Source organism: Plantibacter sp. 2H11-2 (genome assembly GCF_050031945.1).
Taxonomy (GTDB): Bacteria; Actinomycetota; Actinomycetes; order Actinomycetales; family Microbacteriaceae; genus Plantibacter; species Plantibacter auratus.
In genome coordinates this window covers 55,734-112,303 of sequence record NZ_JBNBBL010000005.1, presented here as the reverse complement: position 1 = coordinate 112,303, position 56,570 = coordinate 55,734, and the positions used below count along the sequence as shown (strand labels likewise).

General features: G+C 70.2%; 52 protein-coding genes (2 of these 52 cut by a window edge). 33 read left to right on the top strand and 19 right to left on the bottom strand.

The annotated features are described in order from the left end of the window. On the top strand, nt 1–541 hold the end of the coding sequence (locus tag ACQG07_RS11660; protein WP_079705006.1) for a YhgE/Pip family protein. It extends 1,337 nt beyond the left edge of the window; only the last 541 of its 1,878 coding nucleotides appear in the window; its start codon lies off the left edge, out of view; the stop codon is at nt 539–541. A 430-nt stretch (nt 542–971) separates the two neighbouring features. On the opposite strand, the gene ACQG07_RS11655 is transcribed toward ACQG07_RS11660, so the two are convergent. Together ACQG07_RS11655 and ACQG07_RS11650 are read right to left on the bottom strand one after the other, a co-directional pair. Next, nucleotides 972–1,292 (bottom strand): hypothetical protein, encoded by a 321-nt coding sequence (locus ACQG07_RS11655; RefSeq protein WP_137242369.1) that lies wholly within the window; start codon nt 1,290–1,292, stop codon nt 972–974. A 247-nt stretch (nt 1,293–1,539) separates the two neighbouring features. Beyond that, on the bottom strand, nt 1,540–2,145 hold the full coding sequence (locus ACQG07_RS11650) for a TrmH family RNA methyltransferase (RefSeq protein WP_137243139.1): 606 nt from the start codon (nt 2,143–2,145) through the stop codon (nt 1,540–1,542). Nucleotides 2,146–2,315: 170 nt separating this feature from the next. Here ACQG07_RS11650 and ACQG07_RS11645 point away from each other — a divergent pair, with 170 nt between their 5' ends. Next, the gene (locus ACQG07_RS11645) at nt 2,316–3,113 is read left to right on the top strand and encodes an HAD-IIA family hydrolase (protein WP_079705004.1); all 798 of its coding nucleotides are present in this window, start codon (nt 2,316–2,318) and stop codon (nt 3,111–3,113) included. Nucleotides 3,114–3,174: 61 nt separating this feature from the next. Continuing rightward, entirely contained in the window at nt 3,175–4,215 is a 1,041-nt protein-coding gene (locus ACQG07_RS11640) for a zinc-binding dehydrogenase (RefSeq protein ID WP_426738377.1), read from the top strand. Between the two features lie 24 nt (nt 4,216–4,239). Here the strand turns inward: ACQG07_RS11640 and ACQG07_RS11635 are convergent, their stop codons facing one another. From ACQG07_RS11635 to ACQG07_RS11625, 3 genes are all read right to left on the bottom strand, one after another. Then, the gene (locus tag ACQG07_RS11635; RefSeq protein ID WP_426738376.1) at nt 4,240–7,911 is read right to left on the bottom strand and encodes a hypothetical protein; all 3,672 of its coding nucleotides are present in this window, start codon (nt 7,909–7,911) and stop codon (nt 4,240–4,242) included. After that, nucleotides 7,911–8,459, bottom strand: coding sequence for an orotate phosphoribosyltransferase (pyrE, locus tag ACQG07_RS11630; RefSeq protein WP_175116436.1), 549 nt, complete (start codon nt 8,457–8,459; stop codon nt 7,911–7,913). Before pyrE ends, ACQG07_RS11635 begins: the two co-directional genes overlap by 1 nt. A 161-nt stretch (nt 8,460–8,620) precedes the next feature. Beyond that, a complete protein-coding gene (locus ACQG07_RS11625) occupies nt 8,621–10,177 on the bottom strand; it encodes an amino acid permease (protein ID WP_426738375.1) in 1,557 nt (518 codons plus the stop codon). A gap of 239 nt (nt 10,178–10,416) precedes the next feature. Here ACQG07_RS11625 and ACQG07_RS11620 point away from each other — a divergent pair, with 239 nt between their 5' ends. From ACQG07_RS11620 to ACQG07_RS11600, 5 genes are all read left to right on the top strand, one after another. Continuing rightward, a complete protein-coding gene (locus tag ACQG07_RS11620; RefSeq protein WP_079704999.1) occupies nt 10,417–11,784 on the top strand; it encodes a glutamine synthetase family protein in 1,368 nt (455 codons plus the stop codon). After that, nucleotides 11,771–12,613, top strand: a complete 843-nt coding sequence (locus tag ACQG07_RS11615) for a gamma-glutamyl-gamma-aminobutyrate hydrolase family protein (protein WP_411557834.1) — start codon at nt 11,771–11,773, stop codon at nt 12,611–12,613. Before ACQG07_RS11620 ends, ACQG07_RS11615 begins: the two co-directional genes overlap by 14 nt. After that, a complete protein-coding gene (locus ACQG07_RS11610) occupies nt 12,610–13,965 on the top strand; it encodes an aldehyde dehydrogenase family protein (RefSeq protein WP_426738374.1) in 1,356 nt (451 codons plus the stop codon). The genes ACQG07_RS11615 and ACQG07_RS11610 overlap by 4 nt, the downstream gene beginning before the upstream one ends. Nucleotides 13,966–14,028: 63 nt before the next feature. Continuing rightward, nucleotides 14,029–14,817 carry a 3-oxoacyl-ACP reductase gene (locus tag ACQG07_RS11605; RefSeq protein ID WP_194718745.1) on the top strand — a complete coding sequence of 263 codons (789 nt, stop codon included), beginning with the start codon at nt 14,029–14,031 and terminating at the stop codon, nt 14,815–14,817. Between the two features lie 53 nt (nt 14,818–14,870). Further along, a complete protein-coding gene (locus tag ACQG07_RS11600; protein WP_124768611.1) occupies nt 14,871–15,635 on the top strand; it encodes a FadR/GntR family transcriptional regulator in 765 nt (254 codons plus the stop codon). 90 nt (nt 15,636–15,725) lie between these two features. On the opposite strand, the gene ACQG07_RS11595 is transcribed toward ACQG07_RS11600, so the two are convergent. Next, nucleotides 15,726–15,848, bottom strand: coding sequence for a hypothetical protein (locus ACQG07_RS11595; protein WP_255376692.1), 123 nt, complete (start codon nt 15,846–15,848; stop codon nt 15,726–15,728). 71 nt (nt 15,849–15,919) lie between these two features. Between ACQG07_RS11595 and ACQG07_RS11590 the strand changes: the two genes are divergently transcribed. After that, entirely contained in the window at nt 15,920–16,870 is a 951-nt protein-coding gene (locus ACQG07_RS11590; protein ID WP_194643791.1) for a LysR family transcriptional regulator, read from the top strand. Between the two features lie 90 nt (nt 16,871–16,960). On the opposite strand, the gene ACQG07_RS11585 is transcribed toward ACQG07_RS11590, so the two are convergent. Next, a complete protein-coding gene (locus tag ACQG07_RS11585; protein WP_274499335.1) occupies nt 16,961–17,659 on the bottom strand; it encodes a DedA family protein in 699 nt (232 codons plus the stop codon). A 171-nt stretch (nt 17,660–17,830) separates the two neighbouring features. Between ACQG07_RS11585 and ACQG07_RS11580 the strand changes: the two genes are divergently transcribed. Next, entirely contained in the window at nt 17,831–18,706 is an 876-nt protein-coding gene (locus ACQG07_RS11580; protein ID WP_071262231.1) for an exodeoxyribonuclease III, read from the top strand. 26 nt (nt 18,707–18,732) lie between these two features. Here the strand turns inward: ACQG07_RS11580 and ACQG07_RS11575 are convergent, their stop codons facing one another. The 3 genes from ACQG07_RS11575 to ACQG07_RS11565 form a co-directional block, all read right to left on the bottom strand. After that, complete coding sequence (locus tag ACQG07_RS11575; protein ID WP_426738373.1) at nt 18,733–20,313, bottom strand: DUF4832 domain-containing protein; 1,581 nt, start codon at nt 20,311–20,313, stop codon at nt 18,733–18,735. Nucleotides 20,314–20,472: 159 nt separating this feature from the next. Then, entirely contained in the window at nt 20,473–22,065 is a 1,593-nt protein-coding gene (locus ACQG07_RS11570; protein WP_426738372.1) for an amino acid permease, read from the bottom strand. A gap of 161 nt (nt 22,066–22,226) precedes the next feature. Continuing rightward, nucleotides 22,227–23,147 (bottom strand): AEC family transporter, encoded by a 921-nt coding sequence (locus tag ACQG07_RS11565; RefSeq protein WP_426738371.1) that lies wholly within the window; start codon nt 23,145–23,147, stop codon nt 22,227–22,229. 164 nt (nt 23,148–23,311) lie between these two features. Here ACQG07_RS11565 and ACQG07_RS11560 point away from each other — a divergent pair, with 164 nt between their 5' ends. Next, nucleotides 23,312–24,409, top strand: coding sequence for a Glu/Leu/Phe/Val dehydrogenase family protein (locus ACQG07_RS11560; RefSeq protein ID WP_229940270.1), 1,098 nt, complete (start codon nt 23,312–23,314; stop codon nt 24,407–24,409). Between the two features lie 79 nt (nt 24,410–24,488). Here the strand turns inward: ACQG07_RS11560 and ACQG07_RS11555 are convergent, their stop codons facing one another. Both ACQG07_RS11555 and ACQG07_RS11550 read right to left on the bottom strand, forming a co-directional pair. Beyond that, the gene (locus ACQG07_RS11555; RefSeq protein ID WP_085511912.1) at nt 24,489–25,502 is read right to left on the bottom strand and encodes an NADP-dependent oxidoreductase; all 1,014 of its coding nucleotides are present in this window, start codon (nt 25,500–25,502) and stop codon (nt 24,489–24,491) included. 92 nt (nt 25,503–25,594) lie between these two features. Beyond that, the gene (locus ACQG07_RS11550) at nt 25,595–25,981 is read right to left on the bottom strand and encodes a DUF1304 domain-containing protein (RefSeq protein ID WP_079003829.1); all 387 of its coding nucleotides are present in this window, start codon (nt 25,979–25,981) and stop codon (nt 25,595–25,597) included. A 134-nt stretch (nt 25,982–26,115) separates the two neighbouring features. On the opposite strand from ACQG07_RS11550, the gene ACQG07_RS11545 reads away from it, so the two are divergent. The 14 genes from ACQG07_RS11545 to ACQG07_RS11480 all read left to right on the top strand — a co-directional run bounded on the left by ACQG07_RS11545 (nt 26,116) and on the right by ACQG07_RS11480 (nt 40,594). After that, nucleotides 26,116–26,697, top strand: coding sequence for a TetR/AcrR family transcriptional regulator (locus ACQG07_RS11545; protein WP_229940268.1), 582 nt, complete (start codon nt 26,116–26,118; stop codon nt 26,695–26,697). Nucleotides 26,698–26,828: 131 nt separating this feature from the next. Then, nucleotides 26,829–27,737, top strand: a complete 909-nt coding sequence (locus ACQG07_RS11540; protein WP_229940267.1) for an ABC transporter ATP-binding protein — start codon at nt 26,829–26,831, stop codon at nt 27,735–27,737. 54 nt (nt 27,738–27,791) lie between these two features. After that, nucleotides 27,792–28,853 (top strand): aliphatic sulfonate ABC transporter substrate-binding protein, encoded by a 1,062-nt coding sequence (locus ACQG07_RS11535; RefSeq protein WP_192018824.1) that lies wholly within the window; start codon nt 27,792–27,794, stop codon nt 28,851–28,853. A 30-nt stretch (nt 28,854–28,883) separates the two neighbouring features. Further along, complete coding sequence (locus ACQG07_RS11530; RefSeq protein WP_159877573.1) at nt 28,884–29,723, top strand: ABC transporter permease; 840 nt, start codon at nt 28,884–28,886, stop codon at nt 29,721–29,723. Nucleotides 29,724–29,883: 160 nt separating this feature from the next. Then, nucleotides 29,884–31,317, top strand: a complete 1,434-nt coding sequence (locus tag ACQG07_RS11525; protein ID WP_426738370.1) for a DUF6421 family protein — start codon at nt 29,884–29,886, stop codon at nt 31,315–31,317. A 134-nt stretch (nt 31,318–31,451) separates the two neighbouring features. After that, entirely contained in the window at nt 31,452–32,855 is a 1,404-nt protein-coding gene (locus ACQG07_RS11520; RefSeq protein WP_229940263.1) for a sensor histidine kinase, read from the top strand. Further along, nucleotides 32,852–33,559: a response regulator gene (locus tag ACQG07_RS11515; RefSeq protein ID WP_426738369.1), complete on the top strand. Its 708-nt coding sequence runs from the start codon at nt 32,852–32,854 to the stop codon at nt 33,557–33,559. The genes ACQG07_RS11520 and ACQG07_RS11515 overlap by 4 nt, the downstream gene beginning before the upstream one ends. 63 nt (nt 33,560–33,622) lie before the next feature. Then, the gene (locus tag ACQG07_RS11510) at nt 33,623–34,627 is read left to right on the top strand and encodes an aldo/keto reductase family protein (protein WP_064295523.1); all 1,005 of its coding nucleotides are present in this window, start codon (nt 33,623–33,625) and stop codon (nt 34,625–34,627) included. Nucleotides 34,628–34,814: 187 nt separating this feature from the next. Further along, complete coding sequence (locus tag ACQG07_RS11505; protein WP_124768601.1) at nt 34,815–35,699, top strand: ABC transporter ATP-binding protein; 885 nt, start codon at nt 34,815–34,817, stop codon at nt 35,697–35,699. Continuing rightward, nucleotides 35,696–36,847 carry an ABC transporter permease gene (locus ACQG07_RS11500; RefSeq protein ID WP_426738368.1) on the top strand — a complete coding sequence of 384 codons (1,152 nt, stop codon included), beginning with the start codon at nt 35,696–35,698 and terminating at the stop codon, nt 36,845–36,847. Before ACQG07_RS11505 ends, ACQG07_RS11500 begins: the two co-directional genes overlap by 4 nt. Then, nucleotides 36,844–37,281, top strand: a complete 438-nt coding sequence (locus tag ACQG07_RS11495) for a hypothetical protein (protein WP_137242384.1) — start codon at nt 36,844–36,846, stop codon at nt 37,279–37,281. Before ACQG07_RS11500 ends, ACQG07_RS11495 begins: the two co-directional genes overlap by 4 nt. A gap of 161 nt (nt 37,282–37,442) precedes the next feature. Further along, on the top strand, nt 37,443–38,552 hold the full coding sequence (locus ACQG07_RS11490) for a threonine aldolase family protein (RefSeq protein ID WP_192018830.1): 1,110 nt from the start codon (nt 37,443–37,445) through the stop codon (nt 38,550–38,552). Between the two features lie 92 nt (nt 38,553–38,644). Continuing rightward, complete coding sequence (gene thrC, locus ACQG07_RS11485) at nt 38,645–40,090, top strand: threonine synthase (protein ID WP_079704979.1); 1,446 nt, start codon at nt 38,645–38,647, stop codon at nt 40,088–40,090. 159 nt (nt 40,091–40,249) lie between these two features. Then, nucleotides 40,250–40,594 (top strand): hypothetical protein, encoded by a 345-nt coding sequence (locus tag ACQG07_RS11480; protein WP_192018832.1) that lies wholly within the window; start codon nt 40,250–40,252, stop codon nt 40,592–40,594. A gap of 212 nt (nt 40,595–40,806) precedes the next feature. On the opposite strand, the gene ACQG07_RS11475 is transcribed toward ACQG07_RS11480, so the two are convergent. Continuing rightward, nucleotides 40,807–41,748 (bottom strand): NADP-dependent oxidoreductase, encoded by a 942-nt coding sequence (locus tag ACQG07_RS11475; RefSeq protein ID WP_124768595.1) that lies wholly within the window; start codon nt 41,746–41,748, stop codon nt 40,807–40,809. Between the two features lie 175 nt (nt 41,749–41,923). Here ACQG07_RS11475 and acs point away from each other — a divergent pair, with 175 nt between their 5' ends. The 3 genes from acs to ACQG07_RS11460 all read left to right on the top strand — a co-directional run bounded on the left by acs (nt 41,924) and on the right by ACQG07_RS11460 (nt 45,849). Beyond that, on the top strand, nt 41,924–44,020 hold the full coding sequence (gene acs / locus ACQG07_RS11470; RefSeq protein ID WP_426738367.1) for an acetate--CoA ligase: 2,097 nt from the start codon (nt 41,924–41,926) through the stop codon (nt 44,018–44,020). An 80-nt stretch (nt 44,021–44,100) separates the two neighbouring features. Then, entirely contained in the window at nt 44,101–44,682 is a 582-nt protein-coding gene (locus ACQG07_RS11465; protein WP_079704973.1) for a nitroreductase family protein, read from the top strand. A gap of 546 nt (nt 44,683–45,228) precedes the next feature. Continuing rightward, entirely contained in the window at nt 45,229–45,849 is a 621-nt protein-coding gene (locus tag ACQG07_RS11460) for a hypothetical protein (RefSeq protein ID WP_426738366.1), read from the top strand. 159 nt (nt 45,850–46,008) lie between these two features. On the opposite strand, the gene ACQG07_RS11455 is transcribed toward ACQG07_RS11460, so the two are convergent. The 4 genes from ACQG07_RS11455 to ACQG07_RS11440 all read right to left on the bottom strand — a co-directional run bounded on the left by ACQG07_RS11455 (nt 46,009) and on the right by ACQG07_RS11440 (nt 50,593). Further along, nucleotides 46,009–46,662 carry a DUF1345 domain-containing protein gene (locus tag ACQG07_RS11455; protein WP_229940487.1) on the bottom strand — a complete coding sequence of 218 codons (654 nt, stop codon included), beginning with the start codon at nt 46,660–46,662 and terminating at the stop codon, nt 46,009–46,011. Between the two features lie 60 nt (nt 46,663–46,722). Continuing rightward, entirely contained in the window at nt 46,723–47,142 is a 420-nt protein-coding gene (locus tag ACQG07_RS11450; protein WP_426738365.1) for a hypothetical protein, read from the bottom strand. Between the two features lie 87 nt (nt 47,143–47,229). Continuing rightward, nucleotides 47,230–48,207 carry a PrsW family glutamic-type intramembrane protease gene (locus tag ACQG07_RS11445; RefSeq protein WP_426738364.1) on the bottom strand — a complete coding sequence of 326 codons (978 nt, stop codon included), beginning with the start codon at nt 48,205–48,207 and terminating at the stop codon, nt 47,230–47,232. A 223-nt stretch (nt 48,208–48,430) separates the two neighbouring features. Next, on the bottom strand, nt 48,431–50,593 hold the full coding sequence (locus tag ACQG07_RS11440) for an ATP-dependent Clp protease ATP-binding subunit (protein WP_121291528.1): 2,163 nt from the start codon (nt 50,591–50,593) through the stop codon (nt 48,431–48,433). Between the two features lie 122 nt (nt 50,594–50,715). Between ACQG07_RS11440 and ACQG07_RS11435 the strand changes: the two genes are divergently transcribed. The 4 genes from ACQG07_RS11435 to ACQG07_RS11420 are packed head-to-tail and all read left to right on the top strand — an operon-like array spanning nt 50,716 to nt 54,586. Further along, nucleotides 50,716–51,666, top strand: coding sequence for a siderophore-interacting protein (locus ACQG07_RS11435; protein WP_124768591.1), 951 nt, complete (start codon nt 50,716–50,718; stop codon nt 51,664–51,666). Between the two features lie 4 nt (nt 51,667–51,670). After that, complete coding sequence (locus tag ACQG07_RS11430; RefSeq protein WP_426738363.1) at nt 51,671–52,741, top strand: iron chelate uptake ABC transporter family permease subunit; 1,071 nt, start codon at nt 51,671–51,673, stop codon at nt 52,739–52,741. Continuing rightward, nucleotides 52,738–53,781, top strand: coding sequence for a FecCD family ABC transporter permease (locus ACQG07_RS11425; RefSeq protein ID WP_426738362.1), 1,044 nt, complete (start codon nt 52,738–52,740; stop codon nt 53,779–53,781). The genes ACQG07_RS11430 and ACQG07_RS11425 overlap by 4 nt, the downstream gene beginning before the upstream one ends. A gap of 1 nt (nt 53,782) precedes the next feature. Further along, nucleotides 53,783–54,586 carry an ABC transporter ATP-binding protein gene (locus tag ACQG07_RS11420; protein WP_138946288.1) on the top strand — a complete coding sequence of 268 codons (804 nt, stop codon included), beginning with the start codon at nt 53,783–53,785 and terminating at the stop codon, nt 54,584–54,586. A gap of 147 nt (nt 54,587–54,733) precedes the next feature. Here ACQG07_RS11420 and ACQG07_RS11415 read toward each other — a convergent pair whose 3' ends face one another. Both ACQG07_RS11415 and ACQG07_RS11410 read right to left on the bottom strand, forming a co-directional pair. Continuing rightward, on the bottom strand, nt 54,734–55,483 hold the full coding sequence (locus ACQG07_RS11415) for a PKD domain-containing protein (protein ID WP_426738361.1): 750 nt from the start codon (nt 55,481–55,483) through the stop codon (nt 54,734–54,736). 104 nt (nt 55,484–55,587) lie between these two features. Continuing rightward, nucleotides 55,588–56,145 (bottom strand): hypothetical protein, encoded by a 558-nt coding sequence (locus ACQG07_RS11410; protein ID WP_426738360.1) that lies wholly within the window; start codon nt 56,143–56,145, stop codon nt 55,588–55,590. Nucleotides 56,146–56,435: 290 nt separating this feature from the next. On the opposite strand from ACQG07_RS11410, the gene ACQG07_RS11405 reads away from it, so the two are divergent. Further along, nucleotides 56,436–56,570: the start of an ABC transporter substrate-binding protein gene (locus ACQG07_RS11405; RefSeq protein ID WP_426738359.1), read on the top strand. Its footprint extends 867 nt past the window's final position; only the first 135 of its 1,002 coding nucleotides appear in the window; the start codon lies at nt 56,436–56,438; the stop codon falls past the right edge of the window.

Below are 56,570 nucleotides of genomic sequence, written 5' to 3'. Positions count from 1 at the left end.
CCTCATCGTCAAGCCGGTGTCTCGGCGCGCGATCACGGCGCTCCACAGCCCCATCAAGGTGACCGTCGCCGGTTGGCTCACGCCGGGCCTCCTCGGGACGATCCAGATGGTCGCGCTGTTCGGCATCCTCGCCGGCGCCCTGCACTTCGAGGTCCACAACCCGCTCGCGACCTACGGGATGATGGCGCTGGCGTCCCTCACCTTCGCGGCGATCATCCTGACGCTCAACGTGTGGTTCGGCAGTGTCGGGCAGTTCCTCGGCCTCGTGCTCATGGTCGCCCAGCTCGTCACCGCCGGCGGGACGTTCCCCTGGCAGACACTCCCGGCGCCGCTCGCAGCCCTGCATCACGTGCTCCCGATGTCCTACGCGGTCGACGGCATGCGCCAGTTGATGTACGGCGGACGGATGGACGCCGCCCTGCAGGACGCCGGGGTCCTGCTCGCCTGGCTGGCGATCGCGCTGAGCCTCTCGGCGATCGGCGTGACGCGGATGACGCACGCCAGGACGCTCCGCGACCTCCGGCCGAGCCTCATCGGCTAGGCACCGGTCGAGCGCGCAGGCGCCCGCGCAGGAGCGTCGTCCTCGGGTGGGACGACGCTCCGGCGCGTGCGGTACGCCTGCTGCGTGCGACGCCCATTCGGGTCGGGCATCGTTCGACGTCGGCGTCTGAGCGCCGCGTCGATCCGGGTTCGGGTCCGCCCGACAGCGTTGCACTCCCTTGAGTGATCGCGCGAACGCTCGTTCATGACGCGGAACGCGGCAGATTCTCTGGAACGTCGTCGAGCCACCGGACGGACCGCCCGTCGTCCGTGGCGGAGACCCTGCCGTCGTACCCCGGAAACACCGGAGGCCGCCGGGAGTGGGGGGACTCCCGGCGGCCACCGGTGCGACGGAACGGGCGTGTTCCGTCTGGAGCAGCTGAGCGACGTGGTTCGGGCCACGGCGACCGGCTGCGGGTGCAGCGCGCTGATCAGCTGGAGAGCAGCGACGCCTCCTCGCGCTGCTCGGCGAGCATCCGACGACGAGTCGCGAACGCGGCTCCGGCTCCCCAGATGAGGAGCGACGCGAACAACGCACCGGCCGGAGCGATGAGCTCGCCCGAGCCGGTCTGTGTCGCACTGATCGAGCTCGACGCCTCGTCGACCCGGGCGTCGGCCTGAGCCGGCGCGGCGACGCCGACGATGAGGGCGACCGCGAGGGCTGCCGGGACGGCGAGCGCGGCGATGCCACGGACCTTGGACGGGTGGGTTCCTCGTTCGGGCGAGGCTCCCAGGGCAGAACGGTGCGTCATCTTCGATTCATCCTTCGGGTGACCGCCGATTCGCACCGCACGGATTCGGGTCCGTGCGGTGGCCCTCGGTGGCTTCGGGTGCCGGAGGGATTCGGGTTCAGCGGTGGAGTGTTGCTCCGCTAGACAGTATGCCGGGCGGTGTCGGCACTTTGGGGGACCGCGGGGTCAATTGAGGGAATCTTGAGGTGTTCCTGAGGTAGGCGCAGCGCTGCCGTTGGAAACCCCCCGCGGACGGGGGCCAACCCGATCAGGAGGCGTCGAAGGAGACGTGCTGCATGACCCAGGCGTGCATCGCGACGGCCGCCGCCGCGGAGGCGTTGATCGATCTCGTCGACCCGAACTGGGTGATCTCGAGCACGGCGTCGGCCGCGGCGAGCGCTTCCGGCGAGAGCCCCGGCCCCTCCTGTCCGAAGAGCAGGAGGCACCGCTCGGGGAGCCTGAACGTCTCGATCGGGACCGAACCCGGCACGTTGTCGATCGCGATGATCGGCAGCTCGGCCGCCGACGCCCAGGCGACGAGCGCCGCGACGTCGACGTGGTGCTCGACGTGCTGGTAGCGGTCGGTCACCATGGCTCCGCGTTTGTTCCAGCGACGGCGTCCGACGATGTGGACGGTGTCGGCGGCGAACGCGTTGGCGGTGCGCACGATCGACCCGATGTTCATGTCGTGCTGCCAGTTCTCGATGGCGACGTGGAACGGGTGGCGGTGGTCGTCGATGTCGGCGACGATGGCCTCCATCGACCAGTACCGGTAGCGGTCGACGACGTTCCGGGTGTCGCCGTCGCGGAGCAGCTCGGGGTCGTACCAGGGGTCGTCCGGCCACTCCCCCTGCCATGGACCGACGCCGGCCATCGGGCTCTCGGCCTGATCAGGGCCGACGACCGGGTCGACCGGGTGGAGCGGGGTCTCTGGCACCAGCCAACCCTACCCGCGCCGTGCCACACTGGAGGTCCGGGCCCGACGCCGCGCCACCCCCGCGGCGCAGCGCTCGCGTAGCCCGCACGGAGCACCTGGAGGAACGCATGTCACGACGCGACGAGGTCGAATGCTGGCTCACCGACATGGACGGCGTGCTCGTCCATGAGAACCACGCCCTCCCTGGTGCCGCAGCGCTCCTGCAGCAGTGGCAGGACCAGCGGACGCCCTTCCTGGTGCTCACCAACAACTCGATCTTCACCCCGCGCGACCTGAGCGCCCGACTGCGTGCCTCCGGGCTCGACGTGCCCGAGGAGTTCATCTGGACCTCCGCGCTCGCGACGGCCGCCTTCCTTGCCGAGCAGGAGCCGGGCGGTTCGGCGTTCGTCATCGGGGAGGCCGGGATCACCACGGCCATCCACGAGGCCGGCTTCACCATGACGGAGACGAACCCCGACTACGTGGTCGTCGGCGAGACCCGCAACTACTCGTTCGAGGCCATCACCAAGGCGATCCGCCTCATCGCCGGTGGCGCACGCTTCATCGTCACGAACCCCGACGCGACCGGACCGAGCAAGGACGGCCCGCTTCCGGCGACCGGCGCCATCGCGGCCCTCATCACGAAGGCCACCGGCATGGAGCCCTACGTCGTCGGCAAGCCGAACCCGATGATGTTCCGATCGGCGCTCAACAAGATCGGCGCCCACTCCGAGAACACCGGCATGATCGGCGACCGCATGGACACCGACATCGTCGCGGGCATCGAGGCCGGTCTCCACACGATCCTCGTGCTCACGGGCATCAGCGACGAGGCCGAGATCAACCGCTACCCGTTCCGTCCGAACGAGATCCTGAGCGGCGTCATCGACCTCGTGAAGACCGAGCCAGTCGAGGTCGAGATCTAGGCCCTCCCGCCACCACCAGCCACACCGATCCACTCCGCCCCGCCACGCACCGAGGACTTCCATGCGCGCCGTCGTCTACGACCAGTTCACCGCCGAGCCCGAGGTCCGCGACGTCGCGGATCCGGTGCCGTCCGACGCCGGCGTCGTGGTGCGGGTGGAGACCACGGGGCTCTGCCGGAGCGATGCGCACGGCTGGCTCGGGCACGACGACGGCATCGCCCTCCCCCACGTGCCCGGCCACGAACTCGTCGGGCGCATCCACGCTGTCGGCCCCGTCGTCGAGCGGTTCCGCGTGGGCGACCGCGTCACGGTGCCCTTCGTGTGCGCGTGCGGACGCTGCGCCCAGTGCCTCGCCGGGAACGGGCAGGTCTGCCCGAACCAGACCCAGCCGGGCTTCACCCACTGGGGGTCCTACGCGGAGCTCGTCGCCCTGCACGACGCCGACGTGAACCTCATCCCGGTGCCCGAGTCCCTCGACGCCGGCGCCGCCGCCCTCCTCGGGTGCCGCTTCGCGACGGCCTTCCGCGGGCTCGTCCACCGCGCCGGGCTCCGTAGCGGGGAGCGCCTGCTCGTCGTCGGCTGCGGCGGCGTGGGGCTGAGCGCGGCCATGATCGGCGTCGCGCTCGGTGCCGAGGTCATCGCCGTCGACATCGACGCCTCTGCCCTGGCGCGTGCGGCGTCGATCGGCGTCACGCACACGATCGACTCCAGCGGGCTCGACGAGGCCGCCGTCCTCGCTCGCATCGCCGAAGCCGCGCCGGCGGGCGTGCAGGTGTCGGTCGAAGCCCTCGGGCGCGAGTCCACGATGCGCCTCAGCCTCCTCGCGCTGGCACCGATGGGCCGTCAAGTGCAGATCGGGCTGTTCTCGAGCGAACCGACCCTCCCGCTGCCGCGCATCATCTCGCAGGAGCTGTCGCTCCACGGCAGCCACGGCATGCCGGCGTCCGACTACTCGGAGCTGCTCGACCTCGTCGCGAGCGGCGCGCTCCGCCCGCAGGACCTCATCGAACACCGCATCGGCCTCGACGAGGCACCGGCAGCACTCGCCGCCCTGGCGTCCGGCGACCGCTCGACGGGCGTGACCGTCATCGACGTCGCCTGACCCGCGTCGGCGTCAGGTGCGTCGTCAGACGGTGTCCGGGGCTCCGGCCGTCGACCACCCTGCGGACACGCTCGGCATCGTGGCGTCGGCAGCCGCACCGGCCGCGTTCGCGGCACCGACGAGCGTTCCGAAGTAGAACGCGAGCAGGAGCAGGACCGCTGCACCCAGGCCGACGACCGCCCAGAGCAGCGCCTTCGGGATGCCCTGATCCGCGTGCTCTCCGCGGTATTCGGGGAGATCGCGATCGGGAGCGGACTGCGTGGCCTGAGGCGGCAAGGTGGCGCCGACGATACCCGCAGCCGCGGCCGGGGTCGTGAGCGCGCTCGCGCCCTCGAGTTCCGGGAACGCGACCGTCTCGCCGGGGAGCGCGGCCGGGGCCGTCTGCGGCACGTTCGCGACCGGTCCCTGCGAGGGGACGGCCGCGGCGTGTGCGCCGAAGACGGAGACCGAGGCGGGGATCACGGGTGTGGGCGCGGTGTTCGGGGCGACATCGGGCTCGGCCACCGGGGAGGTGTCCGCAGCATTGTCGTCGTCTCCGGCAGCGTGGGCCCCGGTTCGTCGGGACCCGCCGGTGTCGTCGGCGTCCGTGCCGTCGACATCGGTACCGTCGGCGGCGACGAGGCCCGGGATGGGGGCGAGCGGGAGATCAGGTTCGGCGATCGCGTCGGCCTGGAGCGACCACCCACCCTCGGCGGCGAAGGCGTCGGCAAGCGACCGTGCCGAGGTCGCCTCGGCCGTGGCGATGGCGTCTGGCTGATCGGACGGCTCGGACGGCTCGGACGGGGCGACCGTGGCCGTGTCGTCGACCTGCTCGGTGTCGGCGGGCGGCGTGGCAGCCGGCCCGCCGTCAGTCGCGGCGCCATCCGCCGAGGCGATCTGGACCGCATCCGTGTCGGGTCCGAGGTCGAACAGCGACTCGAGCCGCAGCTCCTCGCTGACCGGCTCGGGCTCGCCGACCGGCTCAGGGCCGATCGAGCCCTCGTCGGCGAGTGGGGCATCCGGCGCGGCGGCATCCGCGGTGGGATCGGTCGCACCGTCGGCGACTGCGCCGTCCGGCACGAACGACGGAAGCGGTGTGACGCCCGCTGCAGCGAGTGGGACGGCGTCGAACTCGACGATCTCCTCGTCGAACTCGTCGTCGAGCTCCTCCGGGTCGACGGCGAACACCGGGGTCTCGGGAGCAGGAGTCTCGGTGACGTGGGTCGGTGCCGTCTCGGGAGCGGAGTCGGCGTCGAGGTCGGCCGAGGTCTCCGTGTCGTCGGTGTCGTCGCCCGAGCTGAGCCCGGAAGCGACGCCCGCAGCGGTTGCGGCCCCTGCGGCGGCGAGGCCACCGGCCGCGACGGCTGCGTCGAACCCGCCGAGCGACAGCGTCGGGAAGAGGTCGACCGTGTCGTTCGCGGCGGGGACGATCGGTGCGGCGTCCGGCGCGGAGCTGTCGGTCTCGGTCGCGTCGTCGGTCCAGCTGGCGAACTCGTCACCGGGTCCGTCGACGAGCGGGCGACCGAGCGTGACGGCGGCGAGGCCCGGAGCGAAGGGCTGGACGTCGCCGGCGATGAACGCGGCATCGGGCACCTCGCCTTCGAGCGCGAGCTCCGAGGGGGACTCCGCACTCACGGCTGACGACTCGGCGCCCTCCCACTCCACCGGCGGGACCGGGATGGGCTGGGTCGTGGGAGCCGCGTGCACGAGCGGGTCGAGGGCGTCGTTCGGCGCGAGGTCCCACACGAAGGGCGCGGTGCCGAAGGGGCTGACCGTGGGCTCGGGTTGCACGCCGTCGAGGGAGATGAGCTCCGTGATGGAACGCTCGGCCTTCGGAGTCGGCGGGCCGAAGGCTGGTGGGACGTCGGCGGCGCCCGTCGCGTCGTCGTCGACCGGTGTGTCGTCACGGCCGACCTCGGCGTCGGTGTCGGGTGTCGGCGCCGGAGGAACGGCTGCTGCTGCGGCTGCGGCACCCGCCAGGGCCGAGAAGCCCGGACCGCCGAGGCTGTCGAACGGCCGCGTCTCATCGAGCGGCTCGGCATCGACGTCGGGGACCGTCTCGGGCCACGGGACGTCGGCTGGTGAGGTCGGCTCCGCTGCGCTCGCGGGCGACGCCGCTGCGACCGTGTCCCAGCGGAACGGTGCCGCGGGGGTGATCGGTTCGGAGGCGACGATGCCGTCGGATGCGGGCTCGGGGTCCGAGTCGGTGGTCGGCTCGACCGGCTCGCTCGCGGACGGGGACGTCGCCTCATCGGTGGCGGCGACGGCGACGGACTCGTCCGCGGTGTCGAGCTGCTGGGGCGCCTCGTCGACCGGCTCAGCGTGCAGTTCCTCGGACGGCTGCTCCTCCGGTGCCGCCGGCGCGGCGCCGAACGTCGCACCGAACGGTTCCGTCAACCAGGCCAGCGGATCCGTGCGCGGCGCGGCGGCCTCGGCAGTCGCCAGCTCGGCGGTCCAGACGTCGTCGGCAGCTGCTTCGCCGGCCGGGGTTTCGTCGGGTCGCGCGGCGGTGGGCGCCGAAGGGTCGATCGTCGTGTCACGGACCTCGACGGTCTCGCCACCGAGGACGTCGTCGCCGAACGTCTCGGAGAGACTCCAGGAGCCCTCCGGGAGATCGTCGTCCTGCACTTCGGTGTCGGGCGTCGTCGCGGAGCCGGACGGCACATCGTGGTCCGCCGCGGTGGGCGTCGGCATCACCGGCGGGGCGGTGGGCGGCAGCGGTGCGGCGGGCGTGCCGCCGGCGGGCGTCGAGGCGGCGGTCGTCGCGCCGGTCTCCTCTGCTTCGACCGCGGCCCAAGCCACCGGGTCGTCGGCTGCGAGTGCTCGGGCCGTGGGCAGGACGGCCGTCGACACGTCTTCGGGGGCTGTGCGCGCGTCGTCGTCGCCGGTGTCGTCGCTGCCGCCGAGGCTCCAGGGTTCGTCGTCGACCGGTGGCAGGACGACCGGGTTCGTTGGCGCGGGCCGGAAGGTACCGGCGGGCGCGTGCTGGAGGACGGAGTCGGTGTCGACCGTCAACTCGTTGCGGGCGGGCGGCACCGGCGATGCCGGGGCAGGGGTCGGTGGAACGACCGGGAGCTCGAGGGCGTTCGGGTGCCGCAGACCCTCCGACCGGGCAGGAGCTTCCTCGGGCAGCGGGTCGGCCGGGGCTGCAGGCGTGGCGGGTGCGGCGACCTCCGCGCTGGGTGCGTCCGGCGTCTGCGGTGCGGGGACCGGTGTCGGGTCGTCGGCCGGGTTCGGCACCTGGCTCTGCCACCAGGCGAGGAGTTCGGCCTCGCTCGCGAACTGACCGGGAGCGGTGGCCGGAGCGGCGGGGGCCGGCTCGGCGGCAGCGGGCGTCTGCTCGACGGGAGCGGGCAGCGGCTCGACCGGAGCCGGCGTCGGCTCAGCGGCCGTCGGGGTCGCGGGCGCATCCGGCACGGACGGCGCGGACGGCACGGACCACTGGGGCTCGGCCGGGACCGGCGCGGTCACCGGCGAAGCAGCGGGCTGGGCAGCGGCGTCGCCGACGACCGGGAGGACACGCGTCCGGTCGTCGTCGTCGTCGACGGGCACCGGAGCGACGGCTGCCGACGGCTGCTCGTCGACCGCGTCGGTGTCGGGCTGCGTCTCGATCGCCTCCGTGTCGTCGGCGTCGAGCTGCGAGAGCAGCCAGTCGGTTCCGTCCGCGGGTTCGTCCGGCAGCCCGGCCCCGCCGCGTCCGGTTCCGTCGCCGGACATCAGACGAGTCCCAGGTCTTCCAGGCCGATCGCGGCCAGGTACTGATAGCCCGCGGCCTCGATGATCTCGCGGGCGCCGGTCGCGCGGTCGACGACGACGGCGACGGCGACCACCTCGGCTCCGACCTTCTCGAGCGCTTCGGCCGCCTTGAGCGGTGACCCACCGGTGGTCGAGGTGTCCTCCAGCACGATCACGCGCTTGCCCTGGAGGTCGGGGCCCTCGACCTGCTTGCCGCGGCCGTGGTCCTTCGGCTCCTTGCGGACGACGAACGCGTCGTAGGTGAGTCCGCGCGCGGCACCCTGGTGCAGGATCGCGGCGGCCACCGGGTCGGCGCCCATGGTGAGGCCACCGACCGCGAAGACGTCGGGGACGTCGGCGATGAGGTCGATCATGACCTGCCCGATGAGGGGCGCGACGCGGTGGTCGAGGCTCACCTTGCGGAGGTCGACGTAGTACGTCGCTTTCTTGCCGCTCGTCAGGGTGAAGTCACCGTGGAACACGGCTTCCGCCGAGATGTGGTCAATGAGCTGAGCTCGTGCGTCCGTCACGTCGACGAGTCTACAAGCTGTGACCCCCATCGCCGCAGTCGCCCGGATGGGGGCGTTCCGCATCCCCGACGCAGGAGAGCCCCGGCGTATCGGGCACGACTCGCCGGGGCTCGGGGACGCCACACCGCCACGTCCTGCGTCGGGGCGGCTGCGTCCGGGGGTCAACGCGCGGTGCCGGAGCCCGGTTCCTCGGGACGATCGGCTGCGAGCAGCTCCGCCTCGGTCGCGCCGCCGTAGCCCTCGGTCTCCGGGTCGCCGTGCAGGCCGCCGGAGACCGCGTACTCCTCCTCGGGCGACATGACGAGCCGGTGGCGACCCCAGACGGCGAAGGCGACCAGCATGACGACGTACACGACGACGATCGCGATGATCGCCGGCAAGAACGTCGGGTTGAGCAGGAAGCCGACGAAGATGAGCGCGGCGATGACGGCCGCGATGACCGCCCCCGGCACACCCCAGGGGCTGCGGTAGGGCCGCTTGGCGTTCGGGAACTTCTTCCGCAGCAGCAGGAACGCGATCATCTGCATGAGGTACGCGAGCACCGCACCCCAGACCGCGATGTTCAGCACGATCGCCCCGGCGACGCCGCCCGATCCGCCGGCCGCGTCGACGATGAGCAACGCGATGAACCCGATGATCGCGCCGGCCACGAGGGCCACCCACGGCGTCTGCCGCTTGCCGGTGAGGGAGAGGAACCGCGGGTAGTACCCGGCGCGGGACAGCGAGTACATGTTGCGACCGTAGGCGAACATGATGCCCTGCAGCGAGGCGAGGAGCCCGATGAGGGCGAAGAGGGCGAGGACCGCCGCCGCGCCGTCACCGACGATGGCCCTGAAGCCGTCGAGCAGGGGCTCGCCCGCCGTCCCCGTCGCCTCGGCGCCGATCACACCGGTGTTGAGGAACAGGACGAGGAGGCCGGTCACGATGAGCGTGCCACGAGCCCAGAACCCGGCCTTCGGGATGTCGCGCACCGGGTTGTGGGACTCCTCCGCCGCGAGCGGCAGCTCCTCGATGCCGAGGAAGAACCACATCGCGAAGGGCAGGGCGAACAGGATGGGGAGGACGCCGTGCGGCAGGAACTCGGTCTGGCCCGCGTCGGGGGCGATGTCGAACAGGTTGGCCCAGGCGAACTGGCCGGAGAAGATCGCCATCGCGGAGAAGACGAGCAGGATGCCGATGGAGATGATCGAGACGACGATCGCGAAGCGGAAGGAGATGCTGGCGCCGGCGGAGTTCAGCGCGATGAACGCGACGTACAGGATCGCCCACCACACGGGCGACGGCATGGAGAACCCGAGCAGCTCGCTCGTGATGGCGTCGGCGTAGGAGGCCGAGAAGTACACGATCACGGCCGTGGTCGCGACGTACTCGATGGTCTCCGCGAGGCCGGTCACGAACCCGCCGAGCGGACCCATCGCCGCTCTCGCGAACGAGTAGGCCCCGCCGGTGTGCGGCATCGCCGCGGCCATCTCCCCGATCGAGAAGATCATGCCGTAGTACATCGCGACGAGGATGACGAAGGCGATGAGCATGCCGCCGAACCCGGCGAAGTCGATGCCGAAGTTCCAGCCGGAGAAGTCGCCGGAGATGACCGCCGCGACGGCGAGGCCCCAGAGGCCCCACACCCCGGCGGACCGCTTCAAGCTGCGTTTCTCGAAGTACCCCTCGCCGGCCGCGGTGTAGGTCACCCCGGAGATCTTGCGCGTGTCGTCAGCCATCGATGCGTCCTGTCGCTCGGGTTGCGCGCTCGTCGGGCTCGCACAACGTCCTCAGATTCGGTTGGCCCGACTCTAGGACCTGCAATGGTCGCGTGTACATACCTTTGTGAGGAAACCCGTCTCACAATTGCTTCGATCCGGTGGAGGTGCTGTGATGTAATGGTCGAGTTCGCGACCTTTCAGTTCTCCATCGAGGCAGAACGCCGACGACGGGTCCCCCGGATCAACGAGGAGCTGCCATGCACCCACGCTCAGGAAACCTGACGCTCGAGGAGCTCACGACGGCCGTCGCCGCACGCGAGATCGACACCGTGATCCTCGCGTTCACCGACATGCAGGGCCGACTCGTCGGCAAGCGCGTCTCGGCCCGCCTCTTCGTCGAGGACGTCGCCGAGCACGGAGCGGAGTGCTGCAACTACCTGCTCGCGGTCGACGTCGAGATGAACACCGTCGACGGCTACGCGATGTCGAGTTGGGAGCGCGGCTACGGCGACATGGCGATGATCCCCGACTTCTCGACCCTCCGCCGCGTGCCCTGGCTGCCGGGCACGGCCCTCGTCACCGCCGACCTCCAGTGGCTCGACGACGCCCCGGTGGTCGCTTCGCCCCGTCAGATCCTCATCGCCCAGCTCGAACGGCTCGCCGAACGCGGCCTCGTCCCGTTCGTCGGCACGGAGCTCGAGTTCCTCGTCTTCGACGACACCTTCCGGGAGGCCTGGGCGAAGGACTACACGAAGCTGACCCCCGCCACCGACTACAACATCGACTACGCGATCCTCGCGTCGACCCGCATGGAGCCGTTGCTGCGCGACATCCGCAACGCCATGGACGGTGCCGGCATGTACTGCGAGGGTGTCAAGGGCGAGTGCAACCTCGGGCAGCAGGAGATCGCGTTCCGCTACGACCACGCCCTCGTCACCTGCGACAACCACTCGATCTACAAGAACGGGGCGAAGGAGATCGCCGACGCCCACGGCAAGAGCCTCACGTTCATGGCGAAGTTCGACGAGCGCGAGGGCAACAGCTGCCACATCCACATCAGCCTCCGCGGCGAGGACGGTTCGGCCGTGTTCGCGGACCCCGACGCGCCCGACGGCATGTCGAAGCTCTTCCGGCACTTCCTGGCCGGGCAGCTCGCCGCGATGCGCGAGCTGACGATGTTCTTCGCCCCGAACATCAACTCCTACAAGCGCTACGTCGACGGCAGCTTCGCCCCGACGGCCGTCGCCTGGGGACACGACAACCGCACGTGCTCACTCCGGGTCGTCGGCCGGGGCCTCGGCATGCGCGTCGAGAACCGGGTGCCGGGCGGCGACGTCAACCAGTACCTCGCCGTCGCCGCGCTCATCGCCGCCGGACTGCACGGCATCGAGAACGAACTGGAGCTCGAGGACCCGACCAGCGGCAACGCCTACACGGGCGGTGCGCCCCGCGTCCCGACGTCGCTCCGGGAGGCGGCCGAGCTCTTCTCGCAGTCGACGATCGCCCGCGAGGCCTTCGGCGACGAGGTCGTCGACCACTACCTGAACTTCGCGAAGGTGGAACTCGCCGCCTTCGACGCCGCGGTGACGGACTGGGAGCGGGTGCGCGGCTTTGAACGCCTCTGACCCGAACGTCCCAGCGACCGACCCGCCCGTCTCGAGCGCCCCGCTCATCGGCATCACGACCTACCTCGAACAGGCCCAGACCGGGGTGTGGGACGTCCCGGCGTCCTTCCTCCCGAAGGTGTACCTCGACGCCGTGACGGATGCGGGTGGGATCGCGGTCCTCCTCCCACCCCAGCCGGTCACCCGTGCCGTGGCCGCATCCGTGCTGGCGCGGCTCGACGGCCTCATCGTCTCGGGTGGCGCCGACGTCGACCCCGGCCTGTACGGGCAGGTCGCCCACCCGCGCACGGGTCGGCCACGGACCGACCGGGACGCCTGGGAGGAGGCGCTGCTCACGGCGGCGATCGACGCCGAGCTGCCGTTCCTCGGCATCTGTCGTGGCGCGCAACTGCTGAACGTCGCGCTCGGCGGGACGCTGGTCCAGCACCTCCCCGACCTCGTCGGCGACGACTCCTTCCAGCCCGGCGAGGGCGTCTTCGGGCCGAAGACCGTGGCGATCGATGCCGACTCGCGACTGGCCGCGCTGCTCCGGCAGGACGACGACGAGCTCGACGTGCACGTCTACCACCACCAGTCGATCGACCGCGTCGCCGACGGGCTCGTCGTCACCGCTCGCACCGAGGAGGGCGTCATCGAGGCGGTCGAGCTTCCGACGGTCCCCTTCGGTCTCGCCGTGCAGTGGCACCCCGAGGAGGAGACGGCCGACCGGCGTCTCTTCGCCGGGCTCGTGGACGCCGCGCGTCGACACCGCGACGCCGGGACCACCGCAGGACTCAGCACCAGCACCAGCACCACACCCGGCACCGAGAGCAGGAGCACCGCACCGTGAGCTACACGATCCTCAATCCGGCAAACGAACACGTCGTCACGACCGTCGAGCACCTCGACCTCGCCGAGACGGACGCCGCCATCGCCCGCGCCGCCGTCGCCCAGCGATCCTGGGCAGCCGTCAGCCCCGCCGACCGCGCCCAGGCGCTCCGCCGTTTCGCCGCATCGGTCGACGCCGACCGCGAGCACCTCGCGAGCCTCGAGGTCGTCAACTCGGGTCACCCCATCACCCAGGCGCGGTGGGAGGCCGGTCACGTCCGCGACGTCCTCGAGTACTACTCCGCGTCACCCGAACGGCTCTTCGGTCAGCAGATCCCCGTCGCAGGGGGCATCGACCTCACCTTCCACGAACCGCTCGGCGTCGTCGGCATCATCACCCCGTGGAACTTCCCGATGACGATCGCGGCCTGGGGCTTCGCACCGGCGCTCGCGGCGGGGAACGCGGTGGTCCTGAAGCCCGCGGAGTGGACACCCCTGACGAGCATCCGCCTCGGTGAACTCGCCCTCGAGTCCGGCCTGCCCGAGGGCCTGTTCCAGGTGTTGCCGGGCCGCGGATCGGTCGTCGGCGAGCGCTTCGTCACGAACGAGACCGTCCGGAAGGTCGTCTTCACCGGGTCGACCGCCGTCGGCAAGCGCATCATGGCCGGCGCGGCCGAGCAGGTGAAGCGGGTCACCCTCGAACTCGGCGGCAAGAGCGCCAACATCGTGTTCGCAGACGCCGACCTCGAACGCGCGGCCGCCGCCGCCCCCTACGGCGTCTTCGAGAACGCTGGCCAGGACTGCTGCGCCCGGAGCCGGATCCTCGTGCAGCGGAGCGTGTACGAGCGGTTCATGGAGCTGTTGGAGCCGGCTGTGCAGGGTGTGGTCGTCGGCGATCCGAACGACGAGGCCACTGAGATGGGGCCGCTCGTCTCCGCTCCGCATCTGGCCGCCGTGCGCTCGTACGTGCCCGAGGGTGCGCCGGTCGCCTTCACCGGGAGCACCCCGGACGGCCCGGGGTACTGGTTCGCGCCGACCGTGCTGACGCCCGGCCGCGACGACCGCACCGTCCGGGAGGAGATCTTCGGTCCCGTCGTCGCCGTGCTGCCCTTCGAGGACGAGGCCGACGCCCTCACCCTCGCGAACGACACGGAGTACGGCCTCTCCGGCTCGATCTGGACCCGTGACATCGGCCGTGCGATGCGGGCCGCTCGAGCGGTGGAGTCGGGCAACCTGTCCGTCAACTCCCACTCCTCCGTCCGCTACTCGACCCCCTTCGGCGGGTTCAAGCAGTCGGGTCTCGGGCGCGAGCTCGGTCCCGACGCCCCGCTCGCCTTCACCGAGACGAAGAACGTCTTCCTCGCCGTCGACTGAACGACCCGCACCACCCCGGTCCCTGAGCTTGTCGAAGGGCGGGGCAGAGAGAAAGAGCACCACATGACCATCACCCCCATCGACCTCACCCAGCGGCTCGCCGGGAAGGTCGCCGTGATCACCGGCGGCGCGAGCGGCATCGGCCTCGCCACCGCGAAGCGCTTCGCCGCGGAGGGCGCGACCGTCGTCATCGGCGACCTCGACCCCACGACCGGCCAGGCGGCGGCCGAGCTCGTCGGTGGGCTCTTCGTCCAGGTCGACGTGACCGACCAGGCGCAGGTCGACCACCTGTTCGACACCGCGGCCGAGACCTACGGCTCGGTCGACATCGCCTTCAACAACGCCGGCATCTCCCCGCCCGACGACGACTCGATCGAGACGACCGAGCTCCCGGCCTGGGAGCGCGTGCAGGACGTGAACCTCAAGTCGGTCTACCTGTGCTCGCGCGCCGCCATCCGCCACATGGTGCGGCAGGGGAAGGGCTCGATCATCAACACGGCGTCGTTCGTCGCCGTCCTCGGTTCGGCCACCTCGCAGATCTCGTACACGGCGTCCAAGGGCGGAGTGCTCGCGATGAGCCGCGAGCTCGGCGTGCAGTTCGCGCGGCAGGGCATCCGCGTCAACGCCCTCTGCCCGGGTCCCGTCAACACCGCGCTGCTGCAGGAGCTCTTCGCGAAGGATCCGGTGCGCGCGCAGCGGCGACTCGTGCACATCCCCCTCGGTCGGTTCGCGGAGCCCGAGGAGTTGGCCGCCTCCGTCGCCTTCCTCGCGAGCGACGACTCGTCCTTCATCACCGGGTCGACGTTCCTCGTCGACGGCGGCATCTCCTCCGCCTACGTGACACCGGAATGAGCTGACGACATGCCCGGGTGGGGGACGCGACCCCCGGGAAATAGACTGATCCGATGAGCGAGACGCGGAAGGGCGACGAGGCGACCGAGGTGCTCAGCGCCGAGCTCCTCCTGCGTCCGGGCCGCGCCGGGAACGCCTTCGAGGAGACCGTCCAGCGGCTCCTGCAGTCCATCCGTCTCGGGCTCATCGAGCCGGGCGGTCGTCTGCCTGCCGAGCGCGAACTCGCGACGATGCAAGGGGTCAGCCGCGACACCGTGCGGGATGCGATCGCCGCACTCACCGAGGCCGGTTACCTGACCTCGCGGCGCGGGCGCTACGGCGGGACGTTCGTCATGGACGAGCTGCCCGACGACGAGGCGATCAACGCGGCCGACTCCCCCGAGGTCGGCCGGGTCACGATCTCGGCGGCGGAGATCGAGGACACGCTCACGCTTCGCAGCATCCTCGAGGTCGGTGCAGCCCGCGAGGCGGCGCAGTGCAAGCTCTCCGGAGCAGACCGTGAACGCCTGTGGCAGGCGCTCGGAGACTGCCGGGACGCGGCGCCCGCCGACTACCGCCGCCACGACTCCCGCCTCCACCTGCTCATCGCGGAGCTCGTGGGCGCCCCCAGCCTCCTGCCACTCGTCGCCGAGTCACGCATGCGGGTCAACGAACTCCTCAACGGCATCCCGCTGCTGGCCGTGAACATCGCGCACTCCGACGAGCAGCACGAGCGCATCGTCAAGGCGATCCTGCGCGGTCACCCCGAGGAGGCGGCGCAGGCGATGGCCGAGCACGTCGCCGGCTCCGAGGCGCTCCTCCGCGGCTTCCTCGCCTGAGCGCCTGTCGCGGCGCGGACATGGAACGACCTCCCGGCGACGAGTCGCGAGGAGGTCGGATGCGCCGGCCGGGCCGGCGGGTGCGAGGTCCTAGAAGGACTTCGGGTAGGTGCGGGCCGGGATGGCGCGGTAGCCGTCGCGCTTGACGACGACGACCGATCCGACGGCTGCACTCGCAGCGAGGAGGGCGATGATGCCGAGATAGATGGTCATGGTTCTATGAAACGCCTGTCAGCCGTGAAGGACAAGCGAACAATACTGAGGCTACTCGGTAGCATCACTACATGGATGTGCGCCGACTCGACCTGCTTCGCGAACTCGCCGAGCGCGGCACGGTGCACGCCGTCGCCGAAGCCACGCATCGCACCCCGTCCGCGGTATCCCAGCAGCTCAAGGTCCTCGAGCGCGAGGCCGGCCTGCCGCTCACCGAACGGCGTGGTCGCGGCCTCGTCCTCACCGACGCCGGCCGAGCACTCGCGGCCAGCGCCACGGACGTCGCCGTCGCGATCGAGCGGGCGACGAGCGTGTGGGACGAGTACCGCAACCGTCCGATCGGCACCGTCACGGTCGCGACCTTCCCCACCTTCGGGCAGATGGTCGTACCCGCCGTGCTCCGCACGCTCGAAGCGGTACCCGGCCTGCGGGTCGTCGTGAGCGACCGAGACCCCGACCTCGAGGACTTCCCCGACCTGGCGGCCGACTTCGACATCGTCATCGCGCAGGCGATCAGCGGCGAGCGCAACTGGGTCCGTCGCGGTCTCCGCATCACGCAGCTGCTCTCCGAGCCGCTCGACGTCGTGCTGCCGGTCGGGCATCGCCTCAGCGGCCAGGCCGTCCTGACCCCGGCGGACCTCGCGGACGAGTCCTGGATCGGCGTGCCGGTGGGCTATCCGCTCGACCGCCTGCTCCGCAGCATCGAGGCCGAATCGGGCGGCGAGCTCCGAGTGGTGCAGCGGGTGAGCGACAACCGCATCGCCGAGGCGATGGTCGCGGCGGGCCTCGGTATCGGCCTCCTCCCGCGATACACGGCCAGCGGTCCGGAGCGCGGCATCGTCCTCCGTCCGCTCGCGGGGCTCGACGCAACGCGTCGGATCGTCGCGCTGTCGCGTCCCGACCGCGCCGAACGGCTGGCGGTGCGGACCGTCCTCGACGCGATCCGCGTGGAGGCGCAGTCGGTCGCCGCTTCGCACACCGCGCCGGAGCCCGAGGAACTCACCACGCCCCGCTGGGTGTGAGCGGGACCGTTCTCAGGAGTCCGTCGGTGCGCCGGAGGCGGCGACGACGGACACACCGCAAGAGTCCTGAGAACGGTCATGCGGGGACGGTCAGCCCTCGGCCCGACCGGCGCCGCTGCGCTCCCGGCGGTACCGCTGCACGCCGCGCCGGACCGCGACGCCGACGGCGATCACGACGCCCGCGATGACCACCTTCTGCAGGATGCCCGCGTACTCCTCGACGATGTGCCACTGCTCGCCCAGGAAGAAGCCGGCGAGGACGAAGATGGTGTTCCAGATGGCGCTGCCCGCGAAGGTGAGCAGGGTGAACCGCAGGACCGGCATCCGTTCGACGCCGGCGGGGACGGAGATGAGGCTCCGGAAGATCGGGAGCATCCGCCCGAAGAACACCGCCTTCGAGCCGTGCTTCTGGAACCAGGCCTCGACGCGGTCGACGTCCTCGACGTGGACGAGCGGGACCCGCTCAGCGAGGCGGCGCATGCGGTCACGTCCGAGGACGGCGCCGATCGCGTAGAGGGCCAGCGCGCCGATCACGGAACCGGCCGTCGTCCAGAGGAGGACCTCGACGAGACCGAGCTTGCCTTGACTGGCGGCGAATCCGGCGAGCGGCAGGATGATCTCGCTCGGCAACGGCGGGAAGAGGTTCTCGAGGGCGATGGCAAGCCCGGCTCCCGGACCACCCAACGTCTCCATGAGGTCGACCGCCCAGTCGGCGACCCCTCCGAGGGCACTGTCCCCTCCGGTCGAGGCGGCGGACAGGCTGAACGTGGCGGCGGTGGACGTCGTCATACCCTCGACGCTACGCGACACCCGCTCGCCATCCCTGGGAACCTCCGCTCAATCCCCCACCCGTCGGTTCCACCGAACCGGCCGTTTCTCAGGACCTCTCCGGCGTGGCGACCCTCCCCCGGGGCGACACGCCGGAGGTCTCCTGAGAAAGGAAACCGATAGCGTTGGGGCATGCGCATCGCCACCTGGAACGTCAACTCGATCCGTACCCGCGTCGGCCGCGTGGTCGACTGGCTCGTCCGAGAGGACGTCGACGTCCTCGCCATGCAGGAGCTCAAGTGCAAGCCCGAGCAGTTCCCGATGGAGGCCTTCACGAAGGCCGGCTACCAGGTGGAGCTCCACGGGCTCAGCCAGTGGAACGGCGTCGGCATCGCCAGCCGCCTTCCGATGGAGGACGTGCAGATCGGCTTCCCCGACATGCCGGGCTTCGGCAAGCCACCGGCGAGCCTCGCGCTGGACGGTCCCGGCTTCGACGCCGACGGCCTGCCGCTCGAAGCGCGAGCCATCGGCGCGACGGTCGACGGCGTCCGCCTCTGGAGCCTGTACGTCCCGAACGGCCGCGCGGTCGGCGACCCGCACTACGACTACAAGCTCCGCTGGCTCGCCGCGCTCGAAGCCGACACCCGCTCCTGGCTCGCCGAGAACCCCGAGCTGCCGCTCGCACTCATGGGCGACTGGAACGTCGCGCCGCTCGACTCCGACGTCGGCGACCCGAGCTTCGGCCCGGGCTCGACCCACATCTCGGCACCGGAGCGCGCCGCCCTCGCAGCCTTCGTCGACGCGGGACTCCAGGACACCGTCCGACCGTTCGTCCCCGAGGGCTACACCTTCTGGGACTACAAGCAGCTCCGGTTCCCCCGCAACGAGGGCCTCCGGATCGACTTCATCTACGGCTCACAGGCGTTCGCGGACCACGTCGTCGAGGCGTCGATCCACCGCAACGAGCGCAAGGGCGACAGTCCGAGCGACCACGTTCCCGTCGTCGTCGACCTCGACTTCACCCTCTCCGAGGAAGAGGACGACGACTCGCCGATGATCTTCGGCTGAGCCGGCGCCCCCTCACTCGAGTCCGGTCAGGCGTTCCGACGCCGGCGGGCGAGCAGGAGCGCGAGGGTTCCGAGTGCCACCACGCCACCGCCGAGGACCGCGGGAGCGAGCGACGAGACGCCCGTGTCGGGCAGCCTGGCCGCAGCACCGGCCACCGGTTCGGCCACGACGACGCCGTCGGCGCCGACGGTCACCTGACGCTGCAGGCTGTTCACGCCGGTCGCCGCGTCCCAGGTGCCGACGTTCGCCGTCTGGACGGCGTAGAGCGGGTTCGCCGCGACCGACTCGTGCGTGGCCGGCAGCGACAGCGCCGTGTCGTAGCGACCGGCCGGGACGTCGGCGAGTGACGCCTGAAGTGTGACGGTCTCCCCCGCACCCCAGGTGCGGGCGTCCGAACCGAACGGGACGCGCACCGTGCGCTCGGCGTTCGACAGCACGAGGTACGCGAGCCGGCTGTTGTACGGAGCCGCCCAACCGTCGTTCCGGACCGTGAGCGAGAGCGTGTCGTCCACGACCGAGCTCTCCGTCATCACGAAGCGGTAGCCGAGTCGCTTCGCGGTGGTGTCGAGGTTCTCCCGGCCCCAGGACTGCAGGACGTCCTGGAGGTAGTCCCAGTTCAGGTAGCTGAAGTTGTATCGCTCCATCTCGGCCGAGGCGGTCGCCCACTCCGACCGCGGCGGGTTCACGTTGCAGGTCTCGCCGCCGACCGGCACCCAGTCGCTCTCCTGCGCGAGGTAGTCCTGATCGAGGGAGATCGGGTCGGACAGGTAGGTGCCCCAGTCGTCGGGTGCCGCGAGGAAGCAGTCGTTGTGGTGCCCGATGCGCGAGATGGCGCTGCCGTCGAACGCCTGCGCCTCGGTGATGGCCCCAGCGGTTCCGGACGGCACCCCGAGGATGTTCTGCTTCATGTTCATGGTCCGCACCTGGATGGAGCGGTCGGCTGGAACCGCCTCGAGGAGCGCCTCGACGACTGCGCGACGCTTCGCCCAGTCCTCGTCCGTGAGGACACCGGGGTTCGCCGGGTCCGCGGCGAAGTGGTCCGTGTAGTAGCCCTCACCCCAGAGGCCGACGAAGCCGGCCTGCACGACCGAGATGACGTCGGCGTTGTCCTGGAAGATCGGCGTGAGCTGCTCGATGTGGGTGAGCACGATGTCGAGCGGTGCGTCGCCGTAGGGCGGTGTATAGGGCCAGTCACCGCCCGCCAGGTACGCGAAGCGGGGGATGATCGAGATGCCGGCGGTGCGAGCCGCGTCGAAGTCCGCCTGGACGAGCGCGAGCCAGGCCGGGTCGAGGGTCGGCTCGGCCACGAATCGTTCCATGTAGAAGACGCGGACGAGTTCGGTGATGCCCTCCTCGCGGTAGGCCGCCAGGGTGGCGACGTCGAGCGGCGTGTACCCCGGCCCGCCCTCGGTCCCCTCGGGGTAGTAGTGCGTGTTGTTCGTGTGGTCGAAGCCGCGCTCGGGATTCGCGATGATCGCATCGCTCGGCTCGTAGGCGACCGTGTCGGCCGGGGTCGGGGCAGGTGCTTGCGCCGCAGCGCTCAGCGGTGTGGCGACGACGATGCCGCACGCGGCGAGCACGGCGACGAGACGGAGACGACGGTTCACGGGAACTCCAGCGGGGTCCGGTGGTGCACGGAAGAGGTTGCCCACATCCTGCTGAACCGACACCCGAGGTGCAAGAGAATGCTCGAAACCGACCCGAAGTGATCACTATCGCTTAGCGATTCCCCGTGAACCGCCGACCCGCCGGTACCCGCGCTCCCGCTAGGACCGCGGTGCGCCCCCGCGCTTCCGCTTGTTCGCATCGATGGCGGGACGCTCCGCGACCACCGGCCAGGTGCCCGTGTGCCCCTCGCGTGCGGCCGCAGCGGCGAGGATCCGCGGCTTGGCGGCGAACCATCCGACGATGAGCAGCGGGATGAGCACGACGAGGGAGGCGAGCACCCAGCGGCCGGTCTCCGAGAACCCCATCGTCACGAGGACGAACGCGAGGAACGCCAACGTGAGGTACGACGTGAACGGCGCCCCGAAGAGGCGGAACGACGGCCGCTCGACCTTGCCCTGCTTCGCCCAGCGCTGCAGCTGGATCTGGCAGAGGATGATCGTCGCCCACCCGCCGATGATGCCGATCGCCGAGATCTCGAGCACGATTTCGAACGCCTTCGACGGCACGAGCGCGTTGAGGCCGACACCCAGCAGGGTGAGTGCCGCCGTGAGCAGGATGCCACCGAACGGGACGCCGTTCTTGCTCATCTTGCCGGTGAACGCGGGGGCCGAACCGTTGACGGCCATCGACCGGAGGATGCGGCCGGTCGAGTAAAGCCCCGCGTTGAGGCTCGACAACGCCGCGGTCAGGACCACGAAGTTCATGACCGACGCCGAGATCGCCCCGGCCTGCTCCGACCCGATGTGCGAGAAGAAGGTGACGAACGGGCTCTCGCCGGCCTCGTAGGCCGTGTACGGGAGCAGGAGCGAGAGGAGCAGCACCGAGCCGACGTAGAAGATCGCGATGCGGAAGATGACCGTGTTGACGGCCTTCGGCATGATCTTCTTCGGCTCGGCCGTCTCACCTGCGGCGGTCCCGACGAGTTCGATCGCCGCGTAGGCGAACACCACACCGGAGATCGCGATCATCGGGGCGAACGCCCCGACGGGGAACAGCCCGCCGTTGTCGCCGATGACCGAGAACCCGACCGCACCGATGTCGGTCCGGCCACCGAAGATGATGAAGCAGACGCCGACGATGAGGAAGATCACGAGCGCCGACACCTTGATGAGCGCGAACCAGAACTCCATCTCGCCGAACAGCTTGACGGAGACGAGGTTGAGCGCCAGCACCACCACCAGAGCGGCGAGCGCGAAGACCCACTGCGGGAAGTCCTCGAGCTCCTTCCAGCCGAACAGCTTGCCGAAGGTCTTGATGTAGAGCGCGGCCGCGGTGACGTCGACGATCGAGGTCATCGCCCAGTTGAGGAAGTACAACCACCCCGCGCCGAACGCCATCTTCTCGCCGTAGAACTCCCGGGCGTAGGAGATGAACGAGCCCGAGGACGGACGGTGGAGGACGAGTTCACCGAGGGCGCGCAGGATGAGGAAGGCGAAGAACCCGCAGAGCGCGTACACGAGGATGAGCGCCGGGCCGGAGCTGTGCAGGCGGCCACCCGCACCGAGGAAGAGCCCCGTGCCGATCGCACCGCCGATCGCGATCATCTGGATCTGCCGCGGCTTGAGGGTCTTGTGGTACCCCTCCTCCTCGCTGGAGAAGTCCTGCACGGCGAGCATCTCGTCGCCGACGGTCTCGCGGGATGCGGCCCAGTCTCCGGAACGTTCGTGTCGTGGGGTCGTGCCTTCGGTCATGTCGTCCCATCGGGTCGGGTCCGACGGCGCTCCGCCGGACTGGACGGTGGTATATCTCAGTCGTGCCCGCCCAAGAGTAGTCGCGATCGTTCGGCTTTTCCGGCCATCGCTGTCCATGCTTCGGAGGACAGCGGCGCTTCGGACGGACCGGTTCCCGGGGGTCAGGCGAGCAGGGCGGCGACGACGACGAGGACCGGTACGGAGAGGATCGTCGTCAGCAGGACCGTGTCGCGGGCGAGCGTGACGCCCTGCTCGTACCGGCTGGCGAAGTTGTAGACGTTCTGGGCCGCCGGGAGGGCTGCGAGGACGACCGAGGCGAACAACGGCGTGCCGCTCAGCCCGAAGCCGAAGTGCGCGATGAGGTAGGCGAACCCGGGCATCACGACCGATTTGATCGCCGTCGCCACGAAGATCTCCCGACGTCCGCTGCCGGCCTGCAACGGCCGCATGCCGTGCAGCGACATCCCGAACGCCATGAGGATGAGCGGCACGGCCCCGCCGCCGAGGAGCTCGAACGGAGCCATGACGGGCTCGGGGAGCCGGACGCCGAAGAGGTTGAGCACGACGCCGATGATCGACGCGACGATCATCGGGTTGCGGAAGGGTTGCGTCACGATGCCGAGGAAGGAGACGGAGCCGCGCTGTCTGACGTCGAGGATGGTGAGCGCGATCGGGGCGAAGACGAGGAGCTGCAGCAGGATGACCGGGGCGACGTAGCCGGCCTCGCCGAGGACGTAGACCGCCACCGGGATGCCGATGTTGTTGGCGTTGACGTAGCCCGAGCCGAGCGCGCCGATCGTCGCGACCGAGAGGTCCTTGCGGAGCCACACGGCGTTCAGCAGCACGAAGAGCGCGGCGGCCGACAGGGCACTCGCGAGGGCGACCCAGATGAAACTGCTGAACACCTCGTGCAGGTCGGCCGTGGCGAGCACGGTGAACAGCAGCGCCGGGTTGGTGACGAAGAACGCCACCCGGTTGAGCACGTGCCCGGTCGTCGGGCCCCCGACCTCGAGACGCCCGGCGAGGTAGCCGACGAGGATCACGGTGCCGATGATCGCGAACCCCGTCAGCACTCCGCCCATGCCGTCCAGCCTAGGTGCAGCCCGTCCGGCGGCCCGGTCGAGCCGACGGTTGTGGAGCGGGCGGTCGGCGTGGAGAATCTGGGGAGGAGAGCCGGGCACCACCATCGCCCCGCGATCCGCTCCCACCAGGAGCCCGCACCAATCACCCACGAGGAGATCCGACGATGACGTCATTCGACCCGGTCGCGTCCAGCGACGCGATGCACAGCACCACCCTCCCCCACGAACGCCTCTCCATCAGCCGCGGACCGCGCTCCGGGCTGACCATCAGCGTCGCCCTGCACTCCACCGCCATGGGGCCGGCCCTCGGCGGCGCGCGGCTCTGGCGGTACGGGTCCTGGCTCGAGGCCGTCGACGACTCCCTCCGCCTGGCCGCGGGGATGACGATGAAGAACGCGGCCGCCGGTCTCGCGCACGGCGGCGGCAAGTCCGTCATCCACCTGCCCGTCGGCACGACCCTCGACCCCGCGGAGCGCCGCGACGCGATGCTCGACCTCGGCGACGCGGTCGAAGCGCTCGGCGGCGCCTATCGCACCGCGGAGGACGTGGGCACGACCGCCGAGGACATGGCCGTCGTCGCCGAGCGGACCGACCACGTCAGCGGGCTGCCGGCTGACCGCGGTGGCGTCGGCGAACCGAGCGAGGCGACGGCTGCCGGTGTGCACGCGGCCATCACCGCGACGCTCGAGACGGTCTTCGGCACCCCGCTCGTCGCGGGCCACCGGGCGACGATCTCCGGGCTCGGCCAGGTCGGCGGCCGTCTGGCCCGACGGCTCGCGGCCGAGGGTGCTCGCCTCATCGTCACCGACGTCGACCCACGGAAGCGCGCCCTCGCCGAGGAGATCGGCGCCAGCTGGATCGAACCGGGCGACGAGCACCTCGTCGAGACGGACCTCTTCGTGCCGTGCGGCGTCGGCGGCGCCCTGAACGCCCGGGTGATCGGGCAGCTGCGGTGTCGCGCCGTGGTCGGGGCGGCGAACAACCAGCTCGCCTCCCGCGCCGACGCGGTGGCCCTCGAGGAGCGCGGCATCCTGTGGGCGCCGGACTTCGTCGCGAACGCGGGCGGCGTGATCTACCTCGCCATGGCGTCCGAACCGGGCGCCGATGCCGCGGCCATCGAGCAGCGGGTGTCGGCGATCGGGCGGACCGTGCAGTCGATCTACCGGGACGCCGCAGCGGAGGGCGTCACGACGCTCGTCGCCGCCGAACGCCTCGCGATGGCCCGCATCGATGCGGCCGGCGGGATCCTCGCAGCGGTCTGACGACGACGAACGGCCCGTCCACCCGGAGCGGGTGGACGGGCCGTCGATCGCCGGTGTCAGGCGAGGTCGAGGGATCGCGTCAGAGCTTGACGACCATCTTCCCGGTGTTGGCGCCGCGCATGAGCGCGAGGAACGCGTCGAGCGTGTGGTCGAGGCCCTCGTAGACGGTCTCGTCGAAGACGACGTCGCCGTTCTGCAACCAGGCGCCCATCTCACCGGAGAACGCCGGGAAGTGCTGCGTGTAGTTGCCGACGGTGAAGCCCGTGAGGGTCAGCCCGCGGGTCACGATGTTCGACAGGTTGCGCGGGCCCTCGGCACGCTCGGTGTCGTTGATCTGCGAGATGACGCCGCAGAGCGCTGCGCGTCCGCCGTCGTTGAAGGCGTCGATCGCCGCTTCGAGGTGCTCGCCGCCGACGTTGTCGAAGTACACGTCGATGCCGTCGGGTGCCGCGGCAGCGAGCTGCTCGGTGACGGGGCCGTCCTTGTAGTTGAACGCGGCGTCGTAGCCGTACTTCTCCGTCAGCAGGGCGACCTTCTCAGCCGATCCGGCCGAACCGATGACGCGCTTCGCGCCCTTGAGACGGGCGATCTGGCCGACCATCGTGCCGACGGCACCTGCAGCACCGGAGACGAACACCGTGTCGCCCTCCCGGAACTTGGCGACCTCGAGCAGACCGACGTACGCGGTGAGGGCCGTCATGCCGAGGACGCCGAGGTAGGCGGACAGCGGGACGCCGGGGAGCTCAGGCACGACGCGGAACCCGCTGGCGTCCTCCTGGACGAGGTCGCGCCAGCCGAACTGGTGCAGGACGACGTCGCCGACGGAGAAGCCCTCGGCGGCCGACTCGACGACCCGGCCGATGGCGCCGCCGGTCATCGTCTCACCGAGCTGGTACGGCGCGACGTAGGAGCGGGCGTCGTTCATGCGACCGCGCATGTAGGGGTCGACGGAGAGGAAGAGGTTCTGGACCCGGAGCTGGCCGGGCGCGAGCTCCGGGAGTTCGACCGAAACGGTCCGGAAGTCGGACTCGGTCGGCCAGCCGACCGGTCGCGAGACGAGCTGGATCTGGGTGCTGAGCGCGGGGGTGTTCATGTGGTGCCTTTCCTTGGTGCGGTGATTCGGTGGGCGGGCGCAGCACGTCGTCGGGTTGCGGACGGGGTGACGCCTGGGGCGTCGCGGAGGTGTCAGACGGCCAGTGCGATGACGAGCGCGATGAGTCCGAGCAACGGGGTGGTCCCCTGGACGATCGCGGCGCGGGCCTTCGTGCGGTCCGAGGTGATGAGGACGAGCGAGGCGAGGAGCATGGAGCCGGCCGAGGCGAAGACGAGGGCCGCGCCGATACCGGTCGAGCCGGTGATGAGGAAGACGATGCCGACGATCGTGCCGATCGCGAGGAACAGGTTGTAGAACCCCTGGTTGTACGCCATCCCGCGGGTGGTCTCGGCCTCGAGCTCCGAGGTGCCGAAGGTCTTGCGGGTGGCCGGCTCGGTCCAGCGCAGCGACTCGAGCACGAAGATGTAGACGTGCAGGAGGGCGGCGATGCCGACGAGGACGAGACTGACGACGAGCATGGGACGGGCCTTCCGGGAGATCGGCGTCGAGTCGTCCGGACGGAGCGACATTCTGTACCGATGGGTCTACTATAATAGTAGAACGCTCGGTCCACAACCCCATCACACGGATGCCGAGCGAGGAGGAGGCACCCATGGGACGCACGCAGGAGTTCGACACCGTCGCCGTCGTCCAGGCGGCGCGCGACGTCTTCTGGGACCGCGGGTACGAGGCGACCTCGCTCGCCGACCTCGAAGCGGCCACCGGCCTGCGGCGGTCGAGCCTCTACCACGCCTTCGACAGCAAGCGCGGGCTGTTCGACGCTGCCGTGCAGGACTACCTCGACACCGTCATCCGACCGCGCCTCTCGGTCCTCGCGCTGGCGACGGACGGCAGAGCCGGGCTCACCACCTACTTCTCCGGCGTGCAGACGGTCATCGCGACCCTGCCCGACGACTCGCCCCGCCGCGGTTGCCTCCTCCTCAACAGCGCGGCCGGCCTCGCGGCCCACGACGATGCACTGCGCGAGGTCGTCGACGGCTACCGGGCCGAGCTCACCACCGCGGTCTCGGACGCCCTCGCCCTCGCCCGTCCCGAGGCGGACGCGGACGAACTCGCCGCGGCCGCTCGGCAGCTCACGTCGTTGTCGGTCAGCGCGCTACTGCTCGCCCGGGTCAACCGGGAGGAGGCCGTCGCCATCCTCGACGTCGCCGTCGCGCAGGTCGGCAGCTGGTAGCGGACGCATAACACCGGAACCCTCCGGATGTCACCGGCGGAGGCCAATGTGACGCTCTGTTTCGGCGGCCGAGAGCGGTCCGTCACCCTCGCGTAGCATGGCGGGCACCCCACCCCTGGAGCCCGAGACCCATGACGAACGCTGCCCCAAGCCCGCTCGCCGCGAGCTCGCCGGTCACCCGCGACGCCGCCCCTGTCGGCTCGGCGGATCGTGCGTCCACGGTCGCGTTCGCCGGGGTCGGCCGCACCTTCGCGAGCGGTGCCGGCAAACGCACCGACGCCCCGCGGCCCGTGCTGCGCGACGTAACGATCACCGCCGAGGCCGGCGAGGTCGTGGCGATCCTCGGCACGAGCGGCTGCGGCAAGTCCACCCTGCTGCGGATCGCGGCCGGTCTCGACCACCCGACCGCCGGCTCCGTGCTCATCGACGGCACACCCGTCGCCGGAATCGACCCGCGCACGGCCTTCGGCTTCCAGGAGCCTCGACTCCTCCCCTGGCGCACCATCGCGGCGAACGTCGCACTCGGTCTGCCCAAGCGGACGCCCGCAGCCGAAGGGCGTGCCCGCGTCGCCGAGCTGCTCGAACTCGTCGGGCTCGCGGACTTCGCCGAGCACCGCCCACGGGAGGTCTCCGGCGGCATGGCGCAACGCGCCTCACTCGCCAGGGCCCTCGCCCGCCGGCCGGGCGTCCTGCTCCTCGACGAACCGTTCGGTGCCCTCGACGCCCTCACCCGGCTGAAGATGCAGGATCTGCTGCTCGCCATCCACCTCGCCGCGCCCACCACGATCCTGCTCGTGACGCACGACGTCGACGAGGCCCTCCAGCTCGCCGACCGGGTCATCCTCCTGGGTCGTGAGGACGGACACCCCGGTTCGACCATCGCCCAGACCGTGACCGTCCCCGGCAACCGCCCGCGCGACCGCGGGTCGGCAGAGCTCGCCGAGCTGCGCGGCCGCCTCCTCGACGGACTCGGCATCGACCGCCACGGTCTCGCCCGCGGCGACCAACGACTGCCGTCCATCCCGCACTTCCCGTACTGAGCCACCCACCACCTCCGCCGTCATCCCGCACCGATCCACAGCAAGGACCAACGCATGACCTCACGACGCCGCTTCACCACCTCCCGCGCCGGGCGCGCGGCCATCGTCGCCGCGACCGCCGCCGCAGCGCTCCTCCTCAGCGGCTGCGTCGCGGGCGAGAACGCTCCTGCGGCCGGCGGTGACAGCACCGCCGGCACCACCGAGGGCGGCACGCTCGACATCGACTTCGCGACCTACAACCCGCTCTCGCTCATCATCAAGGACCAGGGCTGGCTCGAGGACGCACTCGACGACCAGGACATCACCGTCAACTGGGTCCAGTCGGCCGGCTCCAACAAGGCGAACGAGGCACTGCGGGCCGACGCGATCGACGTCGGGTCCACCGCCGGCTCCGCCGCACTCCTGAACCGGGCGAACGGATCGGCCATCCAGGCGATCGACGTCTTCTCGCAGCCCGAGTGGTCGGCGATCGTCGTCGGCCAGGGCTCGACGATCACGGACGTCGCCGAGCTCAAGGGAAAGAAGGTCGCCGCGACGAAGGGCACCGACCCCTACTTCTTCCTCCTGCAGGCGCTGGAGGAGGCCGGCCTGTCCGCCTCGGACGTCACGATCGAGAACCTCCAGCACGCCGACGGCTGGGCTGCCCTGCAGAACGGTTCCGTCGACGCGTGGGCCGGTCTCGACCCGATCATGGCCGGCGCCGAGGAGGCGGGCGCGAAGCTCATCTACCGCAACGTCGACTTCAACAGCTACGGCATCCTGGCCGCGACCGAGTCCTTCATCGACGAGCGTCCGGACGTCGCGCAGACCGTCGTGAACGCCTATGAGCACGCTCGTGAATGGGCTGCGTCGAACCCCGACGAGACGGCGCAGATCCTCGCGGACGCCGCGGGCCTCGACCTCGCCGTGGCGACGAAGGTGATCACGGAGCGCTCGAACCTCGACGTCGACCCGGCCCCGGGCAAGGCGCAGGAGCAGGTCCTGTCGATCATCGGCCCGATCTTCGTGGAGTCCGGCGACGTGTCGTCGCAGGACAAGGTCGACGACGCCCTGGCCGACCTCTTCAACCCGAGCTTCGTGGACGACGCGGACCCGTCCGTCATCGGCGCGAAGTAGTCCGCCCCCGAACCGTCCCGAGAGGAACCCATGACCGAGTTCGCCGGTCTCGGCACCACCGCAGCCGCGGGTGCCCAGGCGACCCAGTCCGGCCGCGACGCGCGCGCCGTTCTCGGGTCCCGCAGGATCGTCGTCGTCCTCGGCGGCTTCCTCGTCCCCGTCGTCATCCTCGGGGCCTGGCAGCTCGTCACCGCGTTCGGCCTCGTCCCCGCCTCGCAACTCCCGGCACCCGCCGAGGTCTGGGCGGCCGGCGTGGATCTCGCGCAGCGCGGCTGGTTGCAGCAGGACGTGGCCATCTCGGTGCAGCGGGTCCTCATCGGCTTCCTCATCGGCGCTGTCCTCGGCCTCGTCCTCGGCGCGGTCGTGGGGCTCTCGCGCCTCGGCGACATCCTGCTGTCGACGACCTTCGCGGCGATCCGTGCCGTCCCGTCGCTCGCGTGGGTCCCGCTGCTCATTCTCTGGCTGAAGATCGGTGAGGAGTCGAAGATCACGCTCATCGCGATCGGCGCGTTCTTCCCGGTGTACACGACGGTCTCCGCCGCGCTCCGCCACGTGGACAAGCACCTGGTCGAGGCGGGCCGCGCCTTCGGGCTGAACGGTGTCGCGTTGTTCCGGACGGTGCAGCTGCCCGCCGTGACGCCCTCGGTCGTCTCCGGCCTCCGGCTCGCGCTGGCGCAGTCGTGGCTGTTCCTCGTGGCGGCGGAGCTCATCGCCTCGTCCATGGGACTCGGGTTCCGCCTGGTGGACTCGCAGAACAACGGCCGGGTCGACCGCATCTTCTTCGTCATCATCGTGCTCGCGCTGCTCGGCGCGATCACCGACGCGCTCGTCGGTGTCCTCGACCGCTGGATCAAGCGCCGCTGGGGGTAGCGGCCCGCCGCGGTCGGCCGTGCAGTTCCCCAGCGCGAACGGCCGAATGTTGCAGCGAAGTCGCTCCTGACGCAAGAAATCCGCACCCCCTCCGCCCCTACGCTCGAAGGAATCGTCACCCACCCCGGGCGACGCCTGCGCACGCGGAAGGAGGTTCACCATGTCGAACGTCGCCACCACCCACACGAAGAGCATCGTCGGAGAGCCGGAGGTCGTCGAAGACGCCGCCGCACTCATCGGGCACCCGGCCTGGACGGACCTCAAGGCCGCCGCGACCGCGCTGCAGGCCGTCCAGGTGAAGGACGGCTCGATCCCCGAGTCAAACGACCACCAGTCGGCGGCAGGGCACGTCGCCACGATCGTCGCGAGCGTCCGCACCCTCGCTCCGAACTTCCCGCACGACGCCGAGTATCTCGACGCGCTCGTCGCCGACTTCGACCGATGGGAGCGCGACGGCTTCGGCGTCCCGGACTTCCTCGACTCGCTCGTCGCCTTCCACCCCGAGCGGCATCGCGTGGACGGCCGGGGACACCTCGTCGTGTTCCCGATGGTCACGCAGAACGGTTCGACCGACCGCCACATCGAGGCCGTGCTCGTCGAGGTCATCTGGCCCGAGTTCATCGCCGCGCTCGAGGCCGGCGACTACACGAACGCGCTCTTCGTACCGATCCGTTTCCTCGACTTCACGCCGGGGTACGACACGAACTCAGCGGTCCTCTTCCCCGAGACGGTCGCGATGCGCGCGATCCCGGCGTTCACCTGGGGCGCGATCTTCCAGGACCGTGAGGCGGCCCGGTACCGTCGGGTCGTCCGAGCCGCCGCCGAGATCACCAAGCTCGAGCTCCCGGCCGACGCCGCGTCCCTCCTGGACGACCAGCAGCTGGCCGAGGAGACCTTCGTGATGTGGGACCTCATCCACGACCGCACGCACATGCGCGGTGACCTCCCGTTCGACCCGTTCATGATCAAGCAGCGGATGCCGTTCTTCCTGTACTCCCTCGAGGAGCTGCGCTGCGACCTCACGGCGTTCCGCGAGTCGGTCCGGCTGGAGCGCACGCTGACGACCCGCGCGGAGACCGAGACGCTCGACGCGGCCGACGTGGCGATCCTCGAGCACGCGAAGCTCGTCCAGTACGCGATCATCTTCGACCGCATCTTCCGGTTCGCCATCACCGGCTCGCGCGTCCGGAACTACGACGGCGTCGGCGGCCAGCTGCTGTTCGCGTGGATGCACCAGCACGGCGTGCTGCACTGGACCGACACCAGGCTCACGATCGACTGGGACGAGGTCCCCGACGTGGTCGTGCGGCTCGGCGAGAGCATCGACGAGTTGTACTGGCGATCGATCGACCGTCCGAAGACCGCGCACTGGCTCGCCGCATACGAGCTCGTCCGGACGACGCTGACGCCGCACCCCGCGTCGCAGTGGGCGCGTGGGCTGTCCGACGAGATCCTGAGCGGACCGCCGCGCGGACTCACCGACGCGGTCCTCGACGACGAGTTCCCCCTGTCGATGTTCTACGAGGCGCTGGGCAAGAAGATGGCGGACGTCATCACGTCGACCGCAGGGATCACGGGGCGATCCGCGGCCTGACCCGACCGTGCCGCGGAGGAGCCCGGAGCAGCACTCTCCTGAGTGCCGCTCCGGGCTCTTGTCCGAGTGCCGGACCGCCGCGCTCCGTCGCTCGACGGATGTCCCCGGCGGGGCGTCGCGCTAGCGTGGACGGCATGAGCGAGCCCGCCGTCGACCAGCAGGAGGACCGCCCGGTCGACCCCTACGACGCCGAGTGGCGGCGTCCGGCCGCGACGCCGTCGGAACAGCGATCCGACATCATCCTCGCCATCGCGCTCGGCGTCGGCACCCTCCTCAGCCTGACGCTGTACACGATCGCCGGGTTCTACCCCGAGCCCGCACCGATGTGGGCGTCCGTCCTCTGGGCGATCGGCATCACCGCGCCGCTCGCGTTCCGTCGCCGCTTCCCGTGCTCTGTCTCGATCGTCGTCGCCGTCATGTTCATCGTGGGCGGCACGGTGCTCGTACCCGAGGTCCTCTTCACGAACATCGCCCTGTTCCTCGCGATCTACACGGTCGGCGCATGGGTGCCGAACCGACGTCGCGCTGCGCTCGTCCGCGTGCTCATCATCGTCGCCATGTTCGTCTGGCTGCTCGTCTCCATGTTCATCCAGGCGACCGACCCCGACGCGCTGCCCAGCCTCTCCCGGGTGGGGGTGTTCTCACCCCTCGTGGCGTTCATCCTCATCCAGATCCTGACGAACATCCTCTACTTCGGGGCCGCGTACTTCTTCGGCGAGCGCGTGTACCAGTCCTCCCGGGAGCGAGCGGCGCTCGAGCAGCGCACGGCCGAGCTCGAGGCGGAGCGCGCCCGGTCCGCCCGGCAGGCGGTCGCCCTCGAGCGGGTGCGGATCGCGCGCGAGCTGCACGACGTCGTCGCCCACCACGTCTCGGTCATGGGGGTCCAAGCCGGTGCCGCGCGTACCGTGCTCGATGCGGACCCGGCCGCCGCGCGGGATGCACTCACGAACGTCGAGCTCGGCGCACGGAGCGCGATCGACGAGCTGCGCAAGATGCTCGGCACCCTCCGCGCACACGGCGAACCGACCGACGAGGAGAGCAGCCCGTCGACCGTCGGCGTCGGCCAGTTGGGTCGGCTCGCCGACGAGTCGACGGCGAACGGGCTGCCGACGAGGTTCGAACTCGTGGGGACACCGGTCGCGATCCCGGCCGTCGTGTCGTTCAACCTGTACCGGATCGCGCAGGAGGCGCTCACGAACGCCCGCAAGTACGGCGGTACCACGGCGACGGCCGAACTCAGGCTCCGCTATCTGGACGACGCGGTCGAACTCGAGGTCACGAACACGGGGACCGTCCCGACGGTGGCCCGACGCGGCGGGCTCGGGCTCATCGGGATGCGGGAGCGCGTGGCGTCGTCCGGTGGCGTCCTCGAGGTCGGGGCACGCGCCCGCGGCGGCTTCCTCGTGCGGGCCGCCATCCCGCTCGGCCGGCCGGGTGACCAGGCGATGGAGCCCGTCGCCGCGTCGATCGCCGACGCCCGCCTCGCCTCCGCCGCCGCAGGACGACCCCAGACCACCACCACGAAGGACCAGGCATGACCGAGCAGCCCACCCGCATCCTCCTCGTCGACGACCAGGAGCTGCTGCGTGCGGGCTTCCGCATCATCCTGGGCTCACAGCCCGGGATCGAGATCGTCGGTGAGGCGTCGGACGGTGCCGAGGCCGTCGCGCTCGCGACGACGCTCGCGCCGGACGTGATCTGCATGGACGTCCAGATGCCGGGCATGGACGGCCTCGAGGCCACCCGTCGGATCGTCGCGGATCCGGACACCAACGCCGCCGTCCTCATCCTCACCACCTTCGACCGCGACGACTACCTGGCCGAGGCGCTCCGTGCCGGCGCGAGCGGGTTCCTCCTGAAGAACTCCTCGCCGGAGGAACTCGTCGCGGCGGTCTCGGTGGTCGCGGGCGGGGAGGCGCTCCTCTCCCCGGCGGTCACGCGCCGGGTCATCGAGGGGTTCACCCGTCAGAGCCCCGTCGTCGAGGACGCCGCGCAGGGCCCCGCCGTCCCGGCCGGGCCGACGACCGGCGCCGACTATGAGCAGCTGACGGAGCGCGAGCGCGAGGTCCTGCAGCTGGTCGCCCAGGGCCTGTCCAACCAGGAGATCGCGACCACGCTCTTCGTCGGCGAGGCGACCGTGAAGTCGCACGTCTCGAAGGTGCTGCAGAAGCTCGCCCTCCGTGATCGCATCCAGGCGGTCATCTATACCTACGAGCACGGGCTGGCGTCGCCGCGCAGCTGAGGGTTCGCTCCGTCTCCGCGCAACCCCGTCGGCCGGTCGGATGCGAGGAGTAGCGTGACGACCATGGAATTTCGATACCTCGGCAACAGCGGACTCAAGATCTCAGAGATCATCTTCGGCAACTGGCTGACCCACGCCTCGCAGGTGGAGAACGACGTCGCCACGGCGAGCGTTCGCGCCGCCCTCGACGCCGGCATCACCACCTTCGACACGGCCGACGCCTACGCGAACACGGCGGCTGAGCAGGTGCTCGGCGACGCCCTCAAGGACGAACGACGCGCGAGCCTGGAGATCTTCACCAAGGTCTACTGGCCCACCGGCCCGAAGGGGCACAACGACGTCGGGCTGTCGCGCAAGCACATCATGGAGTCGATCGACGGTTCGCTCACGCGTCTCGGCACCGACTACGTCGACCTGTACCAGGCCCACCGCTACGACAGCGAGACGCCCCTCGAGGAGACGATGCAGGCCTTCGCCGACGTCGTCCGGGCGGGCAAGGCGCTCTACATCGGCGTGAGCGAGTGGAACGCCGAGCAGCTGCGCGCCGGCCACGCCCTGTCCAAGGAGCTGGGCTTCCAGCTCATCTCGAACCAGCCGCAGTATTCGATGCTGTGGCGGGTCATCGAGGAGGAGGTCGTCCCGACCTCGCGCGAACTCGGCATCTCACAGATCGTCTGGTCGCCGGTGGCGCAGGGCGTCCTCAGCGGCAAGTACCTGCCGGGCGCAGAGCTCCCGCAGGGCAGCCGGGCCACCGACGAGAAGGGCGGCGCCGACACCATCAAGCGCTTCCTCGACGACGAGGTGCTGACGGCCGTCCAGCAGCTGAAGCCCATCGCCGACGAGCTCGACCTCACCATGGCGCAGCTGGCGCTCGCCTGGGTGCTGCACAACGACAACATCGCCGGTGCGATCGTCGGTGCCTCGCGTCCCGAGCAGGTCACCGCGAACGCCGCCGCGGCCGGTGTGAAGCTCGACGACGCGGTCATCGCCCGCATCGACGAGGCCATCGGCTCCGTCGCCGAGACCGACCCCTCGAAGACGGTCTCCCCGGAGTCCCGCCCCGCCTGATCCAGCGCTCGGCTGGTCCACGACGCCCGGTATCCCCCACTCGACGGAGAAGGGGACCGGGCGTCGTCGCGTCAACCCGTCCTACGGCGGATGCCGGTGGCACACCACGCCGCGTAGCGTGATCGCCATACCGGGAGAACCCGACGCAGGACACTCGGTCCAGCACGCAGATCACAGGAGGCGGCCGATGCTCGAACTCAGCCACATCGACAAGTCGTACGGCGAGCGGAAGGTGCTCGACGACGTCAGCTTCCAGGTCGCGCCCGGCCGCATGACCGGGTTCGTCGGCGGGAACGGCGCCGGCAAGACGACGACGATGCGCATCCTGCTCGGTGTCCTCGCCGCGAACGCCGGAACCGTCACCCTCGACGGCACCCCGCTCACCCCGGAGGACCGCCGCCGGTTCGGCTACATGCCGGAGGAGCGCGGCCTCTACCCGAAGATGCGGGTCGAGGAACAGCTCGTCTACCTGGCCCGCCTCCACGGGTTCACGACCCACGCCGCCAAGCGCAACGCCGGCGAACTGCTCGAGCGTCTCGGCCTCGGCGAGCGCCGGAACGACGCCCTCGAGAGCCTGTCGCTCGGCAACCAGCAGCGGGCGCAGATCGCCGCGGCGCTCGTGCACGACCCCGACGTCCTCGTCCTCGACGAGCCGTTCTCGGGCCTCGACCCGATGGCCGTCGACGTGGTCGTCGGCGTGCTCAGCGAGTTCGCCGCAGACGGCTCCCCCGTCCTGTTCTCCAGTCACCAGCTCGACATCGTGGAACGCCTCTGCGACGACCTCGTGATCATCGCCGGTGGCAGGATCCGCGCCTCCGGCTCGCGCGAGTCCCTCCGCGAAGCCCACGCCGGCAACCGCTACGAGCTGCTCACCGCGGCCGACACCGGCTGGCTGCGCGAGCGTGCGGGGATCTCCGTCGTCGACTTCGACGGTGGCTACGCCCTCTTCGACGCCGACGACGCCCAGGCGGCGCAGGCCGTGCTCCGTGAGGCACTGACCCACGGTGACGTCACGAGCTTCGCCCCCCTCCGCCCCACCCTCGCCCAGATCTTCAAGGAGGTCATCCAGTGACCACGGCAACCGAGTCCCCGATCCAGCCCGCCGGTCGTCGTCGCTCCGGCCCGGCCTCCCCCAGCCTCGTGCAGAGCATCGGTCTCGTCGCCGAGCGCGAGGTCAAGATGCGTCTGCGCAGCAAGACGTTCCTCATCTCGACAGGCATCCTGCTCCTCGTGATCCTCGCCGGCATCGTCGTCGGCGGATTCCTCGCGAAGAACACCGCCTCGGAGACCACGAAGGTCGCGGTCGTCGGGAACGCGGGTGCGGGACTCGTCGACGGCAAGACCTTCGACGTGACCGAGGCGACCGACGTCGCCGCAGCTGAAGCCCTGGTGAAGTCGGGTGATGTGGAGGCGGCGATCGCACCGGCCACCGACGACAACCCCACGGGTGTCCAGGTCATCTTCGACTCCGAGGCCTCCAACACGCTCATCATGCAGCTGAGCGCCCAGCCGCAGGTCACCATCCTCGATCCCGACGCCGACGGCTCCGCCGGCTTCCTGCTGTACATCGTGTCGCTCGGGTTCGGTCTCGTGTTCTTCGTCTCCGCCACCACCTTCGGGGCGTCGATCGCGCAGAGCGTCGTCGAGGAGAAGCAGACCCGCGTCGTCGAGATCCTCATGTCCGCCATCCCCGTGAAGGCGCTCCTCGCGGGCAAGGTGCTCGGCAACAGCATCCTGGCGTTCGGGCAGATCCTGGCGATCGCGGCGCTGTCGGTGATCGGGCTGACGGTGACGGGCCAGACGGAGCTGCTCGCCGGACTCGGGACCCCGGTCGTCTGGTTCGTGGTGTTCTTCGTGCTCGGCTTCATCCTGCTGGCCGCGCTGTTCGCCGCTGCCGGATCGCTGGTCTCGCGTCAAGAGGACATCGGTTCGACGACGACCCCGATTACGATGCTGATCATGATCCCGTACTTCGCCGTCATCTTCTTCAACGACAACCCGGTGGTGATGACGATCATGTCCTACGTGCCGTTCTCGGCAGCCGTGGGCATGCCCGTCCGCCTCTTCGTCGGCTCGGCGCAGTGGTGGGAGCCGATCCTGTCCCTGCTGATCCTCGCGATCACCGCGGCGCTCGTCATCCTCGTCGGCTCGCGGATCTACGAGAACTCGCTGCTGAAAATGGGTGGCCGGGTCAAACTCTCGGAAGCGCTCAAGGCATGAGCGGGCTCGGCGGGATCGACGAGGTCTTCAACCCGGGCGCCTTCGAGGCCAAGCAGTTCCTCGACGCCGAGCAGCGCCTCCCCGCGCCGGCCCCGCTCGCGGGCGATCCGGCGGGCGACATCTACGGCGACGAGCCCATCGTGCTCGACCTCGTGGACGAGGACGAAGAGGACCAGGACGCCCGGCTGACGCCCGAGCAGGCCGCCGCGCTGGCGGCCGAGCAGCCGGCTCAGCCCTCCGCCGAGGACGAGCAGCAGGCCGCCGTCGCCTCCTCGATCGCCGTGCACGCGCTCGCCTACGAGCACGCGCTCGCGCAGGAGACCCCGGACGCGGAGCCGGAGCCCGGTGCGCACGCCGACGTCGACGCCGCGATCGACGCCGTGCCCGAGGAGGTCGTCACCTCCTCCGACGGCCCCCGTCACGCCGCCGACTGACCCCGTTTCTCGGTTCACAATTCAGGAGCGCCTCGGCGCGTCCCCACCGACACGCAAGGTGCGGGCGCACCACGCCCGGGCGCTCCTGAATTGTGAACATGCCCGACGGCGACCCGAGCACGCAGGAAGTCGGCCCGCGATGCACGGAAGCTGCGTGTGGCATGCGCGAGGATGGATCAGTGACCGACTCTCTGCATGACACCAGCATCCGTGGCTTCGCCTCCGACAACTACTCCGGCGTCCACCCCGAGATCCTCGATGCACTCGCGGCGGCCAACGGCGGCCACCAGATCGCGTACGGCGAGGACGACTACACCCGCCGGCTGCACGAGGTCTTCGCCGATCACTTCGGCCGCGACGTCGCCGTGTTCCCCGTCTTCAACGGCACCGGCGCGAACGTCGTCGGTCTGCAGTCCATGCTCCCGCGCTGGGGTGCCGTCATCTCGGCGTCGACCGCGCACATCAACTCCGACGAGGGCGGCGCGCCGGAGCGGGTCGGTGGCATCAAGCTCCTGACGGTCGACGCCCCCGACGGCAAGCTCACGCCCGACCTCATCGACCGCGAAGCGTGGGGCTGGGGCGACGAGCACCGTGCACAGCCGCTCGTCGTCTCGATCACGCAGACCACCGAGCTCGGCACCCTGTACACGCCCGAGGAGATCCGCGCGATCGCCGACCACGCGCACGGTCACGGCATGAAGCTGCACCTCGACGGCGCCCGCATCGCCAACGCCGCAGCAGCCCTCGGCGTCCCACTGCGCGCGTTCACCGCCGATGCCGGCGTCGACGTGCTGTCCTTCGGTGGGACGAAGAACGGACTCATGTTCGGCGAGGCCATCGTCGTGCTCGAACCGTCGGCATCGGAGGGCCTCGTCTACCTGCGGAAGCTCAACATGCAGCTGGCGTCGAAGATGCGCTTCGGTGCGGCGCAGCTCATCGCCCTGCTCGAGCCGGCGGCCGACGGTGGCGACGGGCTCTGGCTCCGCTCCGCGACCCACGCCAATGCGATGGCCGCGCGCCTCCGCACCTCCCTCGAGGCCCTCATCGCCGCCGGCGAGGCACCGGGACTCGGCTTCAGCCAGCCGACCCAGGCCAACGCGGTGTTCGCGACCCTGCCAGCGGGCGTCCCCGACCGCTTGCGCGAACGCTTCCGCTTCTACGACTGGGACGCGGCGAAGGGCGAGGTGCGCTGGATGTGCTCGTTCGACACCACGGAGGGCGACATCGACGCGTTCGTCGCCGCGATCCGCGAGGAACTCGCCCGCGCGTAGCGGCCGGTCACGATGACGGCGGGCCTCTGCGCGTCGACCCCCGATATGGCAAGGTTGGAGATCGGGCTTCCAACCGGATGAGAGAGACGGTCATGCACTATCAGTCGACGCGGGGCCACGATCTGCCCCAGCACTTCTCGGACATCCTCCTCGGCGGGCTCGCCCCGGACGGCGGCCTGTACCTCCCGGCGGAGTACCCGCAGCTGACCGCTGAGGAGCTCGAGTCGTGGCGCGAGCTGTCCTATGCCGACCTCGCGTTCGCCGTGCTGTCGAAGTTCGCCGACGACATCCCCGCCGCCGACCTCCAGGACATCACCCGTCGCACCTACACCGCCGAGGTGTACTCGAACGGCCGCGCCGGCGACGACGCCTCGCTCATCACCCCGCTGCGCACCCTCGGCGAGGAGGGCGGCACCGAGCTGCAGCTCCTCGGCCTCTCGAACGGCCCGACGCTCGCCTTCAAGGACATGGCGATGCAGTTGCTCGGCAACCTCTTCGAGTACACGCTCGCGAAGAGCGGCGACGAGCTCAACATCCTCGGCGCGACGTCCGGCGACACCGGGAGCGCGGCCGAGCACGCCATGCGCGGCAAGACCGGCATCCGGGTCATCATGCTGAGCCCGCACGGCCGCATGAGCAGCTTCCAGCGCGCGCAGATGTTCAGCCTCCAGGACGACAACATCGTGAACCTCGCCGTCGAGGGGAACTTCGACGACTGCCAGGACATCGTGAAGGCCGTCTCGAAGGACGCTCCGTTCAAGGCACTCCACGCCGTCGGTACGGTCAACTCGATCAACTGGGCCCGCGTCGTCGCGCAGGTCGTGTACTACGTGCACGGCTGGCTGCTCGCGACCGACGGTCCGGGCCAGAAGGTGTCGTTCTCGGTGCCGTCCGGCAACTTCGGCAACGTCTGCGCCGGGCACATCGCCCGCTCCATGGGGCTCCCGATCGACCAGCTCGTCGTCGCGACGAACGAGAACGACGTCCTCGACGAGTTCTTCCGCACGGGCGTGTACCGCCCGCGCTCGGCGGCCGAGACGCACCACACCTCCAGCCCGAGCATGGACATCTCGAAGGCGTCGAACTTCGAGCGCTTCCTCTACGACCTCGTCGGTCAGGACGCGACCCGCCTCGGTGAGCTGTTCCGGTCCCTCGACGAGGAGGGCGGGTTCGACCTCTCCGGGACGCCCGAGTTCGAGCGGATCAGCGAGTTCGGCTTCGTCTCCGGTCGGAGCACCCACGCCGACCGCGTCGCCACCATCCGCGACGTGCACGAGCGCTACGGCGTCACGATCGACCCGCACACCGCCGACGGCGTCACGGTCGCCCGCCGCCACCTGCGCGAGGGCGTCCCGATGCTCGTCCTCGAGACCGCGCTTCCGGCGAAGTTCGCCGAGATCGTCCGCGAGGCGCTCGGCGAGGAGCCGGAGCGTCCCGAGGCGTTCGAGGGCATCGAGGGGCTCGAACAGCGCTTCGAGATCGTGCCGGCCGACGTCGACCGCATCAAGGCGATCATCGTGGAGCACACCGGCCGCTGACCCTCCCCGGTCCCTGAGCCTGCCCCGGTCCCTGAGCCTGTCGAAGGGCACCACGCTGTCGACACCGCGTCGGGTCCGGCGGGGAGCACGGAGGATAGGCGTCCGGCGTCCCTGAGCCAAGCCCCCGCGACGTCTCGGCGTCCGGCCTACGCTGCCGTCATGAGCAATCCCATGGATCCAGCAGCAGCAGACGCCCAACGCGACGCCCTCGCCCACGGCGGCCCGGGTGCCCAGGCACACGTGCCCGGTGAGGACCATACCGACAGCTCGGTCGGCGGTGTCGTGCCCGACGGCGGTGCGGTCGACCGCTCGGCCGACGACGCGGCCCCCGGTGACGGCGGCCTGAGCAACGCCGGTGACGGCGTCGGTGGTGACGACGTCGTCGGCGATGCGGGTCTGGACGACGACTCGGACACCGAGGACGCCGTCGAGGACCTCGACGACCAGGACGACCTGGCGGACCGCGCTCCCGTCGGCGACAGCTTCGGCGAGGGCCCGGAGTAGCGCCCCGGTCCCTGAGCCTGTCGAAGGGCACTCCCGCTCAAGTCACTCCGGTCCCTGAGCCTGTCGAAGGGCACTCCCGCCCCAGCCACCCCCGGTCCCTGAGCCTGTCGAAGGGCACTCCCGCCCCAGCCACCCCCGGTCCCTGAGCCTGTCGAAGGGCACTCCCGCCCGAGCCCCCCCCCCCCCCGGGCCCTGAGCCTGTCGAAGGGCGCTCAGGGGACGAGAATGAGCTTCCCGCTCGGGTGACCCGACTCGCTCTCGCGGTGCGCATCGGCGGCCTCGGCGAGAGGCCGGACGGTGCCGAGCTCGAAGCTGAAGCGACCCTGTTCGACGAGGGACGCGACCGCCGGGATCGCCTCCGCCCGCCAGGCCTGCTCCTGCGCCGTGAGCGGGAGCGGGTTCCCGCCGGACCACGCCTGGATCCCGAGGTCGGCCGCCTTCGCACCGACGACGATCGTGCCGATGTGCTGCCGGTCCTCGACCAACTCGAACGAGGTCTCGAGCGCCTCGTCGGTGCCGACGGCGTCGAGCACCCGGTCGACGCCCTGCGGGGCGGCCTCGCGCACGCGCTCGACGAGCCCGGGACCGTAGGTGACGGGGATCGCCCCGAGCTCCCGCAGGCGCGCATGGTTCCCCTCGCTCGCGGTGGCGACGACGGTCGCTCCCCACGCCACGGCGAACTGCACTGCCGCGTGCCCCACCGAGCCCGATCCGCCGTGGATCAGGAGGGTCGTCCCCTCGGTCACGCCGAGCGACCGGAGCGCCTGGTAGGCCGTGCTCACGGGGATGCCGATCGCCGCCGCCTCCTCGAAGGAGATGGCCGCCGGTTTGCGGATGATCTGGTCGGGCGTGACGACGACATGGGTCGCGTACGTCCCGGAGGCGTTGACGACGACGACCTCGTCGCCGATCGACCAGCCCTCGACCCCGTCGCCGACCTCGACGACGACGCCGGCGCCGTCGCTCCCGACGCGTCGGGTGCCGTGCAGCTCGCCGCCGCGGACACCGCTGCGGAGCTTCCAGTCGATCGGGTTCACGCCCGCGGCGCGCACCTCGACGACGAGTTCGCCGTGGCCCGCCTGAGGCGTCGGCACCTCGACGAGCTCGAGGACGTCGGCCGGGCCGAGCTCCTGGTACTGGATGACGGTCGCCATGTCGTTCCCTTCTCGAGACGCGCCGTGCGCGCTCCTGATCGACGTCCGCCGCGCATCGCGACGGCCCTTCGAGGCTACTCCCGACGCTCCTCCACAGCCCCTCGGAACCTCCGGACCATGACGCCGCATGACCCGCGGATGGCACCGGCCCCGGCCTCCCGCGTAGCGTTGCAGCATGCCTCCCACTGATGGATCGACGTCCGCAGCGCCCGCCGCCACCATCGCGAACCTCCTCGCCGAGACCCGCAGCTACGCCCCACCGGCCGACCTCGCCCAGACGGCGAACGTCGGCCCGGAGGAATGGGCTCGCGCGGCCGCCGACCCCGTGGCGTTCTGGGAGGAGCAGGCCCGACGCCTCGACTGGGTCACCCCGTGGGAGACGGCTCACACCTGGGACCCGGCCCGGCCGGTCGAGGGGTCCGACCCGTCGGACCCCGAGCCCGAACTCACCGTCCCCGCCGCCACCTGGTTCGCCGGGGGAACGCTCAACGTGGCGGTCAACTGCGTCGACCGGCACGTCGACGCCGGACGAGGCGACAAAGTGGCCCTCCACTTCGAGGGAGAGCCGGGCGACCGCCGCTCCATCACCTACGCCGAGTTGCAGCGCGAGGTCGCGAAGGCGGCCAACGCGCTGACAGCACTCGGCATCGGCCAGGGAGACCGCGTCGTCATCTACCTGCCGGTCATCCCCGAGACGGTCATCGCCACCCTCGCCGTCGCCCGCATCGGCGCCATCCACTCCCTCGTGTTCGGTGGGTTCTCGGCTGAGGCGCTGCGCTTCCGCGTGGAGGACACCGAGGCCAAGCTGCTCATCACCACCGACGGCCAGTACCGCCGGGGTACGGCCGTGCCGGTCAAGCAGAACGCCGACGCCGCGGTCGACGGCGTGCCGTCCGTCGAGCACGTGCTCGTCGTCGCACGCACGGGCGACGAGACGCCGAGCGTGCCGTGGACCCCCGGTCGCGACGTCTGGTGGCACGACACCGTGGGTGTCGCCGCCGACACCCACGAGGCCGAGGCGTTCGACGCGGAGAACCCGCTCTTCATCATCTACACGAGCGGCACCACCGGGAAGCCCAAGGGACTCGTCCACACGTCAGGTGGATACCTCACGCAGGCGTCCTGGACCCACTGGGCGATCTTCGACGCCAAGGACGACGACGTCCACTGGTGCACCGCCGACCTCGCCTGGGTCACCGCGCACACCTATGAGATCTACGGTCCGCTCTCGAACGGGCTCACCCAGGTGATCTATGAGGGCACGCCGAACACCCCGCACCAGGCACGGCACTTCGAGATCATCGAGCGTTACGGCGTGACGACGTACTACACGGCGCCCACGCTCATCCGGACCCTCATGACGTGGTTCCCCGAGGGGCCGCCCGCCGAGTACGACCTCTCGACCCTCCGGCTCCTCGGTACCGTCGGCGAGGCGATCAACCCCGAGGCCTGGATGTGGTTCCGCGAGCGCATCGGGCGCGGCGAGACCCCGGTCGTCGACACCTGGTGGCAGTCGGAGACGGGGTCGGCCGTCATCGCACCGCTCCCCGGTGCGACCACGATCAAGCCGGGTTCCGGCAGTCGCGCACTCCCCGGCCTGGAGGCGCTGGTCGTCGACGAGGACGGCGAGACGGTGCCGTACGGATCCGGCGGGTATCTGGTCGTCAGCCGCTTCGGGCCGTCGCTCGCGCGCACGGTCTGGGGCAACCCGGAGCGCTACCGCGACTCGTACTGGGCGAAGTACTGGAAGCAGGGCTACTTCTTCTCCGGCGACGGCGCCAAGTGGGACGAGGACGGCGACATCTGGGTCCTCGGGCGCGTCGACGACGTCATCAACGTCTCGGGCCACCGCCTGTCGACCATCGAGATCGAGTCGGCCCTCGTGTCGCATCCCCACGTGGGCGAAGCCGGCGTGGTCGGCGTGCACGACCCGATCACGGGGAGCGCGATCGCCGCGTTCGTCATCCCGTCCTCGCGATCCCACGGTCCGGAGGCCGACGGCGAGGCGTACTGGTTGGAGCGCTCCGCGGCACTCCGCGAGGCACTGCGCTCCCACGTGGCGAACGAGATCGGCCCGATCGCGAAGCCCCGCGACGTCTTCGTGGTCCCAGACCTCCCGAAGACCCGCTCGGGGAAGATCATGCGGCGTCTGCTCGGCGACATCGTCGACCAGCGGCCCCTCGGCGACACGACGTCGCTGCAGGACGAGGCGGCCCCGCACCGGATCGCCGAGATCGTCACTGCTGCACGGACCCTTCAAGCCCGGGAATAGCGCCCCGATCGATGCAGTTGCATCCATCGTCAACGGCGACGCAACCTCTGTCCACTTCCCTTGTTTCGCTTGGAGACCGCATGTCCATCGTCACCCGTACCGCCCAGACCGACGCCCCCATCCTCGACGTCCTCGCCGACCGTTGGAGCCCCCGCGCCTTCGTGAGCGAGCCCGTCGCCGCAGCGAAGATGGCTTCGGCCCTGGAAGCCGCGCGTTGGTCGCCGAGCGCCAACAACGTGCAGCCCTGGCGGTTCATCGTCGGCACCAAGGGGACCGCCACGTTCGACACGATCGCTGAGCAGCTGGTGGCCTTCAACCGTGGTTGGGCCGCTCAGGCCGGCGCGCTCATCGTCGCCGTCGCCGAGACGCTCGACGACGAGGGCAACGAGCGCCCCTGGGCCATCTACGACCTCGGCCAGGCGATGGCCCACCTGAGCATCCAGGCCCACAGCGACGGTCTCTTCGCGCATCAGATGGCCGGCTTCTCCGCCGACGGCATCCGCGAGGCGTTCTCGCTGCCGGACGGCCTCGTGCCGTTCACCGTCACCGCGCTCGGCGAGCTCGGCGAACCCGAGCTCCTGCCCGAGGGCATGCTCCGCGACCGCGAGACCGCTCCGCGTGAGCGCCGTCCCCTCGCCGACCTCGTGATCGTCCAGGAGTAGTCCGCTCGGTTCCTGCACCACCACGCTGCGCAGTCCGGTCCGCCGGGCTGCGCAGTCGTCGTTCGCGGGGCTCATCCGTCATCGCTCGGGCTAGGCCGGTGACGACGCAGTCCAATGGCCGACACGATGAACAACGCAGTCAAGGCTGCTCCCACGCATGATCGCAAGATGAGTTCTCCAGTCGCGCCCCAGTGGGCCCCGTAGACGATCATGCTGACCGTCGCGAGACCGGCGAGCAGGGCAGCGAGAGCGCTCATCGAAGCTCGTTCCGTCAGACGCCACCAATCGCGCGACGTATCCGGCTCCGTTGCACCGCGTGACTGGCGTGCTATCGCCCAGACGCCGACCCCTTGGAACACCGCGACCACGGAGCCGCCGTCCGCCGTTCCAAACTGAACTGGCGCAGCCAGGAGACCGACGACGAGGCACACTCGCATCAACCGCGAGCGTATCCTCACATGCTCAATCCTCTTGCACATATGAAATATTTAAGTATATCTTGATCAGGCGGTCGACCAACCGGCTCGCGCATCGAGAGGATTTCCTATGACACGACGCATATTGACCACAGTGACGGCCACCGCCGTTCTCGTCATCCCGTTTCTGATGGGCAGCCCCGCCTCAGCTGAACCCTCGACCGTCGAGACTGTCGAGGTGACATCCGAGCACTGCGTAGACCAGATCGATGAGATTCGCCCGACCGGTGACTCTCGATCCGCGGCCGACTACTCGATTTGTCAAGGACAAGTGACGGTCGAGGAGTCCGCCCCAGTCCGCGCAACGCAGGCGGACATCCAAGAAGCACGAGCGGCGGGGATCATGGCTGGACCCGAGGCCTGGTACCGGAACTGGACACACACCTATCTCGGAGGAGGACTTGCGGAGATCCACCGCGGCCGTACGTTCTGGGATGGCGATGTCGCATGGATCAGGCCCTATGGGGGTATCGGTGGTAGCCACGAGTGTCACACCGAAGGATCGTGGGCGGTCGGATGGGCAGTGAAGAGGGTCTTGTGCGATCAGCCCGCGGCCGGCCCATCCGCGGATGCGTTCTACCGGTTCGATGCCAGCATCCTCTTCCAGGGTTCCCCTGTCACGCTCGGCATCGGCCTGCACTACTCGACGAATGCTTCCGGGGGAACGACGGCCTGGCAGGTCGGTGGCTGATCATCCCGTTCCACCACGCTGCGCAGTCCGGTCCGCCGGGCTGCGCAGTCGTCGTTTCGGGGCTCACCGTCGTCGTAACCGGTCTCTGAGCACCGCCGCCGATCCCTGCCCTTCGACAGGCTCAGGAACCGCCTGTCGAAGGGCGTGTCCGTCGCGCCGCTACAGGCCTGCGACGAGGTTGATGACGGTCGCGAGGATCACGGAGCCGAAGAGGTACGACAGCAAGGTGTGCTTGAGCACGGTTCGGCGCAGCTCGCTGGACCGCAGCGTCGTGTCCGAGACCTGGTAGGTCATGCCGAGGTCGAACGAGAGGTAGGCGAAGTCGCTGTACTGCGGCGCCTCCTCCTGGTTGAAGTCGATGCCGCCCTCCGGCGCCGCGAAGTACATGCGCGCGTACCGCAGGGTGTAGATCGTGTGGATGAGCGCCCAGGAGAGCGCCACGCTCACGACCGCGAAGCCGGCGAGCACGCCCTGCTCGACCCCGGAGGACGCCCTCGCCTGCAGGATGACGACACTCAGGGCCACGAGGCTCCCGACACTCGCAAGCACGATGAGCACCTCACTGGTCGTCCGCCCGGGCTCCTCCGAGGTCGCGTGTTCGCGCGTCCGCTCCGGGCCCATCCGCCAGATGCGGATCCAGAGGGAACCGACGAAGACCACGCACGTGGTCCCCCATCCGGCGAGGATCGCCCCCGCCCAGAACCAGTTCAGGCCGACGATCACGCCCACGGCGACACCGACGAGGGCGGAGACGGTCAACCGGAGCTTCGCGCCGTGCCGCACCATGATCGTTCCGGACGTCGATGAGCTCACGAGCTGATCGTGGCACCGTCCGTGGAGCGCGTGACGCAGGCTCGCGGCCGACGCCGCACCTCACACCGCTTCGACGAACAACTCCTCCAACTCGGCGAAGACGCCGACGGCGAGGCGCTCGAACTGCTCGGCGCTCAGCCGGATCGTCTCGCCCGGGATGAGGCCGGTGAACGACGTCCCCTCGGAGTACTGCAACACGGTCCCCACCGTGAACACCCGGTCGTGGTCGAGGATCGACGCGACGATGAGTTCGAGCTCGTTGAGCGCCCCGGGACCCTTCCCGAGCACCGAGCGCACCCGGTGGACGAACGGCCGGTCGAGCACGAGGGTGAGGCCGGTGAAGAACTCGGGGTCGACCACGGCCAGCGCTGCGGGGTCCGCTCCGGCCTCGGCCAGCGTTTCGCGTCCGGCGACGAGCGCGGCGATCATCGACTTCGCCTGGTCGACCTCTCGCTGTTCGAAGGTCTTGCGTCCCAGCATGGGTGTCTCCTCGGCGTCGCGGATCGGGTGCGCTTCACGCTACTCCCCGGCATGCCCGGATCACAGCATGCCTCGCGCGTCCGGTGGTCAGGCCTGCTTCCGCTCGCGACGCGGGACGTGGAGCGACACGACGCCGGCGTCGCGGTTGATGCGACGGACCCGCGCCCGCCAGATGAGCGCGAACGCGACGACGAGCACGACCATGGCCGGCACCACGAGCGCCTTGAGCACCGGCAGGCTCGGGAACAGCAGCCCCCAGAGCACGGTGTTGCCGTCCCAGAGGCCGTGCATGACCGCGACGAGCAGGTAGGTCAGGAGCACGCCCACGGTGATCCGGAACCGGCCGTTGCGTGCAGCCGCGAACAGCGCCGCGGCGAACAGTGCCGTCCACAGCGGGTGTCCGACCGGGTCGAAGATCGTCCGGGCGAACGCGGCCCCGGCCGCTTGGAACGCCGGGTGCGAGAGGATCGTCTCGAGTGGTGGCGAACCGGCGGTGAGCTTCTGGGAGGCTTCGACCCCGTCCGCCCACCCTTGCCCGATGTACCAGAGGTTCTCGAGGACGGCGAAGCCGATCCCGACAGCGCCGCCGACGAAGAGCCCGCCCCGGGCGGTCTTCACCGGCAGCCGCCACGCCACGATCACGACGGCGATGATCTTCGCCAGCTCCTCGGCGACCCCGGCGAAGAACAGCCCGATGTCGTGCGGGTTCTCGCCGGCATCGGTCGCGGCGACGCCGATGAGGGAGTCGAAGGTGCTGCCGAGCGTGATGGCGATGAAGCCTCCGACAAGCACCGCCCAGAGGAGCGTCGCCGTCGTGACGCCGTCGCCCGGCTGAAGACGTCTGGCCATGATGAGCAGCAATGTCGACGCGGCCAGCCCCGAGCCGAGCAGGATCCACGCGGGGATCACCGCCGGGTTGCCGAGGAGGACGTGCGGCACCAGCAGCAGGAACAGCCAGAGGGCCAGGCCGCCGAAGAAGAACCAGGCGGGGGCGTGCGCGTGACGCCAGAGGGGCACGGCGGTGTCGCTGGTCTCAGGCGTCGTGCTCGGGGCTGCGTGTGACATTGGGTCCTCTCAGGGCGCGCCGACCGGGCCCACCGCGAGGATCACGCTAGTGCGCGGCATCCGTCGCACACCAGGGGTTTCCTCCCCCACTCGGGGGCCACTGCCAGCGCGGAGCTGTCGCGTGAGCGCGGGGCATGCGCGTGAGCGCGCCCCTCCGGAGGGGCGCGCTCACATCGGTGGGTCGCGCTCGGGTCAGCGCACCGCGCTGGCCGCAAGCAGCCGGCTAGGCCGGGACCACCGCTCGCTCGACCGTGAGGCCGTCGCCGTCGCTCGCGAGCCCGACGTGGACGGTGTCGCCGTCGCGGATCGAGCCGTCGAGGATGGCCCGCGCGAGGCGGTCGTCGATCTCCCGCTGCATGAGTCGACGCAGCGGACGCGCGCCGTACATCGGATCGTATCCGCGCTCCGCGAGCCACGCGCGGGCGTCGGGCGTGACGGCGAGGTGGAGCCGACGCTCACCCAGTCGACGCTGCAGGCGGTCGATGTACAGCTCGACGATCTGGCCGAGCTCCGCCTCGCTGAGCGGCTGGAACACGACGATGTCGTCGAGGCGGTTGATGAACTCCGGCTTGAACGCCTGGCGCACGAGCTGCTGGACGGCCTCCTCCTTCTGCTCGAGGGAGAGCGACGCATCCATCAGGTACTGCGAGCCGAGGTTGGAGGTCAGCACGAGGATGACGTTCCGGAAGTCGACGGTGCGCCCCTGGCCGTCGGTCAGCCGACCGTCGTCGAGCACCTGCAGGAGGATGTCGAAGACCTCGGGGTGCGCCTTCTCGACCTCGTCGAGCAGCACGACGGAGTACGGGCGTCGACGAACGGCCTCGGTGAGCTGCCCGCCCTGCTCGTAGCCGACGTACCCAGGAGGCGCGCCGACGAGCCGGGAGACCGAGTGCTTCTCGCCGTACTCGGACATGTCGATGCGGACCATGGCCTTCTCATCGTCGAAGAGGAACTCGGCGAGCGCCTTCGCCAGCTCGGTCTTGCCGACGCCGGTGGGGCCGAGGAACATGAACGAGCCGGTCGGGCGGTCGGGGTCGGAGATGCCGGCTCGGGTGCGCCGGACGGCGTCGGACACGGCGGCGACCGCACGGTGCTGCCCGATGAGTCGGCGGGACAGCTCCTGCTCGAGGTGCAGCAGCTTCTCCGTCTCGCCCTGCAGCAGGCGACCGACGGGGATGCCGGTCCACGCGGCGATGACGGCGGCGATATCCTCGGCGGTCACCTGGTCGTTGACCATCCGGGGTTCGCCGTCGGTGTCCTGCTCGGCCGACTCCGCGAGCGCGAGTTCGCGTTCGAGCTGCGGGATGTCGGCGTAGAGGAGCTTGGACGCCTGTTCGAGCTTGCCCTCGCGCTGGGCGCGTTCGGCCTTGCTCCGGGCGGCGTCGAGCTGCTTCTTGAGGTCGCCGACCCGGTTGAGGCTCGCACGCTCGCGCTCCCAGCGCGCCTGCAGCTCGCCGAGCGCGGCCTGGCGGGTCGCGAGGTCCTCCCGGAGGCGGGCGAGGCGCTCCTTGGAGGCGTCGTCCTTCTCCTTCTTCAGGGCGAGCTCCTCGAGCTTCAGGCGGTCGACGCTGCGTCGCAGTTCGTCGATCTCGACGGGTGCCGAGTCGATCTCCATGCGCAGTCGGCTGGCAGCCTCGTCGATGAGGTCGATCGCCTTGTCGGGCAGCTGCCGCGACGTGATGTAGCGGTTGGACAGGGCTGCTGCGGCGACGAGCGCGTTGTCGGCGATGGCCACCTTGTGGTGCGCCTCGTACCGCTCCTTGAGGCCACGGAGGATGGCGACCGTGTCCTCGACGCTCGGCTCACCCACGAACACCTGCTGGAAGCGACGCTCCATGGCGGCGTCCTTCTCGATGAACTCGCGGTACTCGTCGAGCGTGGTCGCGCCGATGAGCCGGAGCTCACCGCGGGCGAGCATGGGCTTCAGCATGTTGGCCGCGGCGACGGACCCCTCGCCGCCACCGGCGCCCATGAGGACGTGGAGCTCGTCGATGAAGGTGATGATCTGTCCGTCGGACTCGTCGATCTCCTTGAGCACCGCCTTGAGGCGCTCCTCGAACTGCCCGCGGTACATGGCACCCGCCACGAGCGCGGAGAGGTCGAGGGAGATGAGCTGCTTGCCCTTGAGGCTCTCGGCGACGTCGCCCGCGACGATGCGCTGGGCGAGGCCTTCGACGACGGCGGTCTTGCCGACGCCGGGCTCGCCGATGAGGACGGGGTTGTTCTTGGTGCGTCGCGTGAGCACCTGGCTCACGCGGCGGATCTCGGCGTCGCGGCCGATGACCGGATCGAGCTTGCCGGAGGCGGCGATCTCGGTCAGGTTGACGCCGTACTGCTCGAGCGCGCTGCGCTGATCCTCTTGCTGAGGCGTCTGGCCTGCTGGCATGGGTACGGTCTCCTGTTCAAAACTTGAGTGGATATGACTCAAGTTTACCACCGCCACTCTCTGCCGACAAGATGCGATCGGCAGGTGATCTCCAACGCATCGAAGGGTAGGCTTACCTATCGATGCCTCGCCTCAGTGAACAGACCCCCGACTCGATCTTCATCCTCCTCGCAGCCGTCGTCCGGCGCATCGAGCAGGTGAGCCCGAGCTATCGGCGATTCACGTTCACCGGTCCCGAGGTCCAGCACATCGCGGACAACCGTCACGACCAGCGCATCAAGCTGCTCTTCCCGCTGCCCGACACCGGTTTCGACGAGCTGCCGATGCACGACGATTGGTACCAGGCCTGGCGACTGCTGCCCAACGACAAACGTCACCCGATGCGCACGTACACGATCCGCGAGGTCCGGCCCGAGCTCGCCGAGTTCGACGTCGACATCGCCCTGCACGGCCGCGTCGGCCCCGCGTCCACCTGGGCGATGGACGCGAAGGTCGGCGACGAGCTCGTCGTCAACGTCCCGAACGCCCGGTCGGCCGTCCCGGCCGGCGGCATCGACTGGCACGCGCCGGCCACCGTGGACCAGGTGCTCCTCGCCGGCGACGAGACGGCCCTGCCCGGGATCGCCGGGATCCTCGAGCGTCTGCCGAGCACCGCGCGCGGGATCGCCGTGGTCGAGCTGCCGCACGAGGACGACATCGCCGCCCTGTCCACGAAGCCCGACGGGGTCGAGGTCGTCGTCCTCCCCCGCGGCGACCAGCCCGTGGGCACCCTGCTCATCCCCGAGGTCGAGCGCATCGCGAGCCGCCTCGCGCCGAGCGTCGACACCGCCACGATCGCCACGCAGCCGGCACTCGAGGACGTCGACGTCGACACCGAGCTGCTCTGGGAAGCGCCGGTCAACGCCACCGGAGGCCCCGTCCTCGAGAGCGCACCGCTCTACGCGTGGCTCGCCGGAGAGGCGTCGGCCATCAAGACGCTCCGCCGACACCTCGTCTCCGGGTGCGGCGTCGACCGCAAGTCGGTCGCGTTCATGGGCTACTGGCGACACGGCAAGGCCGAAGACAACCGATGAGCCGGTGAGCGCCGACCTCGACAGCCTGCGGCTCCCGACCGCGGCCGCCCGCGCACGAGAGGCGTCGACCGGCATCGCCCGATCGACCGCCTCGCGGTGGCTCCTGCTCGTCGCCGCGCTCGTCGTGCTCGCCGCCATCGCCGCGGGCAGCCTCTTCATCGGCTCGGGGACGATCAGTGCCGCCGAGGTCTGGCGGGCGCTGTCACAGGGCGGCGACGACACCAACGCGATCCTCGTCACCGGGTTCCGGGTGCCGCGCATGCTCCTGGCCATCGGCGTCGGTGCGGCGCTCGGCCTCGCCGGAGCGATGATGCAGGCCGTCACGCGGAACCCGCTCGCCGACCCCGGCATCCTCGGCGTCAACGCCGGGGCGTACATCGCGGTCGTGCTCGCCGTCGCCATCGCCGGCACCGCCGACCTGAGCTCCTACGTGTGGTGGTCCTTCGCCGGCGCTGGCCTTGCTTCCGTCATCGTGTACGTGATCGGCTCCCGGGGCCGTGCCGGGGCGACCCCGGTCCGCCTCGTGCTCGCCGGCGTCGCGCTCTCCGCCGCGCTCCAGGGGGTGACCTTCGCCATCACGATCCGCAACCCCGACATCTTCGACAAGATCCGCTTCTGGCAGGCCGGCTCGCTGCAGAACCGCCAGATGGACGTGTTCCTCGGGGTGCTGCCGTTCCTCATCGTCGGGGTCGTCCTCGCCCTCGTCGTCTCCCGGTCGCTCAACGCCGTCGCCCTCGGAGACGATCTCGCGACCTCGCTCGGCACGAAGGTGCTCCGGACGCGGGTGCTCTCGGTCGTCGCGATCACCCTGTTGTGCGGCTCGGCCACCGCGGCGGCCGGACCGATCGCCTTCCTCGGACTCATGTCGCCCTACCTCGCCCGGGCCATCGTCGGACCGGACCAGCGCTGGGTACTGCCGTTCACGATGGTGTTCGCGCCGATCATCTTCCTGCTGTCCGACCTCGTCGGGCGGGTCGCCGTCCCCGGCGAGATGCCGGTCGGGATCGTCACGGCGTTCGCGGGTGCCCCGCTCCTCATCGTGCTCATCCGCCGTTCGAAGGCGCAGGGGCTGTGACCGCGGTCGCCGAACCGGGTCGGCGCACCGTGAGGGTCGGTCGGGTCAGCTGGGTGGTCCACCGTCGTGAGCTGATCGTCGTCGGCGCCCTGGTCGCCGTCATCGCGGGGGTCGGCGCCTTCGCGCTCACCCAGGGCGAGTACCGCATCCCGCTCGACAAGCTGCTCGCCGCGGTCACCGGTTCCGGCTCGGAGAGCGTCCTGCGCATCGTCTTGGAGTGGCGTCTACCGCGAGTGGTGATCGCCGTGGTCGGCGGGATCGCGCTCGGGCTCTCCGGCGCGATCTTCCAATCGATCACCCGGAACCCACTCGGCAGCCCCGACATCATCGGGTTCAACTCCGGCGCGTTCACCGGCGCGCTCATCGTCACCCTCGTCGTCGGCGGGAACTATGCGGCGATGGTCTCCGGGGCGTTGATCGGCGGGCTCGCGACGGCCCTCGTCGTCTACCTCCTCGCGTGGTCTCGGGGCGTCCAAGGGTTCCGCCTCATCGTGATCGGCATCGCGATCAGCGCCGTCCTCAACGCGTTCAACGACTACCTGCAACTGCGGGCGGACCTCAATGCCGCCATCGCCGCTGCCAGCTGGGGGATGGGTTCGCTCGCCGACCTCGGGTGGCAGGACGTCGTGCCCGTGACGATCGCGGTCGCGGTCCTCGTCCCCCTCCTCGCGCTCATGTCCCGCCGACTCGGCATGCTGGAGTTCGGCGACGACATCGCGAGCGCCCTCGGCATCCCGGTCGAGCGCACGCGGCTGCTGCTGCTCGTGATCGGCGTCGCCCTCACCGCGACCGTCACCGCGGTCGCCGGCCCGATCGTCTTCGTCGCCCTCGCCGCACCCCAACTCGCCCGTCGGCTGACGAAGTCCGCCGGCATCACCCTCGTCCCCTCGGCCGCCATGGGTGCGGCGTTGCTCCTCGTGAGCGACGTCGTGGCCCAGCGGATCATCGCCCCGGCCGCCCTGCCGGTCGGTGCGGTGACCGTGACCCTCGGCGGCATCTACCTCATCGCCCTGCTCATCACGCAGGCGGGAAAGCGCTGACATGAAGACCGACACCCCCACCACGAGACTCGCCGGAACCGGCCTCCGCGTCGGCTACGACCAGCGGACGATCATCCACGAGCTGGACATCGCGATCCCCGACGACTCGTTCACGGTCATCGTCGGCCCGAACGCCTGCGGCAAGTCGACGCTCCTGCGTGCCCTCGCCCGGCTACTGAAGCCGACGCAGGGACAGGTCGTGCTCGACGGTCAGGAGATCACGCGGTACCCGTCGAAGGAGGTCGCGAAGCGCATCGGGCTGCTGCCGCAGACCTCGATCGCTCCGGACGGCATCTCGGTGATCGACCTCGTGTCGCGTGGCCGGTACCCGCACCAGTCGATCCTCCGACGCTGGTCGGCGGCCGATGAGGCGGCGGTGCTCGCAGCGATGGAGGCGACGAACGTCACGGAGCTGTCCGGTCGCCTCGTCGACGAACTGTCCGGCGGCCAGCGCCAGCGGGTGTGGGTGGCGATGGCCCTCGCTCAGGAGACGCCGCTGCTGCTGCTCGACGAGCCGACGACCTTCCTCGACATCACGCATCAGGTGGAGCTGCTCGACCTCTTCACCCGGCTGAACCAGGAGGGTGGCCGCACCCTCGTCGCGGTCCTGCACGACCTCAACCAGGCGGCGCGGTACGCGACGCACCTGATCGCGATGCGCGACGGTCACGTGGTCGCGCAGGGTGCGCCGGCGGACATCGTGACGGCCGAGCTCGTCGAGGAGGTCTTCGGGCTCCGCTGCCGGATCATCGACGACCCCGAGTCGCACACGCCGCTCGTCATCCCGCTGATGGGCGCGCACTGACCCGTGGTTCTGGCCGGCGTCAGCGCGGTGCGCTGGCGTGAGCGCGGGTTTGCAGGCGTGGGCGCGCCCCGCTGACGTGAGCGCGGGTCTCCGGAGGGGTGCGCTCACGCCGGTGGGGCGCGCTCACCAGGTGGACGCGTCGCGGTGTCAGCAGCCGATGGCTGGTTTGCCAGGGCGGCAAGGTTTGTCGACGCCCACGGTCGAGTTCCGGACGATCTGGACCGTGTGGGGATCTTCGGTCGGGATCGACAGGGTTCCGACGACGGGAAGCCACCCGCTGTCGCCGATGCGGTACTCCGCGGCGTACTCGACCTCGACGGTGATGGTCTTCGTCCCGACCGTCGTGTAGCGGTGGCTGGTCGGGGTCTTGGAGAACTCGGCCAGTCCGAGGGCGGCCCAGCTGGATCCACCGGTCCGGACGGTCGCACTCTCGCCGTCGCCGTAGTCGAAGGTGAATCCGACGGGGATGAAGTTCACCTCTGCGACCTGGCCCAAGAGGGTGCCGGTGCGGGTGTGGCCGGAAGCACCTGCGATGACGTTGGTGTGGAGCCCTCGGACACCCCAGGCGGCGGGCTCGGTGGTGACGGTGGGTGCGGCGGGGGCGAAGCTGGCGACGTCGCGGATCGTGACGGGCTGCGCCACTGGTGCTGCTCCGAGGTCGGTACCGAGATCGCCGGGGGTGAAGGTGTAACACTCGTCCGGCCGCATGAGACTGCAGACCGTCCGCTCACCGTTGGGCCCGTCGGTCACACCGGGCGGCAGCTCCGCCGAGCCGCCTCCTTCGTCGTCGCCTCCGCCCGTTCCGCCGCCGGAACCAACGCCAGTGCCCGGGCGTTCGACGCTGCCACCGATGTCGACCGAACCGTTACCGATGCAAGCGCCGATGGAGTGGTCCAAGTCCGAGCACTGCGCAGCTACCGCCGCAGTCCCAGGGCCGAGTGCGAGGATGAGACCAAGGACCAGCGCCCAGGCGGTAGGCACCGTCGGACGGTGAGATTCGTTCAGTCGCATTGGTCCTTCTCCTTCTCCTTGGAATTCACGAAGAGCGATCGATCTGCTTCTCGGTACGCGATGTCGACTGACCAGAGCGACTGGGTCGCACGATCGGCTGAAACAACAGACGCCCCGGCGCTATCGAGTACCTGGACACTCGAGATATCGACACAGACGTCTGCACGAGCGACGATCTGGAGGGAGTCCGGGTGGGGCAGCCAGAGGTCGAGGACGACGGATTGGATCGACGGCGTACCGGTGACGGCGTACCCCAGCTCTGCCGATCGGCGATAACCGTCGATCTCCACCTGAGCGACGTCGTCTGATGCCAGCGTCGAGATCCGTTCCGGGTTCGCTCCGCCTTCGGCAAGGATCTGGAACGAGAGCTCCTGGAAACGCTGATACGTATCGGTCACGGCCGCCAGCGCCTGTTCCTCGTTCTCGAAGACCGGCGGCGAACTCTTCGGAGGCGGCGCGGGTTCAGGCCCCGTGCACGCGGTGAGGGCGAGCAGTCCCGCCGTGAGAACGATCGTAGAGACAGAGCGAGAGCGCGAGGTCCGTGGCATCCCTCGACGCTAAGCGCGCCCAGACTCCCGCCCGGGGTTATCCACAGAGCAGATATGCCTACACCGACATATGCCGCACAACTGGCCCGCGTGCCAGCGCGATGCGCTGACGCGAGCGCACCTCAGGGGACGTGAGCGCGGGTCTCCGGAGGGATGCGCTCGCGTCAGTGACCCGCGCTCACGTCAGCGCACCGCGCTGGCCGAAGCGCAAGCGTTACCGGGACGTGACTTGGGAAGCTTAGGCTTACCTCATACCCCACGTCTTCAACGGAAAGCAGAACATGCGCCGCATGACCCGCACCCTCACCGCCGTCGCCGCCCTCGCGGTCGCAGGCCTCGCCCTCGCCGGCTGCACCGCCGGGTCCTCCACCGACGACGCCTCCACCGGCACGCTCGGCACCGTCGACACGATGTTCGGCGAGGTG

What these genes read in the sequence shown, in the direction of transcription:
- ACQG07_RS11655 (WP_137242369.1), bottom strand. Translation starts at nt 1,292, where the DNA reads ATGACGCACCGTTCTGCCCTGGGAGCCTCGCCCGAACGAGGAACCCAC.
- ACQG07_RS11650 (WP_137243139.1), bottom strand. Translation starts at nt 2,145, where the DNA reads ATGGCCGGCGTCGGTCCATGGCAGGGGGAGTGGCCGGACGACCCCTGG.
- ACQG07_RS11645 (WP_079705004.1), top strand. Translation starts at nt 2,316, where the DNA reads ATGTCACGACGCGACGAGGTCGAATGCTGGCTCACCGACATGGACGGC.
- ACQG07_RS11640 (WP_426738377.1), top strand. Translation starts at nt 3,175, where the DNA reads ATGCGCGCCGTCGTCTACGACCAGTTCACCGCCGAGCCCGAGGTCCGC.
- ACQG07_RS11635 (WP_426738376.1), bottom strand. Translation starts at nt 7,911, where the DNA reads ATGTCCGGCGACGGAACCGGACGCGGCGGGGCCGGGCTGCCGGACGAA.
- ACQG07_RS11625 (WP_426738375.1), bottom strand. Translation starts at nt 10,177, where the DNA reads ATGGCTGACGACACGCGCAAGATCTCCGGGGTGACCTACACCGCGGCC.
- ACQG07_RS11620 (WP_079704999.1), top strand. Translation starts at nt 10,417, where the DNA reads ATGCACCCACGCTCAGGAAACCTGACGCTCGAGGAGCTCACGACGGCC.
- ACQG07_RS11605 (WP_194718745.1), top strand. Translation starts at nt 14,029, where the DNA reads ATGACCATCACCCCCATCGACCTCACCCAGCGGCTCGCCGGGAAGGTC.
- ACQG07_RS11600 (WP_124768611.1), top strand. Translation starts at nt 14,871, where the DNA reads ATGAGCGAGACGCGGAAGGGCGACGAGGCGACCGAGGTGCTCAGCGCC.
- ACQG07_RS11595 (WP_255376692.1), bottom strand. Translation starts at nt 15,848, where the DNA reads ATGACCATCTATCTCGGCATCATCGCCCTCCTCGCTGCGAGTGCAGCC.
- ACQG07_RS11590 (WP_194643791.1), top strand. Translation starts at nt 15,920, where the DNA reads ATGGATGTGCGCCGACTCGACCTGCTTCGCGAACTCGCCGAGCGCGGC.
- ACQG07_RS11585 (WP_274499335.1), bottom strand. Translation starts at nt 17,659, where the DNA reads ATGACGACGTCCACCGCCGCCACGTTCAGCCTGTCCGCCGCCTCGACC.
- ACQG07_RS11580 (WP_071262231.1), top strand. Translation starts at nt 17,831, where the DNA reads ATGCGCATCGCCACCTGGAACGTCAACTCGATCCGTACCCGCGTCGGC.
- ACQG07_RS11570 (WP_426738372.1), bottom strand. Translation starts at nt 22,065, where the DNA reads ATGACCGAAGGCACGACCCCACGACACGAACGTTCCGGAGACTGGGCC.
- ACQG07_RS11565 (WP_426738371.1), bottom strand. Translation starts at nt 23,147, where the DNA reads ATGGGCGGAGTGCTGACGGGGTTCGCGATCATCGGCACCGTGATCCTC.
- ACQG07_RS11560 (WP_229940270.1), top strand. Translation starts at nt 23,312, where the DNA reads ATGACGTCATTCGACCCGGTCGCGTCCAGCGACGCGATGCACAGCACC.
- ACQG07_RS11555 (WP_085511912.1), bottom strand. Translation starts at nt 25,502, where the DNA reads ATGAACACCCCCGCGCTCAGCACCCAGATCCAGCTCGTCTCGCGACCG.
- ACQG07_RS11550 (WP_079003829.1), bottom strand. Translation starts at nt 25,981, where the DNA reads ATGCTCGTCGTCAGTCTCGTCCTCGTCGGCATCGCCGCCCTCCTGCAC.
- ACQG07_RS11545 (WP_229940268.1), top strand. Translation starts at nt 26,116, where the DNA reads ATGGGACGCACGCAGGAGTTCGACACCGTCGCCGTCGTCCAGGCGGCG.
- ACQG07_RS11540 (WP_229940267.1), top strand. Translation starts at nt 26,829, where the DNA reads ATGACGAACGCTGCCCCAAGCCCGCTCGCCGCGAGCTCGCCGGTCACC.
- ACQG07_RS11535 (WP_192018824.1), top strand. Translation starts at nt 27,792, where the DNA reads ATGACCTCACGACGCCGCTTCACCACCTCCCGCGCCGGGCGCGCGGCC.
- ACQG07_RS11530 (WP_159877573.1), top strand. Translation starts at nt 28,884, where the DNA reads ATGACCGAGTTCGCCGGTCTCGGCACCACCGCAGCCGCGGGTGCCCAG.
- ACQG07_RS11525 (WP_426738370.1), top strand. Translation starts at nt 29,884, where the DNA reads ATGTCGAACGTCGCCACCACCCACACGAAGAGCATCGTCGGAGAGCCG.
- ACQG07_RS11520 (WP_229940263.1), top strand. Translation starts at nt 31,452, where the DNA reads ATGAGCGAGCCCGCCGTCGACCAGCAGGAGGACCGCCCGGTCGACCCC.
- ACQG07_RS11515 (WP_426738369.1), top strand. Translation starts at nt 32,852, where the DNA reads ATGACCGAGCAGCCCACCCGCATCCTCCTCGTCGACGACCAGGAGCTG.
- ACQG07_RS11510 (WP_064295523.1), top strand. Translation starts at nt 33,623, where the DNA reads ATGGAATTTCGATACCTCGGCAACAGCGGACTCAAGATCTCAGAGATC.
- ACQG07_RS11505 (WP_124768601.1), top strand. Translation starts at nt 34,815, where the DNA reads ATGCTCGAACTCAGCCACATCGACAAGTCGTACGGCGAGCGGAAGGTG.
- ACQG07_RS11495 (WP_137242384.1), top strand. Translation starts at nt 36,844, where the DNA reads ATGAGCGGGCTCGGCGGGATCGACGAGGTCTTCAACCCGGGCGCCTTC.
- ACQG07_RS11490 (WP_192018830.1), top strand. Translation starts at nt 37,443, where the DNA reads ATGCGCGAGGATGGATCAGTGACCGACTCTCTGCATGACACCAGCATC.
- thrC (WP_079704979.1), top strand. Translation starts at nt 38,645, where the DNA reads ATGCACTATCAGTCGACGCGGGGCCACGATCTGCCCCAGCACTTCTCG.
- ACQG07_RS11480 (WP_192018832.1), top strand. Translation starts at nt 40,250, where the DNA reads ATGAGCAATCCCATGGATCCAGCAGCAGCAGACGCCCAACGCGACGCC.
- ACQG07_RS11475 (WP_124768595.1), bottom strand. Translation starts at nt 41,748, where the DNA reads ATGGCGACCGTCATCCAGTACCAGGAGCTCGGCCCGGCCGACGTCCTC.
- acs (WP_426738367.1), top strand. Translation starts at nt 41,924, where the DNA reads ATGCCTCCCACTGATGGATCGACGTCCGCAGCGCCCGCCGCCACCATC.
- ACQG07_RS11465 (WP_079704973.1), top strand. Translation starts at nt 44,101, where the DNA reads ATGTCCATCGTCACCCGTACCGCCCAGACCGACGCCCCCATCCTCGAC.
- ACQG07_RS11460 (WP_426738366.1), top strand. Translation starts at nt 45,229, where the DNA reads ATGACACGACGCATATTGACCACAGTGACGGCCACCGCCGTTCTCGTC.
- ACQG07_RS11450 (WP_426738365.1), bottom strand. Translation starts at nt 47,142, where the DNA reads ATGCTGGGACGCAAGACCTTCGAACAGCGAGAGGTCGACCAGGCGAAG.
- ACQG07_RS11445 (WP_426738364.1), bottom strand. Translation starts at nt 48,207, where the DNA reads ATGTCACACGCAGCCCCGAGCACGACGCCTGAGACCAGCGACACCGCC.
- ACQG07_RS11440 (WP_121291528.1), bottom strand. Translation starts at nt 50,593, where the DNA reads ATGCCAGCAGGCCAGACGCCTCAGCAAGAGGATCAGCGCAGCGCGCTC.
- ACQG07_RS11435 (WP_124768591.1), top strand. Translation starts at nt 50,716, where the DNA reads ATGCCTCGCCTCAGTGAACAGACCCCCGACTCGATCTTCATCCTCCTC.
- ACQG07_RS11420 (WP_138946288.1), top strand. Translation starts at nt 53,783, where the DNA reads ATGAAGACCGACACCCCCACCACGAGACTCGCCGGAACCGGCCTCCGC.
- ACQG07_RS11410 (WP_426738360.1), bottom strand. Translation starts at nt 56,145, where the DNA reads ATGCCACGGACCTCGCGCTCTCGCTCTGTCTCTACGATCGTTCTCACG.